Below are 57,671 nucleotides of genomic sequence, written 5' to 3' on the forward strand. Positions count from 1 at the left end.
GGCTGCCGCCGCCGTCTCGAACGTGTTCGAGGTGCCGTACCCGAGCAGGTCGACGACCGCGGTGTTGCCAGCGACGTTGCCGACGGGCAGCGTCACCGCTGTCGGGGTGTTCGCGAGGATGATCGTCCCGCCAGCGCCGCCCGTGTTGATGCTGCCGCTCGACGCGTCAGGGGTGGGAAGCGCGGCACCGTTGGCGCCGTTGCTCCCGCCAGCGACGAGGTAATACCCGCCAGCGCCGATGGTGCCGCTCAGCGGAAGCACACCGCTCGGCGCCGCTGCGCCCGTCGCGGACCGGTATTGCACAGACCAGCCGGACAGATCAACGGCGGCGCTTGTGGGGTTGTACAGCTCGATGAACTTCGTCGAGTACGCGGCTCCCGCGCTGCCGCCCGAAAGATACGCCTCGTTGATGACCACTCCTGACCCGTCGGGAGCGGCCGCAGCCGGGAGGGCCGAAAGCGGAGCTGCGACGAGCCCCATCAGCGATGCAAGAGCGGCGGCGCGCCAGCCGCGTTTGGACAGCAACATTGATCTCCCTGGGGTGTTTTCACGGTGATGACGCGTTCTGCGAAAGCGCCTCGTTGCGCCACCGACAGAGCAATGCGGCCAACTCCAACTCACGATAGAGCGGCTCTATTAACGCGTGATCACCGGGAAAGTAAACAGTGCGTAAAAGCTAGCGGCCCAGCGGAACCCCCCGCAAGAGGTACAACGGATGAGCAGGAGCGGGCAGATCGCTGTCAGAGCAGTTTCAGCATCCGGCTGTTACCGAGGGTGTTGGGTTTTACCCTGGCGAGGTCGAGGAACTCCGCAACACCTTCGTCAGTGGAACGGACCATCTCGGAGTAGATCGCCGGATCGATGATCTCTTCACCGATCTCACGGAATCCGTTCTTCGTAAAGAAGGGCACCTCAAAGGTGAGGCAGAAGAGCCGTCGAAGCCCCAGCTCGCGGGCGTCGTTCTCGAGCGTCTGAAGGATCGCCCGGCCGACACCGTGGCCGAGCCACTCGTTCGCGACGGCGAGGGTGCGAATCTCGCCGAGGTCCTCCCACATGACGTGCAATGCACCGCAACCGATCAGCGTGCCGTCGGCGAGCGTCGCAACACGGAACTCCTGCACCGCCTCGTAAAACACCACGCGTTCCTTGCCAAGAAGGATCCGCTCGGCAACGAGGGGCTCGATGAGCTTCTGGATCGCGGGGACATCCGACGTGCGTGCACGGCGAACCAGGTATTCGGATGCTCCTGGTTCGGTCATTCTCAAAGTTTAGTGACCTGTACTGTTTCGATATGCGCCTCGGAGTACTCGACATCGGTTCGAACACTGTCCACCTGCTCATTGTCGACGCCCACCCGGGTGCGCGACCTGTCGCGGAGGCCTCGCACAAGTCGGTTCTCCGCCTCATGCGGTACCTGGACACAGACGGTTCGATCACCGAGGAGGGCATCGTCGCGCTCGTCGCCGCGATCGGTGAAGCTGCGCGGATCGCCAAGGGGAGCAATCTGGACGAGGTGCTGCCGATGGCGACCTCCGCTATTCGCGAGGCGACCAATGGTCCTGAAGTCATCGATCTGATCGAACGGGAAACCGGATTGACGCTGCAGATCCTCAGCGGCGAAGAAGAGGCGAAGCTCACTTTCCTCGCCGTTCGCCGCTGGTACGGCTGGTCGGCCGGGAACATTCTGCTCTTCGATATCGGCGGTGGATCCTTGGAGATTGCGCTCGGTGAAAACGAGGAAGCTGACGTGGCACTGTCACTCCCCCTCGGCGCCGGACGAACGACCGTCGGCTTTCTCCACGACGACCCGCCGACCGAGGCCCAGCAGGACGCACTCAGGCGACACGCGCGAGCGGTGCTCTCCGAGGCGAAGACTGCATTCAAGGGGCTGCCAAAACCGACTCACGTCGTTGGCTCGTCAAAGACCATCCGGTCATTAGCGCGGCTCGCCGGCAGTGTCGTCGACGGCATCGGCGACGATGACCGAGCGCGACTGCGCCGCAGCCAGCTCGACGACTGGGTTCCGAGGCTCGCGCGGATTCCGGCGGCAGCACGGCCCGAACTTCCGGGCATCACCACCGATCGGACGTTCCAGATCGTGGCCGGCGGCATCGTGCTCAGCGAGGCAATGGCCACGTTCGGAGTGCGCGAGCTCGACGTGTCGCCCTGGGCAACGCGCGAGGGCGTGCTGTTGCGCTACCTCGACCACCTGAACTGAGCGTCCGGAACCTGACCTGATCCCCCGGACCTGGAACCGGGCCGGGGCCAGAACCCGTCGGGTACGCGAAAGGCCCGGAGGATTTCTCCTCCGGGCCTTTGTCGTACTACTCGTGCTTAGGCGTTGCCGATCGCGAGATCGGGGGTCGCGGACCCCGTGCCGATTGAACGACCCGAGTTGACCCCTGCGCCGACGGTTTCACCGCGCGGCTTGGTGTCGAAGACGAACTCGCCGTCGGCGAAGTCCACGTGGACGTGGTCTCCGGCGTTGAGCTGTCCGTTGAGGATGCGCTCGCTCAGGCGGTCTTCCACCTCGTTCTGCATCGCGCGGCGCAGCGGCCGAGCTCCGAGAGCGGGGTCGAAGCCGACCTCGATGAGGCGTTCCTTCGCCGCGAGGGTCAGGTCGATCGTCATGTCGCGGTCGAGCAGTCGCTCGCTCAGTCGCTTCGCGAACAGGTCGACGATCTGGAGGAGCTCCGGCTTCGACAGCTGCGGGAACACGATGGTGTCGTCCACGCGGTTGAGGAACTCGGGCTTGAAGTGCTTCTTGAGCTCTTCGGTGACCTTGGCCTTCATGATCTGGTAGGTGGCGACGGTGTCGCCCTCGACCTGGAATCCGACCGGTCCGCCAGCGATGCCCTTCGAACCGAGGTTCGTGGTCATGATGATGACGGTGTTCTTGAAGTCGACAACGCGGCCCTGGCCATCCGTCATCCGTCCCTCTTCGAGGATCTGGAGGAGGGAGTTGAAGATGTCGGGGTGTGCCTTCTCGATCTCATCGAAGAGCACGACGCTGAACGGCTTGCGGCGAACGCGCTCGGTCAGCTGACCGCCCTCTTCGAAGCCGACGAATCCGGGAGGAGCACCGAACAGTCGTGAGACCGTGTGCTTCTCGCCGTACTCACTCATGTCGAGCGAGATGATGGCGTCTTCGTCGTCGAACAGGAACTCGGCGAGTGCCTTGGCGAGCTCGGTCTTTCCGACACCGGTCGGGCCGGCGAAGATGAACGAACCGGAGGGACGCTTGGGGTCCTTCAGACCGGCGCGGGTGCGTCGGATCGTCTTGGACAGTGCCGAGATGGCTTCTTCCTGGCCGATGACGCGCTGGTGCAGCGCCTTCTCCATGAAGACCAGTCGGCTCGACTCTTCTTCGGTGAGCTTGAAGACCGGGATGCCGGTGGCCTGCGCGAGAACTTCGGCGATGAGACCTTCGTCGACGGTCGCCGTCGTCTTCACGTCACCCGAGCGCCACTGCTTCTCGAGGCGGAGTCGCTCACCGAGGAGGTTCTTCTCCTCGTCGCGCAGCGATGCTGCCTTTTCGAAGTCCTGGTCTTCGATCGCCGTTTCCTTGGCTCCGCGGACGACCGAGATCTTCTCGTCGAACTCACGCAGTTCTGGCGGGCTCGAGAGGATCGAGAGACGCAGGCGTGCGCCGGCCTCGTCGATCAGGTCGATCGCCTTGTCGGGCAGGAACCGGTCAGAAACGTAACGGTCAGCGAGGTTCGCCGCGGCAACGAGTGCACCATCCGTGATGGACACCTTGTGGTGCGCTTCGTACCGGTCGCGCAATCCCTTGAGGATGTTGATCGTGTGCGGGAGGGACGGCTCGTTGACCTGGATCGGCTGGAACCGGCGCTCGAGCGCGGCATCCTTCTCGAAGTGCTTGCGGTACTCGTCGAGCGTTGTCGCACCGACGGTCTGCAGCTCACCACGAGCGAGGAGAGGCTTCAGGATGCTTGCAGCATCGATCGCGCCTTCAGCGGCACCCGCGCCGACGAGGGTGTGGATCTCGTCGATGAAGATGATGATGTCGCCGCGGCTGCGGATCTCCTTGGTGACCTTCTTGAGGCGCTCTTCGAAGTCACCGCGGTAGCGGCTTCCGGCGATGAGCGAGCCGAGGTCGAGCGAGTAAAGCTGCTTGTCTTTCAGCGTCTCGGGCACATCGCCTTTGACGATCGCCTGGGCGAGACCCTCGACGACGGCAGTCTTTCCGACGCCGGGCTCTCCGATGAGAACCGGGTTGTTCTTCGAGCGACGCGAGAGGATCTGCATGACCCGCTCGATTTCCTTTTCACGGCCGATGACCGGGTCGAGCTTGTTGTCGCGGGCAGCCTGGGTCAGGTTGCGGCCGAACTGGTCGAGGATCTGCGAGCCACCCTGCGCCGTGGTCTCCGTGGTGTTGCCACCGACGGGAGCAGCTTCTTTGCCCTGGTAACCCGAGAGCAGCTGAATAACCTGCTGGCGAACACGGTTGAGGTCGGCGCCGAGCTTGACGAGAACCTGCGCGGCAACGCCCTCACCCTCGCGGATGAGACCGAGCAGGATGTGCTCGGTTCCGATGTAGTTGTGGCCGAGCTGGAGTGCTTCGCGGAGCGAGAGCTCGAGCACCTTCTTGGCACGCGGCGTGAAGGGGATGTGGCCGGTGGGCTGCTGCTGGCCCTGACCGATGATGTCCTGGACCTGTTCACGAACGGCATCCAGCGAGATGCCGAGCGACTCGAGCGCCTTTGCGGCAACGCCCTCGCCCTCGTGGATGAGACCGAGCAGGATGTGCTCGGTTCCGATGTAGTTGTGGTTGAGCATCTTGGCCTCTTCCTGGGCCAAGACAACGACGCGACGAGCGCGGTCGGTAAATCTCTCAAACATGTTCGCTCCTTGGGCACCCGGGCAGGGTTGGGGGTGCCGTACAAAAAGAGTAACTTCCGGGGCTGAGGAAAACTCCTGTGTTCGCTCTGCGCGCACGGCGCGAAGCGCCGTGAAAGGCGGCAGCCCTCAGCCAGGCATCCTCAAAGATGTGACTTTCGCCGTGAATCAGAGAAACCCAGCCTCCCAAACGCCCGCACCCCTCATTCACGCAACCTGCAAACGTCCGCCCGCACCCCGCACCCATCTCTCACCCTGACGCGAACCGGCATCCGCCCCGCCCTGTGGATAACGCCCGCAGCGCGGTCACCGTTCGTGCCAGCATCCCGAGATGAGACACCCCACCCCTCTCCCGCAACAGCTCGACCCTGTCTTTAGCGCTGTTCAGGCTCGCGACGCCGGCGTCAACGCCGACCGTCTCTCCCGTCGTGATCTCACTGCCCCATTTCATGGCGTGCGTTCCCGAGTCCAAACGACTGTGAAGACGGATGCCTCGGGGCTCGACGAATTCGAGGCGCGCGCCGAAGAGGTGCGAACAATGGCGCGCGCCTACGCCGTGCGCATGCGTCCCGTCGAGTTCTTCAGCCACGTCACCGCCGCCCAACTCTGGGGCGCGCCAACACCACGCGTCGTAGACTCCCTCCTCGATGTTGCGGTATTCGGCAATGATCCGCTCCCGCGGTGCCGTGGCATCCGTGGGCATCGCGCGGACCCTCGACTGACAACGACGACCCTCATCGACGAACTCCGGGTGGCTTCTCCTGCCTCGGTGTGGGCATCACTCGGCGTCTTGGCTGTCGAAGACCTCGTCGTGATCGGCGACTACTTCTGCCGCGAGTGGCGTCAGGGATTTCTTCGCCCGAATGTCGGGCGTCCTCCGCTGACCACACGCACGAAACTCGCGGCAGCGCTGGACGCCGGACGCCGGGTCGGCGTCGCCCGGCTTCGCACAGCTCTCGGAATGATTCGCGAGGACTCGTGGTCACCTCGAGAGTCGCTCTGCCGGATTCTCCTGACCACAGCGGGTCTGCCCGAACCGATGCTGAACCTCGATATCGACGGCCCGCTCGGCTTCCTGGCCTGCGTTGATATGGCATATCCGCATTATCGCGTCGCAATCGAGTACCAGGGGCAAATGCACGGCGCACGTTACGCGAAGGACGTCGAGCGCATCGAAGCGCTCCGCACCGCTGGCTGGATCGTCATCCAGGTCACGTCAGCACTGCTTGCACGGCCTTCGGAACTCGTGGATCGGGTTCGGCAGGCACTCATCTCCCGGGGCTGGCGCGCGTGAACTACTTCACATGCCGCAAAATCGCTGAATGGCCAACGCATTCCGCGGTTTTGCGGCATGTGAAAGCGCCAACCCCGGGGCGTGAGCGGCACAGCACGCCCGGCCACGCTTGACAGCAACTCTCGCGGTCACTAGCTTATCGATTGTCGTTGTTATCGATAATCGTTAGGAAGCGTCATGGAAACCGAAGTCACCGCCCGTCCCACCCGTTCGGACCGCGCCGACCTGTGGACGGTGATCGTCGTCGGCGTCATGGTCGCCGTGTTCGTGCTGGTGAACGCCATCGTGCGGATCGCGTCGATCGTGCCGAACACCGATGTGGACGTTCTCGCCCCGTTCTTCGACACCGTTACCGCGCTCCCGCTCGGGCCCGACGGCGCGATGGTGGACGTTCGCGTCGACTCGGCGTGGCTGACAGTGTCTGACCTCCCGGTCATTGTGGTCGTGTCGCTCGTCGCCGCCGTCCTCGTCGAGCTGGCCATGACCCTCGTCATCGTGGCAAGCGCCATGCTGCTCTGCCGCAACCTCATGACCGGAAACGCGTTCTCACGCACCAACACCCGCCTCGTCTTTACGGTGTCAATTGCCCTCATCGCAGGCACGACCCTGAGCAACCTCTTCACGACGATGGGGACGAACGGCGCTTTCGCAACCCTCAGCCAGGGCAGCTATGACGGCGCGGTTGCGACCGGCAACGTCATTCCCTACTTCGCTGCGATCGCCCTCGCGGCTGTCGCGCTCGCTTTCAAGGCTGGCGAACGGCTGCAGCGCGACGCAGAAGGCCTCATCTAGTGGGCGGCGCGGACGACGAGCCGACAGGCATCCACTGCCGTCTCGACGAACTGCTCGCGGAACGAGGAATGACCCTCACCGAGCTCAGCGAGCGGGTCGGCATCAGTATCGTCAACCTCTCTGTGCTGAAGAACGATCGGGCGAGGGCGATCAGGTTCTCGACCCTGGTCGCGATTTGCGACGTCCTCGGCTGTGAGGTCGGCGACGTGCTCGTGCGCGCCTGACCGCTACTGCAGCGCCGACGTCAACCGGGCGAGGTTGTCGAGCACCGTGGAGCGAAGCGGCTGCTTCATCCATTCGTCGAGCGTGAGCTCCCGGCTCTTCACCCGGTACTCGTCTTCCACCGCGCGCATATCCCTCACGAACGTGTCGCCCCTGACCATCAGCGACACCTCGAGGTTGAGCCCGAACGAGCGCATATCCATATTGCTCGATCCGATGACGGCGACGTCGTCGTCGATGGTGAAGTGCTTGGCGTGAAGGATGTATGGGGCCGGGTACAGGTAGATCCGCACGCCGGCGCGAAGCAGCGCCTCGTAATACGAACGCTGTGCGTGGTAGACGAGCGCCTGGTCGCCGACCTCCGACACGAACAGATCGACGGGAACGCCGCGCTGCACCGCGGTGGTGATGGCGTAAAGCATCGATTCGTCAGGCACGAAATACGGGCTGGTGATCACGATGCGCTTCTGGGCTGAATAGAGCAGGCCGAGGAAGAGCCGCAGGTTGTTCTCCCCGTCGAACCCCGGGCCGCTCGGCACGACCTGGCAATCGAGGTGGCCATCCTCGTTGTCGGGGTCGACCAGGTCGATCTCGCTCGAGAGCAGTTCGCCGGTTTCGCTGTACCAGTCGCTGAGGAAGATCGCCTGGATGCCGCCGACGACAGGCCCTTCGACGTAAGCAACAAGCTCCTGCCATTGCAGCCCACGACGGATGTTTCCGCGCTTGTTGTACGAGCGATCGATCACGTTCTGCGACCCGAGGAAGGCGACGAGTCCGTCGACGACGAGGATCTTGCGGTGATTGCGAAGGTCAGGTCGCTGGAATTTCCAGCGCCAGGGCTGCAGCGGGAGCATCAGGTGCCAGTCGGCGCCGATCTCATCGAGGCGGCGCTTCGTCTTGAGATAGCCCTTGGTACGCAGGTTGGCGACGTGATCGAGCAGCACTCGCACGGTAACGCCCCGCGCGACCGCTCGCTCGAGCGCCTCGAAGAACGGCTCGGTGGTCTTGTCGCAACTGAGGATGTAAAACTCGACGTTGACGGAAACCGCCGCGGCGTCGACCGCCGCCGTCATCGCATCGAGCGTGTGGTTGTAATCGGCGAGCATCCTGGCTTCGTTGCCGCCGAGCAGCGGCAGCGCGCCGAGGTTGCGGTTCAGCTGCACGAGCGAGGAGAACCAGGCGGGTGGGTTCGGCCGCAGCTCCTGCTTGGGGAGATTCTCGGCGGCGATCCTGATGAACTCGTTGATCTCGTCCTGAATGTTCCGGCGATACCGCGGGAGTTTCGGGTTTCCGATCAGGATGAATGCGATGACCCCGACGTATGGGATGAGGAAGATGGCGAGAAGCCACGCCATCGCCGCAGACGGCCGTCGGTTGCGGGGAACAACAATGACAGCGATCACCCGGATGATGAAGTCGACGGCCCAGAAGAGAATGAGCGTCCAGTTACCGGTGAAGGCCGTGGCGGCCCAGGCCCAGAAGCCGGCCCAGAATGACGCAACGTCCACGAACCGCTCCTGTCATTGGGTAGTGACAGCCAGCCTATCCGTCAGCGGTGACGGATCAGTTCGCCGCCTCGCGCGACCCACCCGCGGAGTGGGGGTCCTGGGCCGGTAGGCCGAGGCGGGCGCGTTCCGATGCTTCCACCTTCGCGTATGCGGCCCGCTCGTCACGGTCCGATCGAATGATCGCGCGCATGATGACCCAGAAGACCAGCCCGACCAGGACGGTCGGAGCGAGCGACCACAACGCGTTTAACCAGAAATTGTCCATGACAGCCTAAGAATACCCCGGTTCTGGTGAACGGATGCTGTGGGCAGGCTAGGTGAGGATGCCCCAGATGCCGCTGAGCAGCAGATACAGTCCGACGCCACCGACGATCACCCAGATGGCGATGCGGTTTCCCGACGGCTTCTTCGGGTCCCTGGGGTCCGTCACGTCTTTCGGCAGGAAGTCGTTCATCACTTCACCAGGGGGAAGAGGATGGTTTCCCGGATCCCGAGTCCGGTGAGTGCCATCAGCAGGCGGTCGATTCCCATGCCCATTCCGCCGGTCGGGGGCATGCCGTGCTCGAGGGCGCGGAGGAACTCCTCGTCGAGACGCATGGCCTCGACGTCGCCGCCCGCTGCGAGGCGGGCCTGCTCGACGAAACGCTCACGCTGCACGACGGGGTCGACGAGCTCCGAGTATCCGGTTGCCAGTTCGAAACCACGGATGTAGAGGTCCCACTTCTCGACCACACCGGCCTTCGAGCGGTGCGCACGGACCAGCGGGGAGGTGTCCACCGGGAAGTCCATGACGAAGGTCGGCGCAACGAGGCCGCCCTTGACGAAGTGCTCCCACAGTTCCTCGACGTACTTGCCGTGGATCGGGTGGGGAACGACGATTCCCTCGCGGTCGGCGAGAGCCTTGAGCTCCTCGAGCGGCGTCTCCGGCGTGATCTCGACTCCGGCAGCCTCGCTGAGGCTCTCGAACATCGAGATCCGCGCCCAGTCGCCACCGAGGTCGTATTCGGTACCGTCGGCCCACGTCACGGTGTGCGATCCGGAGACCGCGAGGGCGGCATCCTGAATCAGCGTCTGGGTCAGGTCGGCGATGGAGTTGTAGTCGCCGTATGCCTCATACGCCTCGAGCATCGCGAATTCGGGGCTGTGCGTGGAGTCGGCGCCTTCGTTGCGGAAGTTGCGGTTGATCTCGTAGACCCGGTCGATGCCGCCAACGACGGCGCGCTTGAGGTAGAGCTCCGGCGCGATCCGCAGGTAGAGGTCGGTATCGAAGGCGTTCGAGTGGGTGGTGAACGGCCGAGCGGATGCTCCACCGTGCATCACCTGGAGCATCGGCGTCTCGATCTCGAGGAAGCCGCGCTCGGTGAAGGTGTGCCGCAGGCTCGAGACGGTCTTCGATCGCATGATGACGTTCTGGCGCGCCTGGTCGCGGGCGATGAGATCAAGGTACCGGCTGCGTACCCGGCTCTCCTCGCTGAGTTCGTTGTGCAGGTTCGGCAGCGGGAGGATCGCCTTCGACGCGATCGTCCACTCGCGCACCATGACGGAGAGCTCGCCGCGGCGGCTGGAGATGACTTCACCGGAGACGAAGAGGTGGTCGCCGAGGTCGACGAGTTCCTTCCATTCGGCGAGCGACTCTGCACCGACTTCGGCGAGCGACACCATCGCCTGGATCCGGCTTCCGTCGCCGGACTGGAGCGTTGCGAAACAGAGCTTGCCCGTGTTGCGGAGGAACACGATGCGCCCGGCAATGCCGACGGTCTCCCCCGTCGTCTCGTCGGCTTCGAGGTGCCCGAACTTCGCGCGGACCTCGGGGATCGTCGTCGTGACGGGAACGCTTACCGGGTAAGCCCCGCCTGCGGCATCCGTTGCGCTCTCGATGAGGCGTTCGCGCTTCGCCAGCCGCACGGCCTTCTGCTCGAAGATCTCCTCGGCGGTCGGTTCGGTGGCCTCGGCGGCGGTTGGGGCGTGAGTCATTCGGGACGTCTCCTTGTGGGGTCGGTTAAGTTTACGGGCACCGGCTCGCAGCAGGGATCAGGAAACGACGATGGTCCGGTTGTCGATCAGCCGGGTGGTTCCGACACGCGCCGCGACGAGCGCGAGAACGGGGCCGGTGTAGCCCTCGTCAACCGGCGAGAACGTGGCCGGGTCGACGGCGGCAAAATAGTCGAGTTCAACGAGCGCTTCACCGTCGATCTCCGAGTGTGCGGCAGCCAGCACCGCATCGACGCCCTGCTGGCCAGCGGATGCCGCCGCCTCGAGCGCGCGCGACAGCGCGAGGGCTGCCTGCCGCTCGCTGTCGGAGAGGAAGGCGTTCCTGCTCGAGAGGGCGAGGCCGTCTTCTGCACGCACCGTGCTCACGCCGTGCACCTCGAGCGGGAAGTTGAGGTCCCGCACCATGCGCTTGACGAGGAACAGCTGCTGGCCGTCCTTCTCGCCGAACACCGCGACATCCGGTGACACGATGTGGAACAGCTTGGAGACCACGGTCAGCACACCGTCGAAGTGGCCTGGTCGAGTGCGCCCCTCGAGGATGGTGCCGACCTCGCCGGCAGTCACGCGTGTGCCGACGTCGCCATCCGGGTACATTTCGGCGGCCGTGGGAGCGAAGACCAGGTGAACGCCGGCCTCGGCGAGCTTCGCCGTGTCGCGTTCGAGCGTGCGGGGGTAGGTCGACAGGTCTTCACTCGGCCCGAACTGCAGCGGGTTCACGAAGATCGACACGACGACGATGTCACCGAGCGCCTGCGCCTCGCGAACCAGCGACAGGTGTCCGTCGTGCAACGCGCCCATGGTGGGAACGAGAACGACCCTGGGCTTCCGGATGCCCCGGGCAACGGCCTCGCTGCGGGCCTCATCGATGCGGGTACGGATGCTGGTAATACTGTCGGTCACTCCCCGATGGTACCCGCTCGGTCGCTACAGACCGTCGCCGTCGAAGTACGGCGGCTCGAGGGGTTCCGGCCTCGACGTCTCCCGAAGTGCGTTGTCGACGGATGACCGAACGAGGGAAGACAGAAAGCCCCCTGGGTGCTCGATACCGATCTCTGAGAGGATGCCGGTGGCCTGCGAGACGATGGACCTCGAGAATGCCGTCGCGATCTCAATCGCCTCGGCGTATGCGGCCCTGTCCGCCTCAGCGACGATCACCGGCTCTCCGCCCATCTCGACGACGAGGGCCTGACCGATCGGCTGTACGGGCGCCGGGGCCGTCACGGCGAACCAGGTCTCGTTGAGCCGGCCGATATCGATGCTCGTCCCCGTGAAGTCCATGGCGGGGTGAATGGCAATGGGAATCGCGCCGAGCGCCTGCGCAGGCGCAAGGACGGCGGTGCCCGATCCGGGCGAGGTGTGCACGACGAGCTGGCCTGGCCGCCAGGTCGAGCTCGCGGCGAGACCCTCGACGAGCGCGGGCAGTTCGGCATCCGGAACGGCGAGAATGACCAGCTCGCTGCGCTCGACGATGTCGGGAATCTCGAGGATCGGCACCGACGGCAGGATGGCTTCGGCCCTGTCCCTGCTCTCGTCGGAGATGGCGCTGATTCCGATGATCGCGTGCCCGGCCCCGGCGAGGGCTGCGCCGAGAATCGGGCCAACGTGGCCCGCACCGATAATTCCGATGCCGAGACGGCCGGCTCTCGCGCTCACGCGCTGACCCGGTTCTCTGCCCAGCGGTGCGTGCGATCCGCGGCTGATGCCTGGACGGCGCTGCTCGAGACGTGCTCGAACAACCGGACAGCTTCATCCGAGCCGATCGCGGGAAGCGTCGGCGTGATCGGGCCTGCGATGGTGTGCACGCGTGCAGACGCGAGCCGGAACGCCCGTTCGAGCGGACCCTGCGACACGGCGATGCTCTGCATCCTGGCCAGGGGCAGGATGTCGAGCCTGCGCCAGATCACGCCCCGCCGGAAGAGGAGCAGTCCGTCGTGCACCGCGTATCCGGTACGTCGCCACGCAAACGGATTGAGCCACCTGGCGCGACGGGGCGCGAGGGTGAAGCCCGACGTGTGCGGTGCGCGGAACGCCGCGGTCATTTCTGCGAGGGCCGCATCGGCGTGGACGTCGTCGAGGATCAGCTCGAGGACGCGGGCGACATCGGTGAGGTTTCCAACGGGCAGGATCGTCGTGTTGCCCTTTCCGCTCATCGCGGCCTCCGCCGACAGCCCGGCCTTGTTGATCTTCACCTGCCACCAGTCGAACGGTCTCCACAGCACGGATTGCGAGATCTCGACGGCGTGGATCCGACCGGGGGGAAGCGTGTCGTTGCTCGTCGACAGCAGTCCGAACCCGACCCGGACGCCCGACGGTGTTTTCGCGATGCTGTACCTGAGGGACTTCATGACCGTCGACCAGTAGTAGCTGAGGAAACCGATGACACTGGGCACGAACCAGAAGAGCGCCCAGATCTGTCCGTTGACGAGGGAGACGATCAGCACGACGGCGAGCACGACGAGGAAGACCGTGCTGCCGCTCAGTACTGTCGATCCGATCAGCCTGCCGATGGAGATGCGAACGACGGATTCCGGTGGTGCGGCGTTGGGGTCGAGTTCCGGCGCGAGAAACTCATTGACGCGTTCGGTCACGAGCCGGGTGAGCGCCGGGTCGGTGGGAGCTTCGACTCCGTCCGGTCCGACCGTGGGCCGTGGCGCCACACCTGCCTCAGCGAGCTTCACACCGCTCGCGAGGGTGAGAACGTCACGCCGCAGGTCATCCGCGTCACGCGAGTACAGGTACTCGAGCTTGACGCTCGCATCCTGCCCGGCAACGCTGACGTCCATCTTCGCCGCCCCGAAGATCCGGGGAAAGAACGGCCGGTTGATTCCGACGCCCTGGATCCGGTCGAGCTTCGCCTTCCGGTGGGTGCGGAACAGGATGCCGCTCCTCACCTCGACCGCCTCGTCGGTGACGCGGAACGTGTGCATCCGCCACGACAGGAAGAACCCGCCGATGATCACCAGCAGCACGACGAAGAGTCCGGCCAGCGCTATGGGCACGTACCCGTGTTCCCAGACGTAGGTGAGCGGGTCGTATTCGTAGGTGCGCGAGCCGTCGTCCTCGGGACCGCCGCCCTGTCCGTCGCCCTGGCCGGGAAGGAAGATGTCGACGAGACGTTCCCGGAGGTTGGCGATGACGAAACCCGCGATCGCGATGAGCGCGATGCCGCCCTTGAGCAGCGGCGTTGCCGGGTGGAGCCTGTGCCACTCGCCGTCGGTGAGGGTGCGCGAATTCTCGCGGACAGACCCGCTCGCCGCCGACCGCTCGCCAACGGCATCCGGGTACTGCACAGCATCCGACTGTTCCACCGGACCGGACTGCTGCACGGGGCCCGCCTGCTGCGCAAAACCAGGCTCCTGCACCGGCTCCGGTTGCCCGCCGGGCACCATCGACGGGTCGGGGATGCCGCTCGCGCCGCGTTCGCCGCTCACAGCCCTGTCCGTCTGCTCTCCGCCACGGCGACGAGGTGGTCGCGCAGGCCTTCGGCTTCCTCGATCGGAAGCCCGGGGATCACGATCGCCGTTGCCGCCGATGCGGTGACGAACTTCAATTCGGCGAGCCCGAACGCCCGTGCGATCGGACCGCGGTTGATGTCGATGAGCTGCATCCGCCCGTACGGAACAGCGACAAGCCGCTGCCACATGATGCCTCGGCGGAAGAGGAGGTCGTCATCACGGAGCTGGTAGCCGATCGAGCGGATGCGACGGGGTGCAAGTGCGCCCGAGATGAGATCGATGGCGAGGAGTGGCCCGGCCACCCACCAGACCCAGTTCTGGTCGAGAACGACGTGCATGACGATCGCAGCGACGAGGACGACCAGTGCGGTGATGGCATACCCGAGCAGGTCGACCACGATGTACTTGGGCGAGACGCGGTGCCACTCGACGTTCGCAAGATCGAGGCGTCGGGGAGCGTCTGCCGTTGGCCCGCCGCGATACTCGACTGCCTCGTCCGGCCGCTCTTCCTGCGGGTGCGCCACAGGGAACGCCTGCGCGGAGGCGGGTGCCTGCTCGACCCCGTCGATGCCGGCCTGCCGGGCGTTCGTCGCCTCGTCAGCGAGCGGGAGGTGCTCCGGGTGCGTCATCGTCATCGTCCTTCGGCAGTGTGCACAGGTGTTCAGCAATCAGGCCAGCTACCGCGAGTAGCACGGCCCCAATGCATGAGCCTATCGTCAGCCACAACGAGCCTACTCCGGGCATCACGGGTCTGGTCGTGAAATAAATCAGCGCCCCGAGCGCCACCCCGGCGAGCAGCGCACCCACCCTCGACGACGCTCGTGCGAGCGCGACAACCCGAAGGGACTGGAACGGATCAACCGGCCTTTTCGACCTGCCGGTGACGGCGCGCCGGATCGGCAGCGAGAAGCCGACGATGATCGCACCCACAACCACGAGAGTCAGCGGAAGACTGATCGGCGGGATCAACAGCGATCCGCCGGTCGACTCCGAGCCGAGCTCGAGGAGGAAACCGATGGCGAGTCCCAGCGCCGCAAGGCCGATCAGCGGCGTTGCCCTGGTGCGCGTCATGCCGGTCCCCCTGCGTCCCGAAGCGAGGAAAGCAGGGCGTCGACCCTGCCACGGCCCGGCAGCTCTGCATCAGGCTCGACCTCGAGCCATGGCCCGAGTACAAAGTCTCTTTCTGCCGCACGCGGGTGCGGGATCACGAGATCCGGTTCGTTCACAATGCGGGAACCGTAGGTGATGATGTCGATGTCGAGCGTCCGATCTCCCCAGTGCTCGGTCCGGACTCGCCCCAGGTCATGCTCGATTGTGTGGATCGCAGCGAGGAGGTCGCGCGCGCTCAGGTCAGTGGTCCCGAGGGCAACGGCATTGAGGTAGCCGGGTGCCGACGGGTCAGGTCCCCCGGGCTTCACGGCGACGGACTCCACGAACGTCGACACTGCCCGGACCCAGATGCCGGCGGCTTCGAGCTGCCGGAGCGCAGCTCGAAGTGTCGCGTCGCGGTCGCCGAGGTTGCTGCCGAGCGCGAGAACCACCGAGGCATCGCGCGCGCCGAGCTCGGAAGAGCGCCGCACGGGCGGGTGGATCGGTGGCTTCGGGATGGGACTCATGCGCGGCCCTCCGTTGTCGGGGTCTGGTGCGGGGCCGCTGACCTCACGATGGTCACGGCGACGTCGCCGAATGGAACGGAGATGGGAGCATCCGGCTTATGCACCGTCACTCGCACGTCGAGGGCTGCGGGGTAGGAGAGGGCGATGCCGGCGACCCTCTCGGCGACGGTCTCGATGAGGTCGACGGGGTCGGATGCCACGGCTGCAGCGACCCGTTCGGCGAGTTCGCCGTAGTGGATGGTCGCCGAGACATCGTCACTCTGTGCGGCACGACGGAGGTCGATCCCCACGGTGAGGTCGATGACGAAGTCCTGGCCGCCCTCCCGCTCGAAGTCGTAGACGCCGTGATGGGCGCGCACACGAATGCCCGTGAGGGTGATGGAGTCGCCGGTAGTCACCCGACAACTCTACGGCGCTCGGCTAACTCCCGGCGGGAGACCGGGTCAGTCAGCACCGCGCGCGACGAGCGCGTCTGCAAGGTCGTCGGAGTGCCGCAGCGAGAGAACGAGCAGGGGAACGACGAACGCGCGGATGCTCACCCGTCCACCTCTCGAGCGCTGGGCATCGCGCAATTGCTGTCCGAACCCGGCAATCACCGGCACCGTGCGGATCGACAGCGCGAGCACGAGGCTGATGCGCTGCGGGTCCACTCCGATGCGGCGAAGGGGCGAGAGGGCCACCTCGAACGCATCGAGCAGGGCGGACGTCCGAGTGGTGAGCGTGACGAGCCCGGCGAGAACAATGACGAGCACCATCCGTGTGACATTCGCGAGCGCGGTGTCGAGAGGCAGAAAGAGCAGTCCGGTGATCGTGACCAGCAGGATCAGCCACCGGATCATCACGATCTGGCGTCCCAGTTCTCGAAAGCCGAGACCGGCGATCAGGTACAGCGCGATCACCACGACCGACAGCGAGCCGAGGAGCCACACCGACGGTGGCGGCACGCTGGCCGCGAGCGCGAGGACGAACAGCACGATCAGTTTGGTTCCGGCGCCGAGCCGGTGCATGAGGCTCGAGCCTGGCCGGTAGAGGCCCAGCGCCTGCATCACGCAAACTCCCGCTCGTAGCGACCGACAACATCCGTCGGCTCACCCTGCTCGACCAGCCTGCCGCCTTCGAACAGCAGCGCGACATCGCACCGTTCAGCGAGCCGGAGATTGTGGGTGACGAGGACGATCTGCTGCGGAAGCCGGGCGAACAGGTCAGCGATCCGCCGCGTGTTCGCTGCGTCGAGCAGCGTTGTCGGCTCATCGGCGACGAGAAGCTCGGGTTCGCTGACGAGCACCGAACAGATCGCGAGCAGTTGCTTCTGCCCGCCGGAGAGACTGTGGGCGGGAGCGTCGGCGTGGTCACCCAAGCCGTTGTCGGCGAGAACGGATGCCACGCGTTCCGCGATCTCGGATTTCGACAGCCCCCGGCCGCGCAGGGAGAACGCGACATCCTCGGCCACCGTCGGCATCACGATCTGGGCGTCAGGGTTGGTGAAGATGAAACCGACCCGGCGACGGAGCTGCTTACCCTGGCGCACCGGGTCAAGGCCGTGCACACTCACCGTGCCGGATGTCGGCGTCTCAAGCCCGTTGAGGAGCCGGGCGAAGGTGGACTTGCCCGATCCGTTGGCGCCGATGACGGCGATCCGGTGCGCGTCAAGCCGCGTGGTTACGTCGATCAGGGCCCGCCGGTTCTCATAGTCGACGCTCACGCCGGACAGCGAGATCTCGCGTGTCATCAGCGCACCACCCGGAAGAGGGCGGCGACACCCATGCCGCCGCCGATCGCTGCCGTCGCCAGGCCCAGCGTTCCGGCGGGGCGACCGGCGCGCACGAGGCGCGAGAAGAGCCGCACCACGCTGACCGCGCCACTTGCTCCCCACGGGTGGCCGAGGGCGAGAGCGCCGCCGTCGGCGCACACGCGGTCATCGACGGCGAACTCTGAGGCGAGCCCGACCTCGGAAAGCACGGCAAGGGTCTGGGCGGCGAACGCCTCGACGATCTCAACGGCCTCAACGTCATCGAGGCTGATTCCGCTCGACGCGAGCAGGGATTCGATCGCGAACACCGGCCCGAGTCCCGGTGTCGCCGGGTCACAGCCGACGGTCGCACTCCCGATGAGTGCGAGGCCCGGCGCCACGCCGCGCTCGCTGTCTGGCACGAGTGCAACCGTTGCGGCACCGTCGCTGACGCGGCACGAGTTTCCCGCCGTGACGGTGCCGTCGGCGCCGCTCGCGAAGACCGGGGCAAATCGAGCGAGAACGGCCCGGCTCATCGCGCGTGGTCCGTCATCGATCGCGACGTCGCCGACAGCGGCGAGCTCATCGGCGAATCGTCCCGCTTCGCGAGCCGCCACCGCACGGGCGTGGCTGCGCAAGGCGTAGGCATCCTGCGCCTGACGGGTGATGCCGTGGGACACCGCGAGCGCCTCTGCCGCGGGTCCCATGTCGGGGTCGGGGAAGCCGTCGGGCGCGAACGCGGCCCGCGCGTATGCACCCCGCGACGCGACGCGCGTCGGCGCTGTCGACGCGCTCTCGGCACCCCCGGCGAGCCGCATGGCCCGGCTGCCGGCAGCGATCTGCTCGGCAGCGACGAGCACAGCGGCAAGGCCTGAGCCACACTGGCGGTCAACGGTCATGCCAGGAACGGCGACGTCGATGCCAGCGGCGAGCGATGCGACCCGTGCCGTGTTCCCGCCTGGTCCCATGCAATTACCGAGGATGACGTCGCCGATCGGAACGTCCCGACCGAGTGAGCGCCTGGCATCGGCGACGGTTGCTCCGAGGCTCACCGCGGCGAGCCCGTCGACGGTCGAATCGGCGAGGCGCTGGCCGATTGTCGCAATCGGTGTGCGCCGAGCGGCGATGACGGTGGCGACGCTGTCACGCAAGTCGGGGCATCCGTTCATCGATCGCGTCCTGAGCGATTCGTGCGCGGGCGGGCTTTCCGGTCGCTGTTCTCGGGAGTTCGGTTGCGAGGTACCAGCGCCTGGGCATCTGCGCGACGCTGAGTTGATCGCGGCAGGCGGCGCGCAAGGCCGCCGACGTCGGCGGGTTGGCCGCATCCTCCACCTCGATGACGGCGCACACGAGCGAACCGAGCCGGGGGTTGGGTTCGCCGAAGACGACGGAGTTTTTCACGCCATTGAGTGTACGCAACACTTTCTCGACGTCTTCGGGCACGACGGTGGCCGCGGCGGTGAGGATGGCGCCGTCGCGCCTGCCAGAGAGAGTGAGGATGCCGTCGGTGCTGATTCTCGCCAGATCGCCGACAGAAGCCCAGCCGGCGGCATCCTTTCGAAACGATCCCGTGTGGCCGGGCAGGTAGCCGATGGCAACGTACGGCGAGCGGCTCTGCAGTTCGCCATCGAGGATGCGCAGTTCGACACCGTCGAAAGGCCGAAGGCCGTTGCCGTTCTCGTCGACCGCGACGAACGAGAGCTCGGCGGCACCGTAGTAGCTGACCACCCGGATGCCGGCAGCCTCAGCCCGCGCCCGGAGTCCGGCGTCGAGGTGCGCACCGCCGATGAGTGCCAGCCGAAGCCGTATCGGGGTGCCGGCGTCGAGAAGGTCGAGCACGCTTTCGAGTGCGCCGGGAGTGCCGTGAAGGATCGTCGCCTGTTCCCACTCGAGCGGGGATACCACCGCCATCTCCGGGAGCAGCACTGTAGCGCCCGCATCGAGGGCGTGCACGATCGAGAACATCGACAGCGAGGAGACCAGCGGCGATGGCAGTAGCACAACATCGCTGGACGTGAGGTTCATCAGCCGAGTGACCGCGGGGAACGACAGTGCCCACGACGACTCATCGCGGAGGATGACCCGAGGCGACCCGGTGCTGCCCGAACTGAACGTCGCCCAGGCTGCGCCGGAGGGGGTGACGACGTCGGAGAGGGATCGGGTCAGCTCCTCCCAGTGGCGCTCGCTCCAGCGCACGTCACCGATCGCAGGCACTCCGCCCCGCTGCCGCACGGCCAGTGCGGCGACAACGAGTTCCGTCGCGTTCGCCGACCGGAGCGGGACAATCTGCCCGTCGCGTATGTCGCCGCTCCACTCCGCGAGGCGCCGGCCGAGTTCGCCGTAGCTCAACCGGGACGCGCCAACGACGAGAGCCTCGGTGTTCGGACTCACGGTGTCGCGGCGACGGCGGCCACTCGGGGCTGGGTGGAGAAGGTGAACGCCCTCGGGTACGCCCGCCACACGGCCATCACGAGGATCGCAGACAGGGCTACCTTGACCAGGTCTCCCGGGAGGAAGATCAGGCTCGCGTATGCGGTTCCGAGCAGTGGGATACCGGTGACGAGAGACTGCAGCGGGATGCCGAAGAGGTAGACGGTGAGTACTCCCCCGACGAACGACCCGACAATGACCCGAAGCCACGTCGGTTTCGACGCACCGGCGTGGACGATCAGCCCGGTCACCGCAGCGCCGAAGACAAAACCGATGAGGTAGCCGACCGATGGACCGAAGAACACACCAATACCGCCGCGTCCGCCGGAAAGCAGGGGCAGGCCGGCCGCGACAAGGGTGAGCAGTGCCAGTACCGAGGCCGCGCCGCGCCACCAGCCGAGGATCGCGCCGGCGAGCATCACCCCGAGAGTCTGCAGCGTGATCGGAACGGCATTGCCGAAGAGCGGGATCGCGCCGGGCAGGCCGAGCACAGCGATGATCGCCGTAAAAGTGGCGATTCGGGTCAGGTCACGGAGCGAGGTGTTGTGAGGCACGACTCAAGCGTGCCAGCAAGTCGCGCGCTGCGCCGCGCGGAGGGTCCAATGTGTCGATGTAAGTCTTGTGGATGTCATCCAATGACCCCGCCCTCAGGCCAAACGGCGGTGGGCCTGAAGCGCGATCGCCGTCGCCGTCACGTCGTGCACGCGCACTCCCCAGATCCCAGCGCCGGCGAGCAGGGCGCTCACCACTGCCGTCGGCAGGTCGCGATCGCCCATCGGGGCGCCTTCGGGAAGCAAATCGCCCAGGAACCGCTTGCGGGATGCTCCGACGAGCACGGGCAGCCCGAGCGACTGCAACTCGGAGATCCGCGACAGGATCTCCCAGTTCTGGTCGGCCGTCTTCGCGAAACCGAGACCGGGGTCGAGAATGATGCTCTCCCGCGCGACTCCCCCGGCTTCAAGGGCAGCGATCCTGGCCTCGAGCTCCGCGCGGACGTCAGCGACCACATCGCCGTAGTGTGCACGGGAGTTCATGTCGACGCTGTGCCCGCGCCAGTGGCTGAGAATGTAGGGTGCACCGGTGTCCGCAGCAACGGCCACCATCTGCGGATCAGCGAGGCCACCGGACACATCGTTGATGAATTCGGCCCCTGCTTCCACCGCGGCGCTGGCTGTTTCGGCGTTCATGGTGTCGACAGAGACGCGGATGCCGTCGGCCGCGAGAGAGCGGACCACCGGAAGGACGCGGCGCAACTCTTCGGTCACACCGATTCGCTCGGCGCCGGGGCGCGTGGATTCACCGCCGACATCGACGATGTCTGCACCGTCGGCGACGAGCTGCCTGGCATGGGAGACAGCGCGTTCGTGGTCGAGGAACTGACCGCCGTCGCTGAATGAGTCAGGGGTGACGTTCACGATCCCCATGACCAGCATCCGCTGGGGTGCCATGGCTCGATCAGGCATGAGCGTCCGCCGCACCGTGGCCGATCAGGGCGAACAGCTCAGCACGGCGCGCCGGCTCGGCAAGAGCGCCGCGGCTTGCAACGGTCACCGTGGACGAGTTGGCCTGCCGGACCCCGCGTGCAGCGACGCAGCCGTGCACGGCGTCGAGCACGACGAGAACGCCACGTGCCTCAAGACCGCGCTCGAGCGCATCCGCGATCTGCTCCGTCAGGCGCTCCTGGAGCTGGGGCCTCGACGCGAGGGTGTCGACGACGAGCGGCAGCCGGCCGAGGCCCACGACGCGCTCCCCCGGCAGGTAGGCGACGTGCGCTTTGCCGAGGAACGGGAGCAGGTGGTGCTCGCAGATCGAGCGGAAGGAGATGTCGCGCAGGAGCACAACCTCGCCGTTGCCGTCATCGCCGACCGGAACCGACTCGCGCAGGTGCTCGAGCGGGTCCTCGCCGATCCCCGAGAAGAACTCAGAGTAGGCCTCCGCGACCCGCGCCGGGGTCCGCTCGAGCCCTGGCCGCTGCGCGTCTTCGCCGATCGCCGCGAGCAACTCGATGACAGCCGCTTCGACGCGCGGCTTATCGACCCCCGCCATCTGAGCTACGCCGTTGCTGGGCGCGGGTCGGACTGCGGGAGAGGCGTGTTGCTCGAGTCACTCTGGACGCCACCGTCTGTCGCGTCGGGATCGATGGGAGCCTTCGTGATCGGCACAGCAATCGGAGGGCGCTCAGAGATCGGGCGCTTGGTCGATGACAGCCACTGCGGGCGCGGCGGGAGCTTCTTGATGTCCTTGAAGATCTCGGCGAGCTGATTGTGATCCAGTGTCTCCTTCTCGAGGAGTTCAGCGGCAAGCCGGTCGAGGATGTCGCGGTTGTCGTTGAGCACCTGCCAGGCTTCGTCGTGGGCCTGTTCGATCAGCGCGCGGACCTCAGAGTCGACCTCTTCAGCGATCTGCTCCGAGTAGTCGCGCTGGTGGCCCATGTCGCGGCCGAGGAAGACCTCACCGCTCGACTGGCCGAGCTTGATGGCTCCGACGTTGGCGCTCATGCCGTATTCGGTAACCATCTTGCGGGCTATTCCCGTGGCCTTCTCGATGTCGTTCGACGCTCCGGTTGTCGGGTCGTGGAACACCATCTCCTCAGCGACACGTCCGCCCATGGCGTAGGTGAGCTGGTCGAGCAGTTCGTTTCGGGTCACCGAGTATTTGTCTTCGAGCGGGAGCACCATCGTGTAGCCGAGGGCACGGCCGCGGGGAAGGATGGTGACCTTCGTCACGGGGTCGGTGTTGCGCATCGATGCCGCGGCGAGGGCGTGTCCACCCTCGTGGTACGCGGTGATGAGCTTCTCCTGGTCGCGCATCACACGGCTGCGGCGCTGAGGTCCTGCCATGACCCGGTCGACGGCCTCGTCGAGGGCGCGGTTGTCGATGATCTGGGCGTTCGATCGCGCGGTCAGCAGCGCAGCCTCGTTGAGGACGTTCGCGAGGTCGGCTCCGGTGAACCCTGGGGTCTTGCGGGCGAGGACTTCGAGGTCGACGTTCTCCGACATCGGCTTGCCCTTGGCGTGTACCTCGAGGATCTTCATCCGGCCCTTGAGGTCAGGGGCGTCGACGCCGATCTGGCGGTCGAACCGGCCCGGTCGGAGAAGTGCGGGGTCCAGGATGTCTGGGCGGTTCGTCGCGGCGATCATGATGACGTTCGCCTTCGGGTCGAAGCCGTCCATCTCGACGAGCAGCTGGTTGAGTGTCTGCTCGCGCTCGTCGTGCCCGCCACCCATGCCTGCGCCGCGGTGGCGACCGACGGCATCGATCTCGTCGACGAAGATGATCGCTGGCGCGTTTTCCTTGGCCTGCTGGAACAGGTCGCGAACACGGCTTGCGCCGACACCCACGAACATCTCGACGAAGTCAGATCCGGAGATCGAGTAGAACGGGACGCCAGCCTCACCGGCGACGGCGCGGGCGAGAAGTGTCTTACCGGTTCCGGGAGGGCCGTAGAGCAGCACACCCTTGGGGATCCGGGCGCCAACGGCCTGGAAGCGCGCGGGCTCCTTGAGGAAGTCCTTGATCTCCTCGAGTTCTTCGATCGCCTCATCGCTGCCGGCAACATCCTCAAAGGTGACCTTCGGGGACTCTTTCGAGACGAGCTTCGCCTTCGACTTGCCGAACTGCATGACCTTCGATCCGCCGCCCTGCATGCTCGACAGCATGATCCAGAAGAAGACACCGATCAACAGGAGCGGGAGGAGCAGTCCGAGAGCCGACAGCCAGAAGCTCGGCTGAGGCACCTTGTCGTTGTAGCCGTCGGAGGGCGCAGCCTCATCGACGGCTGAAACGACATCCGCTGCTCGCGCGTTGATGTAGTAGAACTGGACCATTGTGCCGTTGTCGCCGTCGGCCTTCTCGAGGGTCAGATCCGCGCGGTTATCACCCTCGGTGAGCGTCGCTTCAGCGACTTTTCCGTCGGCGAGCAGCTCAAGCCCGTGCTCGGTGGTTACCTCTTTGTAGCCATTCATGTTGAGCAGGCTGGAACCGACGAAGAAGACAATGACCGCGATCAGGATGTACGGCAGCGGGCCTTTGAAGATGCGCTTGAAATTCATAGTGCGGATGAGCGGATGCCCAACACCTTTCTGAAGGTACGGCGAGACAACTCGCGCCTCGTGGCCTCAAGGCTATCGCCAGAAAGCTGGGCTGCGCCTCTGTGTTCGCCCCAAGGGTAAACGCCGGGGGCTGCGGGGGTCAGGAGTAGACGTGCGGCGCGAGAACCGCGACGTCGCGCAGGTTGCGGTAGCGCTCATTGAAGTCGAGGCCATAGCCGACGACGAAGTCAGTAGGGATGTCGAAGCCCACGTACTTGCAGTCGATCTCAACCTTGGCCGCCTCGGGCTTCCGAAGCAGGGCGCAGACCTCGATCGAGGCGACGCCTCGTGACGCGAAGTTCTCGAGCAGCCACGACAGGGTCAGCCCGGAGTCGATGATGTCTTCGACGATCAGCACGTGGCGGCCGGTGAGGTCCGCGTCGAGGTCCTTGCGGATCTGCACGACACCACTGGACTTCGTGCCTGCGCCGTACGACGAGACGGCCATCCAGTCGATGGACACGTGCTTCTTCATGGCGCGGGAGAGGTCTGCCATCACCATGACGGCACCCTTCAGCACGCCGACGAGGAGAAGGTCCTTGCCCTCGTAATCGGAGTCGATCTGAGCGGCGAGCTCATCCAGCTTGTCGTGGATCTCTTGTTCCGTGACGAGGATGGTCGTGAGGTCGCCTGCAATATCGCTCGATTCCATGGATTTATCCTACCGTCGGCTGTCGAGCCGAAAATTCGAGCCGGCCGCCAATCCTGGTCACCGTGAAGCCGGGAACATCGATCGCGCCCTGGCCTTTCCAGTCGGTGACGAGTGCGGCGATCGCGAGCGTGTGATTCCGTGACAACGACTGACCGAACTCGCTCGCAGCAACCGTCCGGATGATCCGGTGCCTGAGCGCGGGAGGGTTCGCTGCCAGCGCGGAGACGGAAACCGCGATGCCCGCCTCCGCGGGTTCGCAGATCTCCTCGATGAACTCGTCGATCATCGCATCGAACGCCTCCGTGTCTTCCCGCAGTTGCTCAGCTGTCCGGGCAAGCGCCTCAGCGATGCCGGGGCCGAGTTCCTTCTCGAGCACGGGCAACACCGTCTCGCGCACTCGCACCCGCGTGTACGACGGGTCGCTGTTGTGCGGGTCGGTCCACGGTTCGAGTCCTTCTGCGGCACACGCAGCGTGCGTTGCCGCACGCCGAACCCCGAGAAGCGGGCGGAGGTAGTGCCCACTGACGGGCGCCATCCCCATCAAACTTCCCGACCCGGACCCGCGCGCCAGCCCGAGCAGAACGGTTTCGGCCTGGTCGTCGAGGGTGTGGCCGAGCAGAAGAGCGGATGCTCCGGTGTCGGTGAGCGCGGCGTCGAACGCCGCGTAGCGGGCGGTTCGGGCTGCGGCCTCTGGTCCGCCGCGACCGTCCACGCCCACCCGGATCACCATCACCGGCTCCAGGGCGAGCGCCCGCGCCTGGTCCGCCGCGCGCGCCGCAACATCCGCCGATCCATCCTGCAGACCGTGATCGACGATCACGGCGCCCGCACGGATCCCCTGTTTCGGTGCTTCGAAGGCCGTCGCGGCGGCAAGGGCCAGCGAGTCAGGCCCACCGCTCAGTGCGACGAGCACCGCCTCACCCTCGCGGACGGTTCCGGCGAGCGACTGGCGCACGGCGAGGCGCACATCGGCGACCGCTTTGTCGAGCGGTTCACGGCGGAATTTGCTGTTTGTGGGCATCAAGTAACGTTATTCCAGACTTTGACACAAGGGAGAACACACTTATGGCCGATTACGACGTCGTCGTAGAAATCCCCAAGGGCAGCCGCAACAAGTACGAGGTCGACCACGAAACTGGTCGCGTCTACCTGGACCGCGTTCTGTTCACCGCTTTCACCTACCCCGTTGACTACGGCTACTTCGAGAACACGCTCGGCCTCGACGGCGACCCCGTTGACGCTCTCGTGCTGCTCGAGTACCCGGTCTTCCCCGGCGTCGGCATCAAGGTTCGTCCCGTCGGCGTGCTCAACATGAGCGACGAAGCTGGCTCGGACGCCAAGGTCGTCTGCGTCCAGTACAAGGACCCGCGCTGGGCTCACATCCAGGACATCACCGATGTCCCGGAGCAGACCCGCAAGGAACTCGAGCACTTCTTCGCTCGCTACAAGGACCTCGAGCCCAACAAGTGGGTCAAGATCGAGGGCTGGGGCGACGCTGCAGAAGCTGAAGCAATCGTCGAGGCTGGATTCGTGAAGCTCCGCGAAGAAGGCGGCCACTAGGCATCCGCTTCGTGACGAAACCCCGCATCCGGATCCGGATGCGGGGTTTTTCGTTTGAGGCCCGGAATTCCGCGGTTTTTGCTGCCGGCTAGCGCTCGTTTTGCAAAAACGTGTGTGAGCACCGTATGCTTACTTCTCGGTAGTTACAGAGCCCCTCAAAGGCTCGCGGCCCCATCGTTTAGTGGCCTAGGACGCCGCCCTTTCACGGCGGTAGCACGGGTTCGAATCCCGTTGGGGTCACAATAACTACTACACTGAATACAAGTAAAAAAGTAAGGCCCTGTAGCGCAGTTGGTTAGCGTGCCGCCCTGTCACGGCGGAGGTCGCGGGTTCAAGTCCCGTCAGGGTCGCTGAAGTGAAGAGCCCTTCCGAAAGGAAGGGTTTTTCACCTTCCAGCGGCAGAAACGCCGTTGGGCTCTGTAGCTCAGTTGGTAGAGCGCACGACTGAAAATCGTGAGGTCACGGGATCGACGCCCGTCGGAGCCACTGAAATCCTCGTAAGGCTTCTACTTGCGGGGATTTCTTCATTTAACCGCCGAGCGCACCACTTCCGGTCGAACACACCGGTTGCGCCGGATGTTCTCGACCGCAACTGATGCTTTCGCTGGAGCGAGGTCGCGCTGGCCCTGTCCGCCGAGCTACCCCTCCGTCCGGCCCGAGATATCGACGAGGTTCGCCTCGACGCCGGCCAGGAACTGTGCCCCGAGCGCGGTCAGCGACAGTTCCTTGAGTTTGGCGCCGGTTCGAGGGGCCGCAACCTCCGAACTGTGCAGAAGGCCTGAGTCCTGAAGCCGCTTCAGGGTCCGATACAGGCTGCGTTCGGTAATCGACCAGCCGGTACGCGAAGAAACCTGGGCCGCTATCGCGGCAATCGTCACCGGCTGAAGGTCATCCACCACGCGAAGGATCACCGGCGTCAGCATCGACTTCTTGTAGGTCTCCACCCACGATTCGACCCGACCATCCGCCCATTCCTGTTCTTCGCTGGGGCGCGTCACGGTCAGTCTTCCCAGCCGCGGCCGAGCACCGCGCCGGTGAGGTGAACGAACAGCCCGATCCCCCAGGCCGCGCTCATCACGAGGGTCGCGCCAAACCAGGGGGTCGCCAGAAGCTCAGCGGCCGGGGAGTCGACGGAGATCGCCCGAATCACCGCGTGCACGTTGAATGATGTCGTCACAGCGAGAAAAGCGATGGCGTGAGCGATCGCGATGCCAAAGCGGATCTTCGCGAGGGTGCGGTAATTGCGCCACATCCACGCACCGACTGCGACGGCGACGACAGCGGTGAGAGTCCCGGCGAGGATGCCGACCTCTCCCCCGGTCAGGGCGATGACCATCTGGATGAGCACCACTGCAGCAACCAGGACGAGCAGGTATGGCAGGAGTACCGAACGGGCGTTGACGGTGGCCGGAGCGAGCGTTTGTGTGTTCATGAAGGCACTGTACCAATGGAACACTACCGGCGGTAGTATTCATCAGAAAATTCTCGCGGCGCTGGGCGAGCGCATCATTTCCGGCCCAGAACACCAGTTTCGCGGGATGCTCTCGACCGGAAGTGATCCACTCGACGTGGCCGGCGGGCATCCGAGGCACGGAAAGCGCCCAACCGCGACCAACGCATATACACACTGGGGCCCCGCGATGTGCGGGGCCCCAGTGCACTGGTGCGTGGCTCTAACCCACCGCGACCGCGATCTCGTTCGGCGTCCCGGAGAGCTCGCTCGAAGCAATGATCTCGCCGGTCTCCAGATTCACGGCGTGCAGGGAATCGGTCGCCGGTTCGGTGACGTACGCGATGTTCCCGTTCACGGTGATGGCCGGGTGCGCATCCTGCCATTCGGCCGGTCCCTCCCACGGCTCCACCACCGGGTACGCGGCCGTTATTTCCCCGGTGTTCTCGTCGAGCACGTGGATGTTTCCATCGCTCGCGAGGACGTAGACGTCGTCTCCGGGGCCACGCGCAACATCCCTGAACGTGTAGCTCACGCCAGCGGGCAGGTCGATGACCGCGAGGGTTTTCGCTTCAGTGTCAATGATCGCCAGCTCGGTGAGGAGGTACCCTTCCGAATCGGGGTTCGAGTTGTAGTCTCCCACCGCGATCGGGCTCGTCTCTGTGACGTAGGCGTTTCCCATCCGTCCGTATGCGTCTGGTGCCGGAATCTTCGTGATGGTTCCGTTGTCGTAGGCAAGCACACCGTCACTGCAACCGAAAACGACGACCTCGTTCGCCGCGGTCCCCTCACCGTGCACAGACGGGCACTCGTCGCTTGCCGCGATCTCCTCCCGATTGGAGTCGAGCACACGGATGCCTGTGCGGCTTTCCGAGTCCCCCACCGTTGTCAGCAGCGTGCCATCCTCCAGCTCGATCGACACACCGTGGTGTGCCTCCGGCGCCGGTACCACCTCGGTTTCGGGCAGTTCGCCATCGAGGGCCAGGAGGTCATCGGCCTCGAAGATCATCGTGTCACCGGTGCCGTCAGCGAAGAGGACCGTCTTGCCTCCGTGCTTGACCACGTGACCGGCCGCATCCGCTTCGAAAATCAGGTCGGTGAGCTGAGGTTCGGCAACAAAGCTCGCGCCGTCAACTGTCCACGTTCCCGCGTCGAGGATCTGGAACCCGTCCGGGACGGTAACGAGAACATGTCGCCCATCACCGGCTGAATTCACCCGGGTGAAGCCTTCGATGGGAAGGTCGGCGACCTCCTCGAGCGTTTCACCGTCAAGAACGAGGATGCCGCCGTCATAGGTGACTGTGACGCGGGGCACCGGCGCGTCGAGCGCGTCCGCGCCGGAACCTGAGGTGCCAGCGGGGACAGGCGGCGCGCAAGCGGTCGCGAGCAGCGCGGTGCCGAGCACAGCAACGGATGCCCCAAACAGGCGGTGGTGTCGTGATTTCATGGTTTCTTTCTGGGAAGTGGGTCTCGGTCAGGAGAGCCCGGTGACGATGCGTTCGGTATTGACGCGCATCATGGTCAGGTAGTCGCTTGCGCCCTCGCCAGGCGCCGTGAGCGACTCGGTGTAGAGCTCGACGACGGAGACGTGCACCCCGGCCTCGTCGGCGAGCACGCGAACCAGCCGGTCCGGTTGGGACGACTCGGCAAAGATTGTCGACACGCCGGATTCGTCGAGAGCGGCGACGAGGTCACGGAGGTCAGACGCGCTCGGCGCCGCGAGGGTCGTCCCGCCCGGGATGATCGCGCCAATGACCCGGAAATCGAACCGCTCGGCGAGGTATCCGAAGACGTGATGGTTGGTGACCAGCGCCCGCTGCTCGGCAGGAATGGCGGTGAACGCGGCGGTCATGGCCTCATCGAGCTCTCCGAGCTCCGCGAGGTAGCGGGCGGAGTTTCCCGCGATCACATCGGAATCGACGCCATCGATCGTCGAGACGGCCGCCTCGATCGCCAGGACAACCTCGACCATGCGAGCCGGGTCGGTCCAGAAGTGCGCGTCTGGCATGCCCGCAGCATCCCCGTCGGCGTAGTTGAGAACGTCGATGTGATCCCCGGCGACGACGGAGGGGACGCCATCCGCCGACGCGGTGTCGAGGTGTTGTTGCAGTCCTTCCTCGAGCCCGAGCCCGTTCGACACGAGCAGCTCTGCGTTGTGCAACCGCGACGCCTCCTGCGCCGAAATCTCGAAGGAGTGCGGGTCGGCGTTCGGTTTCATGAGGGTGAGCACGTCGAGTTCGTTGCCCACGATGTTCGACACCACATCACCGAGGATGTTGGTGGTCGCGACGACGAGCGGCCGCTCGGCTGCGACGGGGCTGCACCCCGCCGCCGTGAGGACAACGACAACGGCACTCACCGCGCCCAGCAGGATTCTGACCATCCGTCAGCGCCCCGTCTCTGCAAAGAACAGCGGGATGTTACCCGTGGCGAACGTGCGCGCGACTCGTGCCGAGTCAGCGAAGTCGATCTCGAACAGGGCCCGTTCTGCCGGCGCATTGAGGTACACCCGCTGAGCGTCGGCAACGAGGTCGACACCACCGAGGAGGTCAGGGGTGAGGAGAGTTTCAGGCAGGAGCGGTTCAGTGGTGGCGAGTACGGCACCGTCGTCAGCGGACAAGACAGTGACCCGGCCATCGATAGTGAGCCCGATGATGTGGCCGGCCGCGTCATCAACGGCGGTGACCTGGCGCAAGGGCACCTCTGTCTGAAGCAGTGTGAGTGCACGCTGCCTGGAATCGAGCAGCCACACGCCGGCGTCGCCAGCGAGCCCGGCAACGATCGGCCGGCCTTTCCTCGCGGCGAACGATGTGGCCGGCGGCGCTGAGGACGCGGGGTAGTCGATGCGCTCGAAGCGGATGCCGTCTTCCGCCGTTGTCGCGAGCAGCACACCATCGGCGCAGGGATAGGCGACCCCGACCGACGTGGTGATCGGCAACCCGGCGCCGGTGCAATCGGCCTCGTTGGTGACCGACGCGTCGAGGCCAAGGACCTGCACGGCAGATGGTTTCCCGGCATCCGCTGTAGTCACGAGAGTGGACTCACCGCGCTGGACGATCGAGCCGTCGTGGGGAACGCTGTTGTGACGGACAGTTTCCACAATGTCCCCCTCTCCGAGCGCGGCGTTGTCGAGCATCACTCCGACCCCGGACTCAGGGAAGAAGATTCCTGTTGCGCTGCTGCCCGCGCTGACCGTTGCCGGCCCCGTTTCCTGGATCGAGCCGACGATGCGAGAGCTGGCCCGGTAGTAATGGAAGTGGTCCCCGTGACTTTGCGTCCACATGCCGCTGTCGACGATGGTGACAAGACCCGCCGCGGCATCGGAGACAAACACAAACCGTCCGTCGGTCGCCGCATCGGTGGCTCCGTCGACGGTGCCGACCTCCGTCCACTCCTCGGTGGACAGGTCCAGCTGGTTCACTGCGTCATCCGTTCCGAGCGTGAGGAGGTGCAGCGGGGGCTCCTGCACCTCCTCGGCGCCGGCAACGTACCCGTGCCCGTCGCCGAGGGCGCTGGTCGAGGACGCTTCGGGCGTCGGCTCAGGTGGGGAGCACGCGGTGAGCGCAAACGTACAGAGGACGAGCACGGGAACGGCACGCAAGTTACGAGGAAACAAGAGTCGCTTTCGGTGAGGGGTCGACAACGGCGGAAGCGGGGCTGCGCCTGAGAGCGGAAAGAGCGGATCGCAGGACTGCCGATGCGGCCGCCGTCAGAACGGCTGTGGCGGCGATCGAGGCGCCGGCGGCCGTTCCGGTATGCCAGGAGAGGAGCAAACCCGCGGCGACAGCGGTGACGCCGAACACCGCGCCGAGCATCATCGTTGGCACAATCCGCGTTACCCATCGCCCGGCGGCGACGGCGGGTGCGAGCAAAAGCCCGACGACGAGCAGGGAACCGACCGCCCGGTAGGACGCGACAACCGCAATGGTGACGAGTCCAACGAGCATCGCCTGAGCGAGTGCGGGCCGCAGGCCGAGCATCCGCGCGACCCGCTCGTCGAAGGCGAGCGCGACGAACGCACGGTGAAAGAGAGCGGCAACGCCGAGAGTGACCGCAAGCGCGAGAGCGAGCGTGATGATGTCAGCCTCCGAGATCGCGAGCACGTCGCCGAACAACACGGCCGTCGCGTCGGTGGCGAAGCTGCCCGAGTGAGAGATGACGATGACGCCGAGAGCGAGCATCGCGACGAAGAGCAGTCCGATACTCGTGTCGTGCGACAGCCGACCATGGCGACGGATCAGACCGATCCCCGCACTCATCGCGACGGCACTGAGCGCGGCTCCCGCCATGACGGGTGCTCCGATCAGCGTCGCAAGGGCGACACCAGGGAGCATCCCATGCGCCATCGCCTCGCCCAGGAATGCCATTCCACGAAGCACAACCCAGACGCCGACGACGGCGCAGATCAGCGCAACGAGCGTGCCGCCGACGAGGGCTCGCTGCATGAACTCGACGGAGAAGGGATCGGTGAGCCAGGACATGGTTCGAAACCATAGCGTTAACGATAACGATTATCAATTGCTATTGTGGGGACGTGTCATTAGCCCCTCCCATCGCAACCCTCTCCGCTGGCCGCATCGATCGCGCAGGCAGGAGCATCCTGCACGACGTCGGCTTGACCATCCCCGCCAGCTCACTGACGGTGGTCACCGGCGCGAACGGGAGCGGCAAATCAACACTGCTCCTGGCGCTGGCCGGGTTGCACCCGCTCAGCAATGGCACGCTCACGATTGCCGACGGTGCGCGACGAGCGCTGGTGCTACAGCGCAGCGCCGTGACAGACGCGCTCCCGCTCACCGTTGCAAATGTCGTCGCGATGGGGCGCTGGTTCCCCTCGCGCCAGCGGGATCGCCGGCGCGACTGCCTCATCATCGCTGAGAGCGTGAGCGCCGTCGGTCTGCGCGGACTCGAGAAGGCCTCACTGAGCACGCTGTCAGGCGGTCAGCGCCAACGCGCCCTTCTCGCCCAGGGCCTCGCTCAACGCGCAGAGATCCTGCTCCTCGACGAGCCAGCGGCCAGCCTGGACCAGGATGGAAATGCCCTGCTTGCCCGCTGCATCGAGCGCGAACGCGCCCGCGGGGTCGCCGTCGTGCTCGTGACCCACGACCCGGTCGACGGGCTCAACGCGACTCAGCGCCTCCACGTCTCAGCAGGGCACGTCGCTCGCGTCGCGTAACTGCAGCGCTCAAGCTGAACGGCGGAGGACCCCAAGGCGCCGCGACGCGAGATACGCGAGTTCAGCGAGACGCAATTCGGCCCCGTCGACCACAAACATGAGCATTCCTCACCCCTACTACTGGGGGCAGGGCTCGCGCTCCCTACACCGCTACTGTCAATAGCGGAGCAAACATGAGAGAACCTCGTGTTTAACGGAATGTGAATTTTCTGCTCAGGGAGGCGGGCTCGCGCCCCCGTTCAGTTGTATCCGACGAGCACAGAGGAGAGGGGAACTGATGCGCTTAAGCACCATACGCCCGTCGACTCAGGATTCTCCTCTGCCAACCGAACGCGGCCTGTCGTGACCGAAGTCAAATCGCGTCCCGTCCTTTCAGGCCTTGCCCGCCCTCGGCTACGTCGGAGGATCACCACCGCCGCGCGCGACCACGCGCTCAGCCAGGCGTCCGAGCGAGTGTGGGCACGCAACTACCGGATACGCCTGCGTCTGACCGACGTCGCAACGATCATTCTCGCGGTCACCCTCGCGTTCTCGCTTCGATTCGGTATCGAGGCGATACCGGCAAGCACCCGGATCAACGACGGGCAATATCTGGTGATTTCCGCCACCATTGTGGTCTCCTGGCTCATCGCTCTCGTCGCGTTCGGCGTCCACGACTCTCGCGTCATCGGCGTTGGCACCAGCGAATACAAACGCATCGTCAACGCCAGCGCCACCGCTTTCGGGCTCTTTGCCATCGCCCTGGTCATCCTCAAGGTGGACATTGCTCGCGGATACTTCATGCTCGCGCTCCCCCTCGGAACGGTGAGCCTCCTCGGCGCCCACTGGCTCTGGCGCCGCTGGCTGGTCGCGCAACGAAGCCTCGACCACTACCTCTGTCGTGCACTCGTGGTTGGCGACCTTGACGACGTTGGCTACGTGATCCGGCAGATTCAACAAAAGTCGGGGGCCGCATACAACGTGGTTGGCGCGGTCGTGTCAAACACTGACGCCCCCACAGTGGCGACCGGTCAAAAGCCCGTTCCCGTGCTCGCGACCACCAATGTCGCGCAAGCCGCACGCAACGCTGGAGCCGACACCGTGATCATCGCCGGCCAGCCCAAAGGGGGCGCGAACTTCATTCGCAACCTGGGCTGGCAACTCGAAGGAACGGCAACTGATTTGGTGCTCGCTTCCCAATTGACGGATGTTGCTGGCCCGCGAATTCATTTCCGACCGGTGGAGGGGCTCCCGCTCATTCACGTTGAGATTCCGCAGTTCGAGGGCGGCAAGCATGTTCTCAAGCGTGCGTTCGACGTCGGCTCAACGGCCGCCGGGATCATCGTTCTCGCTCCGCTGTTTCTCATCATCGCTCTCCTCATCAAGCTCGACGACGGCGGGCCGGTGTTCTTCACCCAGGAGCGTGTCGGCCGTGGCCAACGCACGTTCCGGATGGTGAAGTTCCGCTCGATGGTGACCACCGCTGAGAGCGATCTGGCTGCCCTGACCCACGAAAACCAGGGCAACGGCGTGTTGTTCAAGCTCAAGCACGACCCGCGGGTCACAACGGTCGGCCGCTTCCTTCGGAAATACTCACTCGACGAGCTGCCGCAGCTCTGGAATGTGTTCCTCGGCGACATGAGCCTGGTCGGTCCCCGCCCGCCACTCCCGCGCGAGGTCGCGGCATACGAAGACCACGTTCACCGCCGGTTGTACATCAAACCAGGGCTCACCGGCATGTGGCAGGTCAACGGGCGAAGCGACCTGAGCTGGGACGAGAGTGTCCGGCTGGACCTCTATTACGTGGAGAACTGGTCGCTCACCGGCGACCTGATCATTGTCTGGCGCACCGTCAAGGTGCTCCTCAATCCTGTGGGCGCTTACTGACATGACCTGTGAACATCCCATGAAAGGAAAACGATGACCGACAGAATCGGGTACGCGGGCGGCGCCTTCGACCTCTTCCACATCGGCCACCTCAACATTCTCCGCCACGCAAAGAGCCAGTGCGACTACCTGGTCGCAGGGGTTGTTTCCGACGAAATGCTGCTCCAGAACAAGGGAATCACGCCGGTGGTCCCCCTGGTCGAACGCCTCGAGATCGTACGGAGTATCGACGTGGTCGATGAAGCGATAGCTGAGGTGCACACCGACAAGATCGACACCTGGCGAGACGTCGGGTTCAACGTGTACTTCAAGGGCGACGACTGGAAAGGGACCGAACGCGGTTTGCGGCTCGAAAAGGAATTCGGTGCACACGGTGTCGAGGTGGTCTATTTCCCCTACACCCTGTCGACCTCAAGCACGTCACTGCGTCGAGCGCTCGACACACTGGCCGGCATCTCGGTCGGCGACGACGTCGAACGCCGCTGACGGCTCTCTCGAAAAGGGCTTACCCCATGGCAAAAACCGCACTCATCACCGGAGTCACCGGCCAGGACGGCTCCTATCTGGCCTCGACCAGCGAGCTTTACGGGCTTGTCCAACAGATCCCGCAAACCGAATCAACACCATTTTACCCGCGCTCTCCCTATGGGGCAGCTGTCGTTCAACACCTCAATGCGGGACGGCGCACCGCGCGAATTACTCGACGTGTCGCGGCTCTCGGCTGGACCGCCGATATCAACCTTGCCGATGGCATCCGATCGACCTACGACTGGTTTCTTCCGAAGGGCGTTGACTACCGTGGTCGATAACTCGCACAGCCCTCGCGTCACAATTGTGGGTCTGAACTATTCCCCGGAGCCCACCGGAATAGCGCCATACACGACCGGACTTGCCGAGGGACTCGTCGCCCAGGGCCATGATGTTCGCGCGATCTCAAGCTTTCCGCACTACCCACAGTGGCAGGTGGCGGCGGGTTACCGAGGCAGCGCTCTGGAAGAAGTAGTCAACGGGGTCTCTCTCCTTCGTGTCCGTCACTACGTTCCCCGGACCCCGACGAGCGGCAAACGACTGCTGATGGAGATGCACTTCGGCCTTCGCGCTCTGTTTGCACCATGGAAATCACCCGACGTCGTGGTCCTGGTCAGCCCCGCTCTTTTTGCAACCCGATTGCTCCTGCTGCGGGCCCGAATCTCCCGGATCCCCGCCTGCGTATGGGTGCAGGATATTTACTCCCTCGGGGTCGCTGAAACAGGGTCTGGCGATCGAGCGGCACGACTCGTCGGGCTGGTCGAGCGCTCTGCCCTGAAGCAGGCCTCACGCACCGTCGTAATTCACGACCGCTTCAAGCGCTACCTGACTTCTGAGGCACTGCTCCCCGCCGATTCGATAGACGTCGTTCGAAACTGGTCGCACATCGACGATTCCGCCGTGCAGCGCGACGAAGCCATGCGCCGGCGGTTGGGCTGGGGGCCCGAGGACATTATCGTTCTGCACGCGGGGAACATGGGCGCGAAGCAGGGCCTGCACAACGTCGTGCGCGCGTCCCACCTCGCTGAAGAGCTCGATTCCAGGGTCCGGTTCGTCTTGCTCGGAGACGGAAACGCCCGTCAGCAGCTGGAGTCTGGGCCACAAAGCACGCATCTCCAATTTCTCGACCCGCTCCCCGACGGGCAGTTCGAAGTTGCCATCGCCTCGGCAGATATATTGCTGGTGAACGAACGCCCTGGGCTCACGGAAATGTCAGTTCCGAGCAAGCTGACGTCATATTTCGCCACTGGACTGCCCGTCATCGGCGCCGTCGACGAGGGAAGTATCACAGCCGAAGAGCTACGCGCTGGACATGCCGGGCCCATCGTTGACCCGAACCGGCCCATCGACCTCCTGCATGCTGCAGAAGCCCTGGCGGACGATCCCGAACGTGCGGCAGAGTACGGTGCGTCCGCGAGGGCATACCGGCGTGAAATGCTCTCCGCAGGAGCGGCTCTGACCAAGTTCGTGTCCGTGTTGGATGACGTCCTCCGCGGAGTGCAGTCACAGCCATCAGCCGAATACTCGACGACGGCTGGACCGGCTTAGCCTGTCATTCGACCCGCACTGCTGAGAACTCAACGGGAATGGGGTCCGCGTAGTTCTTGCACAACGAGAAGTACCCTCCCCGGTGTCGCGAATCATCGACTGCTACTACCCATGCGGGGTTGCCGCCCCGGCTCACAGTGATCCTCGCGCCGCTGATCGACACGACCAGATCGACCCATTCACCCACCGCCGGCGCGGGCGTAGGCACCGTCCCGAGCAGGGTTCCACGGGCAATGCCGCTCCTCCGCTCGTACAGATCAAGCCTTCCATTGGCGCGCAGGATGGCGTGATAGCCGCTGACCCTGGACGAGATACCGACTCGATAGGGATCGTCGCTTGCAAGGCCGAAAGACAGGCCAGCGTGCTTGCTTGAAGCGGGCGTACTATCGGGCCAGCGCAGTCGGAAGGAAATACGACAGTCCCGGGTGTCGACCGGCGCAAACGAGCCCATGTGGTAGCTCTCAATGGTGGGATATGCGAGGACAACCGATCCGGAATCCGGGATGAGCTGTGGCTGGTTTTTCCAGCCCAGATCTGTGGTCCACGGCAAGTCACCGGGCGCTCGCACACCGCTGGCGAACGAATCGGTCACTGCTGGCAACGTGGAACCCATGACGTAAGGGATGTTCGAGCACATCATTCCGACGACGCCAAGCTTCAATAACCGGTCCCGCATCGAGCGCCGGTGCACCTCCCAAGCGATCACGGGCTTTCCTCGTGCAACGAGTCGTGAAATGGCAGCGTCTGTGGCCGAGTGGTGAATCCCGAGGTAGTCAAACCCGTCGAGCATCTCCGTCGTCAGGGCGAGATCAGAGGTCACATATCCCCAGGTCTTATAGCCGCGCTTTCGAGCCAGTTGGTGCTGCTTGGCCCCCGCCCATTGTTTCCACACGAAGTGCTCTGTGGCGTCCGGGTAAGAATCCATGAGGGCGAGCAGAGCGGTCGTGTTACGCCCGGTTTTGTCCTCGATGAAAATGACGTGCTCGGCCGCGAGGTCGTCAAGCACATCGGAGAGGCGCGGTATTGGCTCGAGCGAAGCGAGGGGGCCGAGCCATCGCCGTGCGTCATTTCGTTGAGCCTGCAACTCGCTCCATGACATTTCGGCGATATCCCTATCGACCCCCGTCATCCTGCGGATGTTCTTATCATGGTGACAAACCAGCACGCCATCTGCTGTCGCGTTCACGGAGATTTCGATCGCCTGTGCACCCGCAGCAGCAGCGTTGCTGTACGCCAGAGCTGTGTGCTCGGGCCAGTTGTCGCCGGATCCGCGGTGGGCAATATAGAACGGCGCCGCCAGTGCGAAGAGTTCAGAGACCGCCCGCACCGTCGATGCGGGAGCCGCTCCGACCAGCTGGTAGTTCGTTGGGCTGCTGCGCTGCGAGCAGGAGGCCAGAAAGAGGACCGCCGCTCCGCCCACGAGGAATTGTCGCCGATCAAACCGGGCTCGAATCAATGACTCGCTCATGCGTTCGGCGTGTAGGTCAAGGTGATCATGGGACGATAGCTCGCCGTTCCCGACTCGGTCGACCACAGACGCACGTTATCGCTGCCGTTGCCTGTGAATCGAGCCGATACCGTTTGTCCGAGCAGCGAACCGAGGGTCTCGATCGAGAGCGCCCCGACGTACTGAGTGTTGGTCGCGGTCATTGGACCCATCGTTCCCATTGTTTGCGCGGATGTGGTCGGCCTGTTATTCCAGGTCAGACCTGCTTCTGTCCAACCGTCGGCGGCCGTTGAAAGCGTGAACGTGTCGATCGATCCTGCCGCAGGGTCGGTAGAGGTCCTGACCGTGAACGTGGCGCCGGTGAGTGTGTATCCGATGGGCGCGGTCGGAAGATCGAAATGCAGGAACGATTCGATCTGAGCTGTTCCCCCACCGCGCGCCGACAGTTGAGTATTTGAACCATAGTTGGTCCCGCCGGCCGCTTGCACCACCATTGCGTCATCTGTCGCCGGCACCTGCACGGTGACGGCGGCAGGCGACGGGGGCGAGACGATTGCTGCGACCGCCGCAGATGGTGCGCTCAGATTTCCTGCTGCATCCGTGGCGTCAATTCGGTAGTACCAGGTGCCGGCCGACACGGGACTGTCCGTAAAGGATGTCCCCGACGTTCCCGCGATCCTGCTGGTCGCATTAGCCGGGAAATCGCTCGTGGCTCCGCGGTAGATCGAGTATCCCGTGACCCCGACGCTATCCGTCGATGCGGACCAGCTGACGGTCACTGCCGACTGATTCACCGCCGTAGACACGCCAGTGGGAACGGAGGGCGCCGTCGTGTCAGGTTCCGGCCCCGTACCGGGCCGGAAGGTGAGAGTCAGTACCGGGCGGTATGAAACGTTGCTCGCTTCGCTCGACCAGAGCCGAAGGTTGTCACCACCACCGCTCGTCAGACGAAGCGATACGTTTTGACCGGTCAGCCCGGCGAGAGGTCCCGCTGCCAGGCTGGCGGTGTATACGGTGTTGGTCGCACTGGCGCCTGTGAGCGTCCCCATCGTCGGCCCACTTCCAGTCGGGCGGTTGTTCCAGGTGAGAGTGTCCTCCGCCCAACTCGACGCTGCCAGCGAGTATGTATGGGTATCGGTCGACCCAGCGGTCGCATCGGTCGATGTACGCGTGGTGATCGTCGCCTCGGAGAGAACCATTCCCGGCGGGGCAACCGGCAGGGGGAACTTGAGGAAGGACTCGAATGCAGAATTACTCGCCGCCCCTCGTGCGCTCAGCTGATTGTTCTGACCGTAGTTTGTCGCCGGGGAGGACTGATACACCATGGCATCTTCCGTCGGTGTCACCCTCATCACAATCGGATCGCTGACAGGCTGTCCCACCGTTGCAGCCGCTGCCTCACTCGGTGCGCTGACGTTTCCAGCCGCATCCACCGCCGTCACCCGGTAATAGTAGGTGCCGTTGGCCAGGTCTGGATCCGAATAAGACGTACCGGCGGAATCACCGATGCGGCTCGTGGCGTCAGCAGCGAAGCCGACGGTCGCACCCCGATACACGGTGTACCCGGTGACCGCGACGTTATCGCTCGAGGCTGACCAATCCACCTGAACGGTCGAGCCCTGATTCTGTGCAGTCACACCCACCGGTGCTGTCGGCGCGGAACTATCCACGATGACGATGGTCACAGGATTCGATGCACCTGACGCCGCGCTGACGTTACCGGCTGCGTCTGCCGCCGTCACCTTGTAGTAATAAGTACCGACCTCCAGCCCGGCGTCCACGTACCGGGTCTCGGTAGTCTCCGCGATCAGGGTGGACCCGTTGACCGCGAAGCCGCTCGTCGTTCCTCGGTGCACCGAATATCTGACCACTCCAACGTTGTCGGTCGATGCCTCCCACTCCACGGTGACACTGGTCTGGTCAGCTCCGGCGGACACGTCCGTTGGAGCCGTCGGTGCTGTCCTGTCCGGCGCCGCGATGACCACTTCGCCCGATGCTTCAGATGGTGCGGTCACATTGCCTGCGGCGTCAACCGCTGTCACCCGATAGAAGTAGCTTCCCGGCTGCAAGCCGGTATCGGTATAAGAAGTGCCAGTGAGCTCAGCAATCCGATTGGATGCGTTCGCCTCGAACCCGGCGTTGTTGCCGCGGTAAAGCGCGTACGTTGCCACGCCAACGTTGTCCGTAGAGGCGGTCCACGTTATTGTCGCGGAGGTCGCACCGGCGCTCGCGGTCACTCCCGATGGAACCGATGGCGCGATCGTGTCTGTCACCGTCACTGCAACAGCACTCGTTGGAGCACTCACATTGCCGCTGCCGTCTACCGCAACGATCCGATAGTAAGCGGTGCCGATCTCGGGATTGATTCCCGTCCAGCTGGTTTCGGTGACCTCATCCACGAAACTCGATGAATCTGCGGTGAAGTCTGCGGACTCGCCACGGTAGACGCGGTAGCTCTGCACTGCTGTGTCATCGCTCGCGGCATCCCAACTCAGCGTGACTGCACCATCCTCAAATCGTCCATCGACGTTTTCTGGCATCGCTGGCGCCGTGGAGTCATTGACTCCGAGAGCATGGTGGTTGGCAATTTCCTGCGCTGTGAGGGTGCGTGAGTAGAGCGCGGCTTCATCGATCGAGCCTGCAAAATAGAAGTTCGACGGCTGCGATGGCCAGCCATTGATATTTCCACCGCCGACTCTCCAGTACCCGGTGAACGACTGGTTCGACACCGTACCGTTCGAGTTGATCAGCGACCCGTCGACGTACAGCTTCATGCCGGTCGCATCCTGGACTCCAACCACATGGTGCCACGATCCATCGTTGTAGCTAATCGGACTCTCCACGTATGCGACTCCACCCGTGTAGACACCGAAGATCAGGGAGCCTGAGTTGGTCATATAGATCTGCTTGTCGTAGTCAGATCCATTTCCCGATTGCGTGTTCTCGAAGCCGATGAGCTTTCCACCGGACGTTGAACTCGTTCGGAACCACAGCTCGGCCGCGAAAGTTGAGGAAGACCCACCAGCCACCGTGGTGGCGACGAGACTCTCCGGCGCACCGTTCATCGTCACTGCGGAATTTCCTTCGACGATGCCACGCGAGCCTCTCTCAACTCCAGCGCCGTACACTCCCGGCGTTGAGCCGAAAGTCGAGGAGTCGCGAGCGGTAGTACCGTCACGCTCAGCGAGGCGCCAGTAGAAATCAGGATCACCCGCGTAGACCGCCTGGCCATAGGTGTCGTCGGGTGCGGGATTTACCGCCGCAGAGCCCCCGGCGAGCGTGTAGTGACTGAGCACTTGCTGGCGAGTCAAAGCACCGCCGTACACGGCTGTTTCGTCAATCTGTCCGCCAAAGAAGTCCGACGAGGGGCGGTCAGGCCAACCCGAAAGGTTGTCGCCACCGACCCGCCAGACTCCGTGATAGGACTGAGCGTTCGTCGTTCCGTTCTGACCCACGCGCAGGCCATCAACGTAGAGCGCCATTCCACCCGCCCCCTGGGTAGCAACGATATGGTGCCATCCGCCGTCGTTGTAGGCAGATGCACTCCGAATCGTCACCGCCGCCCCGGTATAGACACCGAACGTGAGCCGCCCGGAGTTGTCCATATAGATGTGCCGGTCATAGCTGCCGCTGTTGACGTTCTCACCTGAGTCTGTGCGCGGACGCCCATTGCCGTAGCCGATGATCTTCCCACCGGTGGTTGTAGTTGTCTTGATCCACGTCTCGATTGAGTACGTCGACGGCCCGGGGACATAGTTGTCTTCCCAGACATTGTCGTCGACATCGTCAAAGACCGCGGAGCCGGTCGTGTCCCCGGCGAATGCGCCATCCGCTGCACGTGCAACGCCGTTCTGGGCGATCCCGCTCATACCGTCGGTCCTCGTCGCAGTAGCGCTCTTGTCTTGAATCCATACCCCGGTTGTGCCGTCATACTGCCAGTACAGTTGAGCACCGTCAGCGCGGACCTGGGCCGGGTAGTCGTTTGAGGATGCCGTTGCGCGAGTGGTGACGGCCGCAGAGAGCCCACTGGTGTTTGTCCCGTCGGATGCCGTTACCCGGTACGAATACTGGGTGCCTGTGTTCACTGCCGTGTCAACGAATGTCACCTGCGGGCGCTTCCACCATTGCGAGTTTGCCGTTCCTTCCCACACGGGAGTGCTCGCGTTGTTGCGGTAGATCCGGTACGTCAGGACGCTGTCGTCTGAGTCCACAACTGCGCGGAAGCGTACCTGAATCGACCCGGAGCTGGTCGCTTGTGCGGAAGCAACCGGTGTAGGAGGGGCCCCTGTGTCAGCGGCGCTGAATCGGGTCAGACCCTGTTGAGCCGTGTTGTTGATTCTGGTGAATTCACCTCCCGACCACAAATATGGCTGGCCGGTTGAGTTCCCGTTCGAGATAACGAGGGCGCGAGGGCCGATCCCTTCGCCTGTGCCGTCGTTACCGAGCGGGTTCCAGCCAAGTAATTCGGCGGATTCCGCATTCTGCGCAGTGAAGTACGTCCGTTTACCGTCCTGGAAAGCGCGGTTGGATGAACAGTCGTGGGCGTGGTTAGCTGCGTAGACAGTTCCTCGATATTCAAGCAACGCCTGAGTAGCACCGAGGCAGGTATCGCGCCATTTTTGCTCGAGGGTGTTCCAGCTGATGGCGAAACGCCCGTCAAACACACCACCGCCGGTACCCTCGTTACCGCCGTAAAAGGTGTCCCCGCTGGAATACAGCGCCTTCGTCACCGATGTGCTTGGAATGAATCCCACCGGATAGTTGCGGACATTCGCTCCTGAGATCGCGTCGACCACGCCGATGGAGTGCGAGTCCTGACCGTTGACGAAGAAGAAGTCTCCGCCAACGGCTACCTTGGAACCGTCTGGCGAGACAGCCACCGCACGTCCGGTGAGTTCGGTGTTCGCCACCCACGGAAGCAACGCACCTGTCGTCGCATTCACCGCGGCGAAGCTCAGCCGTTCCTGCGCGGCCACGCTCTTAAACGCGCCCGCGAGATAAAGGGTATTGCCTTTCACCGCGAGGCCATAGACGACCGATGAAATGGCGCTTGTGCGCAAGGGGCGGACTGAACAGGAGTTCACGTCGATGGCGGCCACCCTGGCCACCGTGACACCCGACATGCTTGAGAAGTTGCCGCCAACATAGACGGTATTCCCGTCATCGGAGGTGACGATTGCGCGTATTGTCGGCGTTCCGCCGCTCAGCGCGACAGTGAACTGGCAGGGGTCAGGCGCACCAGTTTCAGCGTTGAACACCGCGAGTGCGTTCCGGGTTTGAGCCGTTCCGGAGCCGCCGGTCGGCGGGCGAATCTGGGAGAACGTTCCTCCGGCGATAACTTTGCCGTTCGATTGCCCCAATGCATAAACGACACCATTGGTTTGCCAGGTCGGAAGGTTTTCCGCGCTGAAGTGAACACCAGGAGACAGCGCCGACGCTGCCTGAGGTGACAACGACCCGACGATCAGTCCTGTTACTAGGGTGAGCACCGCAATGGTCCCGCCCAGAGCGCGTGAGCGCATGTTGTCCCCGTTCGGAAATCGACACGGCGCAAGGCCAGGTCGGTATAGGAAAAGTGATGCCCACAACGCAGAACGCCGAATCGCGAGTATCTGAAGATTACTCACGTTTGACCGCAGGGGAACCACCCCGATAGGGGGCCAAAACTGAGAAAAGCTCGCGTTATGCGGTAGATTCCGAATTTGGAACCGAACCGTGAACCGCTCGCCCGAGCTCGACGTCAGGATGCACCCAGTGACCACCTTCAAATTGGCGTACGCAGAACTGGTGCAGGCCCAAAAGCCGAAGAAGGGCGTGTCACTGTACAGCCGGCACGTGAACAGGCCTCTCGGCAGGATGCTCGCGGCCGCGTTGCACAGTGTGGGCGCCAGCCCCAACCAGGTCACGCTTCTCTCGGCAATAGCTACTACAGCCGGGCTCGCGGTGCTGGTTTCGCAGCGCCCGGGGCTTGCCGTGGGCATCGTCGTCGCGCTACTGCTCGCGCTCGGCTTCGCGCTCGACTCGGCAGACGGCCAGGTGGCACGACTCTCCGGGCGCCAGTCACCCGCTGGAGAATGGCTCGATCACGTCGTCGACGCCGCAAAGATGGTCGCCGTTCACGGTTGCGTATTCGTCGCTGCGTGGCTTCACACGTCGGTCGAGACGCTATGGCTTTCAATTCCCCTCGTTTTCCAGGTGATCTCCACGCTGCTGTTCGCCGGGGGAACACTGCTCGAACTCATTGAGCGCTCACTCCCCGCGAGGCGGGAAGTGGTGCCGAGCCGTCCCTCCACGGTGCGAGCGGTCGGACTATTGCCAGCGGATTACGGAGTTCTGTGCCTGAGCTTCGTAGTCTGGGGCTTCACCCCCGTGTTCGTCGTGGCGTACAGCCTTCTCTTTCTGGCGAACGCAGCCATCGCCGCAATGCTTCTCACCAAGTGGTTCCGGGAGTTGTCCGCACGCCCCTGAGTCACAGGGCATTCTCGACGGTGGTATCGGTATCAGGAATGAAGACGCGCGACGTGGAGGTCGTCTCCCGGTCAAACCATTCGCCGCTCACAGGACGCTTATACTCCGCCGGTACGCCGGCCCAGAGGCCCGCTGCCGGATGACCTTTGAGGTGCGGCAGAACCGACCCCGCGGCGAGGACCGACCTGGCGGGAAGGACCGCACCGCCCAGAAGGAGGCATCGCGCACCCACGAAACTCCGTTCACCGATGACGATCGGGTACGCGACCTGGGCGTCACGTGCGAGGTCAACGCTGTGAGACAACACTCGGGTGTCGTGCCCGGCGATCGATGACAGCTCACCAACCCGCAACCCGCCGGAACAATCGAGCTGGTGACGGCTCGTAATTTTTGCACGCGAGCCAAGGTCGAGTCTGGCGCCAACGGGGTAGAGCCGCACATATACCGGGTGAGAGGAAATGACATTGAGACGCCCGATCGATGCACCGGACCCGACCGACACGGTCGACATGTGTTTGATCAGGTTCCATTTACCGATGCGACTTCCCGGTTCCATCACGAACGAGTCGACGCCCCACACAAAGTTCGAGCGTGCGCGCGCGCCAGGATCTATTTGGTGCCCGAGGCGTCGGAGCAGGCGATTCTTCACCGGTCCGGCAGGAAGCAGCCAAACGGCCATCACCAAACCCAATCTAGATCTGTGCACGTTGAGTTCTCCTCGTATTGACTGCGGTAGACACAGGCCCGTCGGCTCGTCGAAAAGTGGTGAACACACCGGTGAGCTCAATCCCCACGCGGAGAGCGAGGCCGACGAGAATGGCCCCCAGCGCCCCACTCGGCCCAAAGAAGACGGCGCCGACGGCGACAAGCGGAAGTCCAACCAGGCTGCCGACGAGCGTGGCGGTGGCCACGACATTCACCCGATCGATGGCAATCAGGATTGCTTTGCTCACGACGGCCTCGAACAGGGCCAGGGCGACAAATCCCGCCATCAGCACGAGTGTCGTGGTTCCGGGGCGAATCTGATCACCGCCAAGCCACGCAATCAAATAGGGCGCGACGCTGAGCATGCCCACACCAAGAAGGATGGAAAAGAGTAAAGACAGCGCGAGCGCTCGAAACACCCGCTCACGCAACCGATCACTCGTTGCTCGAGGCACCCACCCCTGAAACACGGTCACGAACGGATTGAGAGCAACCGATACCTGACGCTGAACTTTATCCACGATCGCATAAACCGGAAGGGCATAGGGGGCGACGGCAGACACGATCAGGACGGGGGCAGCCACGTATCCGGACGATAGCAGGGTCGAACTGAGGCCAAGCCCCTGCGAACCCAGAACGCTCCACAGCGGGCTGCGCGGCAGCCTCTCACCCCGCGGCACACCGCTTACACCTTGAATGAAGATCGACGAGGCGACGAACGCCAGCACCATCCCGCCCAGCACACACATGACCCCCACGAACGCATCGGCCCCCGCGAGCATGAGGGCGATTCCCACCACTGTCCCCAGCACGCGTGGAAATGTCTCGAGAAAGAACAAGGCATACGGCCGCGAAAGACCGACAAAATACCAACTCGCCGTGAGCCCGACCGCTGCCGTGGAGAGTGCCCCGACCGCAGCAAGATCCGGGCGCGTCGGCGTCAGGAGTGCGGCAAGACTCGCCGCAGTCGCCCCTACCGGCACAAGAAGGACGCACTTGACCCAGAGGGACTCGGAGTGAGCGCGCACTCGCGCTGGTGGATCGGCCCGCGCTACGACAGCCGGCCCGGTCAGGCCCCAGCCATATCCCACCACAACGGCGGCAACGCCGCCGATGGATTGTCCGACGGCGATGGACGCCCACGCCCGCGGGCCGTCCGCTCCAACCATGACGGGAATGATCGCCAGCGATGCCACAGCCAGGACGAGCATTGAGAGGGAATAGCCCGCAATTTTGCTGAGCCCGGACCTGGCAGCGACCAAACGACGTGTGCCTCTCGACATGGCTCCACTCTCCGGGAGTTCCACCCAACTATCGATTTCCTTGCGCGTATCGCTCAACGCTAGCGCGAATACCGAGGAATCCTCAAATACCCACAACGGGGGCGTCGCCGAAGAGCGTTCGGGCCAAATTACGTGCGTACACTGTCGGGATGACCACCCACCGCGACGGTTCCGAGCGCCATAGCGCGACCCCGACAACGCCATCGAGCGCGGAACCGATATCCCGGAGAAACCTCTCTGGATTCTCCGGTGCCGGGTATGACCGGGGACGCAACGCCCTGTGGCAGGTAGCGTGGCTGTTGGTCTCCGGGCTGGTGTCGATTCGGTGGTGGTGCCCACCGAGTGCGAGAGTCAGCATCCTCCGTGCCTTCGGGGCGACCATCGGCCGAGGAGTCAACATTCGCCACGGCGTTCGTATTCATTGGCCATGGAAGCTCACTGTTGGAGACAACTCGTGGATCGGAGAACAGACCTGGATTCTGAACCTCGAGCCCGTGACAATCGGATCAGACGTCTGTATCTCACAGGGGGTCCTCCTCTGCACAGGTAGCCATGACAGGCGCTCCCCCACTTTCGAATTTGATAATGCGCCGATCGTTGTCGGTGATGGTGCGTGGATCGCCGCTCGCGCTACGGTGCTCAGAGGATCCACGATCGGCCACGACGCGGTTGTCGGCGCCACAGCACTTGTCAGCGACAGCGTCCGCCCCGGCGCGCTCGTCCTGGCCCCTCGGGCACGGCCGACGGATGCGGTATCGCGCTGACATGCGAATCCTCTCGATCGTTACGCTCATCAGCCCGAATGGCGAATATGGTGGACCAGTTCGCGTGGCCGTCAATCAGGCCCGAACTTTGATGGAACGCGGGCACGACGTCACGATTGCCGGCGGGCATCGTGGCTTCGAATCTGCCGCCCCCGTCCTTTATGACGGCGTCCCCGCGGTACTTTTCCCGGCGAGGACGATCATGCCAGGGGCAGGATTCGCCGGCTTGACCGCGCCAGGGCTCCGGCGCTGGCTGTCGTCGAATCTTCAGAACTTTGAGGTGGTGCACATCCATGCAGCTCGGGACCTGGTGACGCAACCTGCCGCCTACCAGGTCAAGCGCGCGCGAGTCCCGTTTGTGCTTCAGACACACGGCATGATCGACCCTTCCTCCCATCCGCTCGCCCGTCCGTTGGACGCGTTGTTGACGCGCCGGATCCTGAAGAGTGCGAGGCGCGTTTTCTATCTCACTCCCGAAGAACGACGCGGATTGGAGGCGGTTGGGGGCAACAGCCTCTCGCTGCAGGAGCTCTCGAACGGCGTACCGGTACCTGATATCGAACCCCACCGGGAGCCCGGATCCGTCGAGGTTCTCTTCCTCGCGCGGCTCGCGCCTCGTAAGCGTCCGGGATTCTTCGTCAATACTGCCTCAACTTTGGCGCCGGACTACCCCGACGTACGCTTTACCCTCGTCGGCCCAGACGAGGGAGAAGGCGCGGCCACACGCGCAGCCATCGACGAGGCAAAGACTCCGCGCCTATCTTGGGACGGACCTCTCGCGCCCGAAGCGACCAGCCAACGCATGGCTCGCTCATCCATCTACGTCCTGCCGTCGGTGGATGAACCGTTCCCTATGTCCGTGCTCGAAGCTATGTCACTCGGCCTGCCGGTCGTCATTACGGAGTCCTGTGGTCTGGCCGAGATCGTGCGGCGGGCCGAGTGTGGACTCGTCATCAATGAAACTCAGTCGGGTCTGGATGACGCGGTGCGCTTTTTGCTGGATAACCCGGACATAGCCGAGGCGATGGGGCAGAGGGGCGCAAAGGCCACCCGAAAGGACTTGAGCATGGGCCGTGTTGCCGACATTCTCGAGTTGGCATATACCAGCTAAGCGCGGTCGAGTCTTTCGACATTTCTTCGCTGGCGGACGAAAAGCACGCAGGCCACCGCTACGGCCATCGCTCCCGTAGCTTGGAGCAACGAACCACGCATCAGGATTGTCATATAGACAGGAAAGATTGCGCCGACCACCGCCCAGAGGCCACCGAGTCCGAACGAGAGCAGCAGCCTGGTATCCATGAACCTCAACCCGATACCCGCGAGCACGAACCCGACAACCACGAGAATGACCCCGCCGTTGACCAGCAATTCCGCCCACAGCGGCGCTGACAGGTTGTCGAAAGTGTACCCTCGGTAGTTGGCCAGAACGATGCCGGTATCCGTCGGTTTATCCGCCCACAGAGCTCGCGGCACCCAGAAAAGCACGCTCCCCAAAAACTGTCGGAACGGAATCACCAGCCCGTCCACCCAGTACGAGAACGCATTTGCTACCTGCCAGAACGCGTCATAGTCGGGGTTGCTCATATATTCGCCGAAGAATCCATTTCGCGTGAGTTTCACCTCTTCGCTCCGGAACGCGTCTGCGAGAGGAAACAGAAACAGAAAGGCTCCGAGCGTGCTGGCGAGAGTCACCCGCACACGCTTCCCCGACACCAGGGCGCCGGCGTAAACAGCGAGGGCGAAGCCAACTGTTCCGAATGTGTATCGCGCGCTGCCGACGGGATTCACGATGAGAAGCAGTACCACGACGCAACCCACCAAACTGAGGGTGTACAAGCGAACCGCCTTCGGTGCCTGAGCACGACGCCGAAGCTGTGCAATCGCCCCCGCGCCCACAAGGAGCGGATAAATCGCGAGCGCGTACATCACAGAACGAATGGCCGGATCGGGCCACGCCCCCTCACGGGCAGCGAAGGACGCTGCGCGACTGCCAAGCAACGCGCCTGGACCAACAGACAGCAGGAAGTACGCGCTCGCTGCGAGCCCCACACCAACGAGAAGCAACGTATGCCTTCTGTCGACAAGCGCAATGGTGGGCAGCGCGTTTTCCTGAGTACTGACAGACCGCAAAACAGATCGTTCGCGACCCATCCGCGCCAGACGGCCGAGTTCATAGGCACCGAGCCCCAGACAGACGATCAAAGCCGTGGGAAGGTACAACCCCTCGTCGATTCCGGGAGTAGTGGTCGATGTGAGGCCGGACCGCAACTGCACGGTTGGCGCTATACCCATAAAGATGTAGCAGAACATCCAGAAGAAGAAATCAAAGAGCCTCGGCATCCCAGCGACGATCAACCAGCCGAGCCGTACCCCACCCCACACTATTATCGCCGCGGTGAATACCCAGGCATCGGTGAGACCAACATCATCGACTTGAGCCACCAACGTGAGCGGGATCACCCCCGAGAGCAGGGCGGTAATGGCTACGAGCGCGACGGACTGGCCAACGTGCCAGCGCTTGCTGGCACGAACTGGAACTGTGGGCGTGGCGAGGTCAGCGGATGTCACGTCGCCCATCCCATCATCGAGGGGCACGCACCACACACACCCACAACAGGGCACAAACCTGAGATTCACTCACTTCACGCATGACCATGTGCATATCATGACATGTGGCGGCGGGCAGTCCGGCATTCGTGTGCGGACATCCCGCGGCATCACGTCAACCGGGCTGTCGCGTGCACGAGCGCCGCGTGCCGGCCAATGAGGGGAACGAAGTGGAACACCGGGGAATTCTGAACATGGTGCGGCTGCACTGGCTGACCGTGGCATTCATCACGGCGCTGGGCGGCGGCCTCGGTTTCGGCTACACGTTGCTCGCAACCGCGGAGTACAGCGCCAGCACCGAGCTCTTCGTTGCGGTTTCTACCGGCGAGAACACTGGTGAACTGGCACAGGGAAGTAACTACTCCCAGCAGCAGGCGCGAAACTACAGCGCGGTGGCAACGCGGGAGATCGTCCTGCAACCGGTTATCGATTCACTCGGCCTGGACACGACAGTGCGCGAATTACGCACCCATATCTCCACCGCAGTTCCGCTGAACACATCGCTCATCTCCATCACGGTCACAGACAGCTCAAGCGATCGCGCCGCCGCAATCGCGAATGGCCTCGCGACAAGTCTGTCAAACTCCGTCCAGACGCTCGTCCCCAAACTGCCGGACGGGAGTTACCCACTCCAGTTGAAAACGGTGCAAAGCGCGGTCCCGCCCCTGTTCCCGTCATCACCGAACACGTCACTGTCGGTCACTCTCGGGCTCTTGGGCGGACTTGTCGCAGCCATCGCCCTTGTGGCCGCCCGTGAGAATCTCAATGCGCGAGTGCGGACGCCAGAACAGATCAAGGCGGTTACAGGCTCAAACCTTCTGGGCTCCATTGTGTACGATCGCTCGGCCTCAGCAGCACCCATGGCTCTCCGATCCAACCGACTGTCATCACGGGCGGAAGAGTTCCGCCAGCTGCGCACCAACCTCCGTTTCCTTCAAGCGGATGATGATCACAAGGTATTCGTCCTGACGTCCTCGATTCCCGGCGAGGGCAAGAGCTCGACAGCAGCCAACCTGGCCGCGACTATTGCCGCCTCAGGTGCGAGCGTCTGCCTCGTGGAGGCAGACCTCAGGCGGCCAACCCTCGGCGGTATTCTCGACCTCGAAGGCGGTGTCGGCCTCACCACGCTCCTCGCTGGCGAGGCGAAACTCGACGACGTCCTCCAGCCATGGGGCGTTGACGGCCTCAAGGTGCTGCTCGCGGGAGAGATCCCTCCTAACCCAAGCGAGCTCCTGGGATCCGCGCGGGCCGAAGAAATTCTGACGTCCATCAAGGAGCGGTTCGCTGTCACAGTGATCGACTGTCCCCCACTGATACCGGTAACCGACGCAACGATCCTCGCTCGCCTCTTCGGAGGGGCCATCCTCGTGGTCGGAGCGAAGAAGGTCGAAGTGCGTGAGCTTCGCAAGGCAGTCGAGCGGATGTCGGTGGTGGACGCGCCCATCCTTGGCACAGTTCTCAACCTGGCTCCGACCAGCGTGATGGGTCGCTACCACATGACGTACGCCTCTCAACCAGCGCCGAAACTAGCGCCGAAACCAACGCCCAGACCAACAACGGTGGCCGGACGGCGCGCCAAGAGCAGCGCGCAATCCTCACCCCAGACGATACCGTTTGACGCTCCAGCGGACGGGGCCGCACGACCTGCTTCCAGGAAGCCACGGTTAGGAGCCTGATGCCAGTTTCCCCCCGCGCACCGCTTTCCATGGCCGGCACAGACGGCACGATTCTCTTCGTCTGCTCCGGGAACATCTGCCGGTCACCGTTCCTTGAACTCACAATGCGTCGCAGCCTGGCGCAGCACCACATCACCTCCATAGCGGTTCGCTCCGCGGGAACCGACGCGCTTCTGCGCCAATCAGTTGCGGGCCCCATGGCCGAGATCCTGCGAGAAGACAACATCGATCCGTCTCTGTTCCGCTCTCGTCAACTCTCCCACCAATTGGTCGCATCGGCCGACCTCATCCTGACTGCCGAGCGGGCTCACAGATCGGTGGCGGCCCGAATGCACCCGTCAGCAGTCTCCCGTATCTTCACCGTCACTCAGGCGGCACGGCTCTTGCAGGCCGCGCCACCGCTCCCGCCGGATCCCGCGCTGAATCCCGTTGCGCAACTGACGTCGCTCATAGCATCCGGGCGCGGGGTCAACCAGACCTCGGCCGGCAATGGCGACGATATTGCTGACCCGTGGCAACAGTCGCGTTCCGTCTATCGAGCGGTTGCCAGAGCAATGAAGGAGCCACTCGCCGTGATCGTTCACGCGCTTGTCGCCCAACGAACGGCCCTTTCACACGTGAGCTCGGATTAACTCAATCCCTGCTGCTTGCTGCGTAATACTGCAGATCCTGCACAAGGGGCCTTGTGACGACAGTATGCGGCGAGACGACGGAGTCGATGGCCGCTCCGTTTCTGGAGGCAGTCGCCGAAACCTTCCCTACCGCGAGGGGGAACGTCTTGGCAAACACTCCGGCCGGTGCATTGTACGAAACGGCCTTGCCACCCACCGTGACGGTGACACTCGCCGCCGCCTTCAGCAGCGTCAACACCTCGACAGTGTCACGGGGCGGTGTTCCGTTGCCGCTCAGCGTCGGAGACATCGTCTTTGTGAGGGTGATTTGAGGAACCGCCGCCACAGCGTGAATGCGATGAGTCACATAGATGGCGTCATCCGAGATGGTGAATTTTCCCGTCTTGAATTCCGCCGCGTAGTGTCGGGAGATGTCAAGGAACGCGGAACCGTGGGCAACAGATGGGGCGAAGTGGGTCGATTCGCTGTAGTCATTCCAGGTCGCAATCTGTACGGAATCCGCTCCCTCGTCAATCGCGCGGTTCCACGTGGCGCGGAGCGTCTCCGTGTTCCCCGACTCATCGTAAATGAATGAACGTGCGCGTACGTCTTGAACTGCCACCGGTGCCATCCACTTCAGCCCCATGGCGTGGGCGCGCGCAGCGTTATTCGGCCCACCTGTGACCGTTGCTACCGTTCGTGTTCCCCAGTTGCCGACCCCATCGCTAATCGGAGCAAAGGCTTTCATGTTTGCATCACTCGCGTTGAGGAAGATAGCGGTGAACGTGACGGGAATGTTCCGGGATTTGAGCGCCTGGATGATCGACGACCACCAGCTCACTCCCTTGTTCTCGGCCTTGAACGACGACAACGCGTATTCGCCGTTGGACGCCCTCTCTGCGGACGAGTATTGGTAGAGTTCCGCGAGCTTTGTGGCGATCGCTGTGGCGCTTTGCGATCCGATGCTTGCGGTCCCGTCGATCATCGGAATAATCGTGAAGTCCGGGCTTACTGCGGCGGCTGCCTTCATGAGGTTGATGCTGGCATCCCAATTTCGACCGGAAAGACCCATGATGTTGAGCGTGAAGCCATCGATGCCCGCCGCCATCGCCTGCCGAACTTCAGTCTTCAAATCCTGAACGCGCCAGTCGGAACCTGAGAGAGGAGCGCGAGTCTCCGGTCGGTCCCTCAAGAGTCCGCCGTACGACGCGTGGATACCGCCCTCGCCGTCGACCGTCAAGTAGTTTTTCTCGTAGTAGTCGTTCGCAGGCGCTGCGTTATCAATCGAAATCGGATACGGCGGGAAATAATGTGCAAAAACCTTCTTGCCATTGGTACCGACTGGCGGAACCACTGGCGGTGCGACCGGTTTGGCGATAGCCGCGTCCTCGACAGTGACCCGCAGCTTCGGAAGGTCAGACTGGGCAAGCGAAAAATTGTTGCTGACATACTGCTGCGAGTACCGCAACCCGAAGGCCATCTGCGTGGCGGAGACGGCGCTGAGGTCACTCAGGGGCACCGACAGTCTCGCACCGGTCTTGGCGAGCACCAACGCGGTGTTGAGGGCTGTAGGCCCCAGTGCCGGCCGGTTCTGGTGGGTGAGAGAACTTTCACTCCACGTGGTCGAGGTCGGGTAGGCAACAACTCCCCCCGCCGTCGCCGTGCTGAACGAGACACTCAATTCCAGCGACGCTTTGACGACCTTCTTGCCCGCAAACTGCTTACCGTCAAACTTGAGATACGACGTGTCCTGCGAGCTGGACGCGCTCAGGTATGGCTTGTCGCCGAGAGGAGTGCCTGGTAGCCGCGCCGATGTCCAGGTGGCGGCGGTCGGTGACAGCACGACCTCAGTGGTCGCCGCAACCGCTGGGGCGGCAAGTGGTGTCAGAACCGACCAGGCAAGGGCAACAACAACAGCGCCAGCGAAGAGCCGCCGGCGCGGTGACAGTCGAACCTCAGGGTCGATGTGATCTATTGTCGGTGACTTCATATAGGTATACTCCCTGTTCGCTCTGTTGCCCCTCGTGAGAGGCACATGCTACGGGGTTTATGAGAATTAATCATATTCTGTCCACAAGCGGAGCGAGAGCGGCGCCTCGCACAGGCGTCACGTCAACCCGGGTTCGTCCGCTTGAGAGGGTCACGACTGGGTTCAGGTAGGCGGTCTAGACGAGGCCTTCCCGGTGCGCGAGGATCACCGCTTGCACCCTGTCCCGAAGGTCGAGCTTCGACAGGATGCGCCCGACGTGGGTCTTGACCGTTGATTCGGAGAGAAACAGGCGCGAGGCAATTTCGGGATTGGAGAGCCCCTCCCCGACGGCGACGAGCACCTGGCGTTCGCGCTGGGTCAGGGCAGCGAGCTGCGCCGATGTCGCCTCCGACCCAGCGACGGGCAGTTTGCCGCCGTAGAGGTCGAGCATGCGTCGCGTGATGCGAGGCGAGACAATCGCCTCGCCAGTGGCAACCGCCCTGACCGCGGCAAGCAGTTCGGCAGGCGGCGCGTCTTTCAGCAGGAATCCGCTCGCCCCCGCGTTGAGTCCACCGAACGCGTACTCGTCGAGGTCAAACGTCGTCAGAATGATGACGCGGGCATTCTGGCGGTCCGCCACGATCCGGCGGGTCGCCTCGATTCCGTCGAGGGCAGGCATCCGCACGTCCATGAGAATGACATCGGGTTGCAGCGCCATCGCCCGCTCGACAGCTGTCTCACCGTCGGCGGCTTCACCGACAACGACCATGTCGCTTTCCGCGGCGAGAACCATCGCGAGTCCCATCCGCAACAGGTCCTGGTCATCAACGATCATGACGCGGATACTCACGGCTCTTCTCCTGTCTCGGGCATGGTCATGCGTACCTGCCAGCCGCCCCGCGGGAGTCGGCCACTCGTCACTGATCCGCCGAACAGAGCCGCGCGCTCAGCCATTCCGATCAGCCCTCGCCCGGCGCCCTCCGACGGCGGCACCCGGCCGGACGCACCATCGTCGGTCACAGTAAGAACGACGGCGCCATCGGCACATTCCAAGTGAACTCGCACCTCACGCGGCTCCCTCGCGTAGCGAATGGCGTTCGTCAGCGCCTCCTGGACAGCACGATAGATCGTGACCTGTGCGCCCTGTCCCGCTGGAGGAACACCGGTAAAGGTAAGCGTCACCGGAAGCCCGGCCGCACGGTAACTTTCAACCAGCTGTGGCAACTCCTCGAGCGTGGGTTGCGGAGCCCGCGACGCGATGTCGTCCTCCTCATCGCGCAGCACACCGAGCAGTCGCCTCATCTCGGCGAGCGAGGCACGCCCGGTCGAACCGACATTGCGCATCGCAGTCAGTGACGCTTCGGGATCCTTCGTTGCCATGGCTTCAGCGCCGTCCGCCAGCCGCACCATGACGGAAAGGCTGTGCGCCACGATGTCGTGCATCTCCCGGGCGATTCTGGATCGTTCGGATGCCGCGGCCAGTTGCGCCTGCTGGTCACGTTCACGCGCCAGTTGACCTGCCCGGTCGACGAGCGCCCCGATGTAGCGTTTACGGTTGCCGACGTTGCTCCCGATGAGAACCGCAAACAGGCAGAGGGTGATGGTGGTGGCGACCACGCCCGTCCACGGATCGTCGAACATACCGAATGTGAGAAGCCCGGTGACCGTGATGGTCACCGCCGCGACGGCGAGACCGATCCACGCCGCTCGAACACTGTGGTGCACCGCAACGGAGTACAGCGCGATCATGAGGCCGAGTCCGCCCAGACTGTACTCGCTCCAGATAAACAGAGCGGTGCTGGCGAGTGACGTGACAAGAGCAGCGATGGGGGCGCTCCGTCGTTTATAGAGAGCGACCGATGTGGCGATCCCCAGCAGCAGACCGAGCGTGTTGTACGCCGGCGGCATGGATGCGTCCCCGTACGTGGCGACTCGTGAGATGACCTCGGGAATCGCGTAGACCAGCGTGACGAGAACGTCAGCTGTCCGCGTGTGCCTGGCCCAGAACCGCCGGACGACCCCGGGCGGTGCTGGCAGCCGAAGCTCCCCGACCGCACCCTGTTGGGCACGCGCCGGGGAGCTTCTTGGCGTCTTGGTCAGGCGTCTCTCCGCTTCATCAGGGTGGCACCGGCGGCGAGGGAGGCAGCAACCCAACCGAGCACGATGAGCAGTTGCTGCCACGGCTCGAGGGCGCCGGGGACATCCGATTGTAGGCCGAGGGCGCCAAGGCCCGCATCTGAGATGACGTACGGCACCAGGTTCGCTGCCCAGTCCGTCGGGATGACCTGCAGCACGGTCGGCAGGATCAGAATGATCCCGAGAACTATCGCGATGCCACCGGCCGAGTTGCGAACCATGGTTCCGATACCGAGTGAGAAAACGGCGATGAGGGCGAGGTAGAGCGCTCCTCCGACCGCGGCGCGTACGACATCCGGGTCACCGAGGGGCGCAATGATCCCGCTTCTCGCCAGGAAGGGTGCACTGGCCAGGTACCCGCCGACCGTCGCGATGAGCCCGACGACGAATGTTGCGGCGAAGAGCACGACACTCTTGGCCCACAGCACCGACAGGCGGCGGGGCACGGCCGTGAACGTGGACCGCACCATCCCGGTGCCGTACTCGCCCGCGATGAAGAGCACACCGAGGACCGCGGCGACGAGCTGCGCGAAGCCAATGGGGAAGGCAATCACCTGCATGACGACCGCGGTCTGCGCGTCTGCCGGAAGCTGCTCGTCCGGGGCGCTCGCGAGCGTGGCGGCCAGTAGCACCGCGAGCCCAACCGAGACCAGCACGAGGACCGCGTACGACCAGACGGTCGAACGGAGGCTGCGGAGCTTGATCGCCTCCGAACGCAGTATCCCGACGAAGCGAAGCGGACCGGCTGACCCAGCCGATGGCATCCGCGCTTGTCGCGATTCGGGCGCGGAATCGAGAGTGTGTGTCGTCATCGTGAGACCTCCAGGTCCATGACGGGAGCACCTGTCCGGTATTCCACGTCGTCGTTGGTGAGTTGCAGGTAGGCCTCTTCAAGCGAGGCAGTCACCGGGGTGAGTTCGTGAAGAGCGATTCCGTCGCGCGCTGCCACATCGCCAATGGCTCCCGCCGTGAGGCCGCTGACAGTGAGCAGGTCGTGCTCCACGTGTGTGACCGTGATTCCAGGAGCGGTGAGCGCAGTGGCGAGGACGGATGCCCGTGGCGATCGAACGCGCACACCGGACTGCGTGGCACCGCCGATGATCTCCGCAATGGGGGCATCCGCAATCACGCGCCCTTTTCCAAGCACGATGAGATGGTCGGCGGTCAACGCCATCTCACTCATCAGATGACTCGAGAGCAGCACCGCGCGACCTTCGGCTGCCAGGTTGCGCACGA

54 protein-coding genes, 3 tRNA genes and 1 pseudogene (2 of these 58 running past the window's edge) are annotated in these 57,671 nt (G+C 64.0%); 18 read left to right on the forward strand and 40 right to left on the reverse strand.

Annotation, left to right across the window (positions count from 1 at the left end):
* Positions 1–528, reverse strand: partial view of an ExeM/NucH family extracellular endonuclease gene (locus C3E77_RS11990; protein ID WP_108391842.1) — the 5' portion only. Its footprint begins 3,960 nt before the window's first position; only the first 528 of its 4,488 coding nucleotides appear in the window; its start codon is at positions 526–528; the stop codon falls past the left edge of the window.
* A 212-nt stretch (positions 529–740) separates the two neighbouring features.
* Positions 741–1,259 (reverse strand): amino-acid N-acetyltransferase, encoded by a 519-nt coding sequence (locus tag C3E77_RS11995; protein WP_108391843.1) that lies wholly within the window; start codon positions 1,257–1,259, stop codon positions 741–743.
* A 32-nt stretch (positions 1,260–1,291) separates the two neighbouring features.
* On the opposite strand from C3E77_RS11995, the gene C3E77_RS12000 reads away from it, so the two are divergent.
* Positions 1,292–2,218, forward strand: a complete 927-nt coding sequence (locus C3E77_RS12000; RefSeq protein ID WP_108391844.1) for a Ppx/GppA phosphatase family protein — start codon at positions 1,292–1,294, stop codon at positions 2,216–2,218.
* A 116-nt stretch (positions 2,219–2,334) separates the two neighbouring features.
* Here the strand turns inward: C3E77_RS12000 and C3E77_RS12005 are convergent, their stop codons facing one another.
* Positions 2,335–4,863, reverse strand: a complete 2,529-nt coding sequence (locus C3E77_RS12005; protein ID WP_108391845.1) for an ATP-dependent Clp protease ATP-binding subunit — start codon at positions 4,861–4,863, stop codon at positions 2,335–2,337.
* A 475-nt stretch (positions 4,864–5,338) separates the two neighbouring features.
* Between C3E77_RS12005 and C3E77_RS12015 the strand changes: the two genes are divergently transcribed.
* The 3 genes from C3E77_RS12015 (at position 5,339) to C3E77_RS12025 (ending at position 7,170) form a co-directional block, all read left to right on the forward strand.
* Positions 5,339–6,154 carry a putative endonuclease domain-containing protein gene (locus C3E77_RS12015; protein ID WP_108391847.1) on the forward strand — a complete coding sequence of 272 codons (816 nt, stop codon included), beginning with the start codon at positions 5,339–5,341 and terminating at the stop codon, positions 6,152–6,154.
* Between the two features lie 177 nt (positions 6,155–6,331).
* Positions 6,332–6,946 (forward strand): hypothetical protein, encoded by a 615-nt coding sequence (locus C3E77_RS12020; RefSeq protein WP_108391848.1) that lies wholly within the window; start codon positions 6,332–6,334, stop codon positions 6,944–6,946.
* Positions 6,946–7,170 (forward strand): helix-turn-helix domain-containing protein, encoded by a 225-nt coding sequence (locus C3E77_RS12025; RefSeq protein WP_108391849.1) that lies wholly within the window; start codon positions 6,946–6,948, stop codon positions 7,168–7,170. The genes C3E77_RS12020 and C3E77_RS12025 overlap by 1 nt, the downstream gene beginning before the upstream one ends.
* 3 nt (positions 7,171–7,173) lie before the next feature.
* Here the strand turns inward: C3E77_RS12025 and cls are convergent, their stop codons facing one another.
* The 21 genes from cls to tilS all read right to left on the reverse strand — a co-directional run bounded on the left by cls (position 7,174) and on the right by tilS (position 25,662).
* The gene (gene cls, locus C3E77_RS12030) at positions 7,174–8,604 is read right to left on the reverse strand and encodes a cardiolipin synthase (protein ID WP_234031363.1); all 1,431 of its coding nucleotides are present in this window, start codon (positions 8,602–8,604) and stop codon (positions 7,174–7,176) included.
* Positions 8,605–8,731: 127 nt separating this feature from the next.
* A complete protein-coding gene (locus tag C3E77_RS12035; protein ID WP_108391851.1) occupies positions 8,732–8,941 on the reverse strand; it encodes a hypothetical protein in 210 nt (69 codons plus the stop codon).
* 48 nt (positions 8,942–8,989) lie between these two features.
* Positions 8,990–9,133 carry a hypothetical protein gene (locus tag C3E77_RS15450; protein ID WP_162924999.1) on the reverse strand — a complete coding sequence of 48 codons (144 nt, stop codon included), beginning with the start codon at positions 9,131–9,133 and terminating at the stop codon, positions 8,990–8,992.
* On the reverse strand, positions 9,130–10,650 hold the full coding sequence (lysS, locus tag C3E77_RS12040) for a lysine--tRNA ligase (RefSeq protein WP_108391852.1): 1,521 nt from the start codon (positions 10,648–10,650) through the stop codon (positions 9,130–9,132). Before lysS ends, C3E77_RS15450 begins: the two co-directional genes overlap by 4 nt.
* Positions 10,651–10,707: 57 nt before the next feature.
* The gene (gene panC / locus C3E77_RS12045; protein ID WP_108391853.1) at positions 10,708–11,568 is read right to left on the reverse strand and encodes a pantoate--beta-alanine ligase; all 861 of its coding nucleotides are present in this window, start codon (positions 11,566–11,568) and stop codon (positions 10,708–10,710) included.
* A gap of 24 nt (positions 11,569–11,592) precedes the next feature.
* Entirely contained in the window at positions 11,593–12,321 is a 729-nt protein-coding gene (locus tag C3E77_RS12050) for a Rossmann-like and DUF2520 domain-containing protein (protein ID WP_108391854.1), read from the reverse strand.
* Positions 12,318–14,099: a PH domain-containing protein gene (locus C3E77_RS12055; protein ID WP_108391855.1), complete on the reverse strand. Its 1,782-nt coding sequence runs from the start codon at positions 14,097–14,099 to the stop codon at positions 12,318–12,320. Before C3E77_RS12055 ends, C3E77_RS12050 begins: the two co-directional genes overlap by 4 nt.
* Entirely contained in the window at positions 14,096–14,758 is a 663-nt protein-coding gene (locus tag C3E77_RS12060; RefSeq protein ID WP_234031201.1) for a PH domain-containing protein, read from the reverse strand. The genes C3E77_RS12055 and C3E77_RS12060 overlap by 4 nt, the downstream gene beginning before the upstream one ends.
* Positions 14,721–15,194, reverse strand: coding sequence for a DUF3180 domain-containing protein (locus C3E77_RS12065; protein WP_108391856.1), 474 nt, complete (start codon positions 15,192–15,194; stop codon positions 14,721–14,723). Before C3E77_RS12065 ends, C3E77_RS12060 begins: the two co-directional genes overlap by 38 nt.
* Positions 15,191–15,739, reverse strand: coding sequence for a 2-amino-4-hydroxy-6-hydroxymethyldihydropteridine diphosphokinase (gene folK / locus C3E77_RS12070; protein WP_108391857.1), 549 nt, complete (start codon positions 15,737–15,739; stop codon positions 15,191–15,193). Before folK ends, C3E77_RS12065 begins: the two co-directional genes overlap by 4 nt.
* Entirely contained in the window at positions 15,736–16,137 is a 402-nt protein-coding gene (gene folB, locus C3E77_RS12075) for a dihydroneopterin aldolase (RefSeq protein ID WP_108391858.1), read from the reverse strand. Before folB ends, folK begins: the two co-directional genes overlap by 4 nt.
* Positions 16,138–16,182: 45 nt before the next feature.
* The gene (locus C3E77_RS12080) at positions 16,183–16,785 is read right to left on the reverse strand and encodes an energy-coupling factor transporter transmembrane component T family protein (RefSeq protein WP_108391859.1); all 603 of its coding nucleotides are present in this window, start codon (positions 16,783–16,785) and stop codon (positions 16,183–16,185) included.
* A complete protein-coding gene (locus C3E77_RS12085; RefSeq protein ID WP_108391860.1) occupies positions 16,785–17,468 on the reverse strand; it encodes an energy-coupling factor ABC transporter ATP-binding protein in 684 nt (227 codons plus the stop codon). Before C3E77_RS12085 ends, C3E77_RS12080 begins: the two co-directional genes overlap by 1 nt.
* Entirely contained in the window at positions 17,468–18,619 is a 1,152-nt protein-coding gene (locus C3E77_RS12090) for a thiolase family protein (protein WP_234031202.1), read from the reverse strand. The genes C3E77_RS12085 and C3E77_RS12090 overlap by 1 nt, the downstream gene beginning before the upstream one ends.
* On the reverse strand, positions 18,612–19,859 hold the full coding sequence (locus C3E77_RS12095) for a class I adenylate-forming enzyme family protein (RefSeq protein WP_234031203.1): 1,248 nt from the start codon (positions 19,857–19,859) through the stop codon (positions 18,612–18,614). Before C3E77_RS12095 ends, C3E77_RS12090 begins: the two co-directional genes overlap by 8 nt.
* Entirely contained in the window at positions 19,856–20,452 is a 597-nt protein-coding gene (locus C3E77_RS12100) for a biotin transporter BioY (RefSeq protein ID WP_108391862.1), read from the reverse strand. The genes C3E77_RS12095 and C3E77_RS12100 overlap by 4 nt, the downstream gene beginning before the upstream one ends.
* 93 nt (positions 20,453–20,545) lie before the next feature.
* Positions 20,546–21,361, reverse strand: coding sequence for a dihydropteroate synthase (gene folP, locus C3E77_RS12105; protein ID WP_232528878.1), 816 nt, complete (start codon positions 21,359–21,361; stop codon positions 20,546–20,548).
* A complete protein-coding gene (gene folE / locus C3E77_RS12110; RefSeq protein WP_108391863.1) occupies positions 21,354–21,944 on the reverse strand; it encodes a GTP cyclohydrolase I FolE in 591 nt (196 codons plus the stop codon). Before folE ends, folP begins: the two co-directional genes overlap by 8 nt.
* Positions 21,945–21,949: 5 nt before the next feature.
* Entirely contained in the window at positions 21,950–23,950 is a 2,001-nt protein-coding gene (gene ftsH, locus C3E77_RS12115) for an ATP-dependent zinc metalloprotease FtsH (RefSeq protein ID WP_108391864.1), read from the reverse strand.
* Between the two features lie 139 nt (positions 23,951–24,089).
* Positions 24,090–24,641, reverse strand: coding sequence for a hypoxanthine phosphoribosyltransferase (gene hpt / locus C3E77_RS12120; protein WP_108391865.1), 552 nt, complete (start codon positions 24,639–24,641; stop codon positions 24,090–24,092).
* A 4-nt stretch (positions 24,642–24,645) separates the two neighbouring features.
* Entirely contained in the window at positions 24,646–25,662 is a 1,017-nt protein-coding gene (gene tilS, locus C3E77_RS12125; RefSeq protein ID WP_108391866.1) for a tRNA lysidine(34) synthetase TilS, read from the reverse strand.
* A gap of 44 nt (positions 25,663–25,706) precedes the next feature.
* On the opposite strand from tilS, the gene C3E77_RS12130 reads away from it, so the two are divergent.
* The 4 genes from C3E77_RS12130 to C3E77_RS12145 all read left to right on the forward strand — a co-directional run bounded on the left by C3E77_RS12130 (position 25,707) and on the right by C3E77_RS12145 (position 26,687).
* Positions 25,707–26,201, forward strand: a complete 495-nt coding sequence (locus tag C3E77_RS12130) for an inorganic diphosphatase (RefSeq protein ID WP_108391867.1) — start codon at positions 25,707–25,709, stop codon at positions 26,199–26,201.
* 167 nt (positions 26,202–26,368) lie between these two features.
* Positions 26,369–26,441: transfer RNA gene (locus tag C3E77_RS12135), tRNA-Glu, on the forward strand.
* A gap of 36 nt (positions 26,442–26,477) precedes the next feature.
* Positions 26,478–26,551, forward strand: a tRNA-Asp gene (locus C3E77_RS12140).
* A gap of 63 nt (positions 26,552–26,614) precedes the next feature.
* Positions 26,615–26,687 (forward strand) — tRNA-Phe (locus C3E77_RS12145).
* 152 nt (positions 26,688–26,839) lie between these two features.
* Here the strand turns inward: C3E77_RS12145 and C3E77_RS12150 are convergent.
* The 6 genes from C3E77_RS12150 to aztB all read right to left on the reverse strand — a co-directional run bounded on the left by C3E77_RS12150 (position 26,840) and on the right by aztB (position 32,132).
* The gene (locus C3E77_RS12150; RefSeq protein WP_108391868.1) at positions 26,840–27,199 is read right to left on the reverse strand and encodes a PadR family transcriptional regulator; all 360 of its coding nucleotides are present in this window, start codon (positions 27,197–27,199) and stop codon (positions 26,840–26,842) included.
* Between the two features lie 2 nt (positions 27,200–27,201).
* Complete coding sequence (locus C3E77_RS12155) at positions 27,202–27,633, reverse strand: hypothetical protein (RefSeq protein WP_108391869.1); 432 nt, start codon at positions 27,631–27,633, stop codon at positions 27,202–27,204.
* Positions 27,634–27,874: 241 nt separating this feature from the next.
* Positions 27,875–29,098 (reverse strand): zinc metallochaperone AztD, encoded by a 1,224-nt coding sequence (aztD, locus tag C3E77_RS12160; RefSeq protein WP_108391870.1) that lies wholly within the window; start codon positions 29,096–29,098, stop codon positions 27,875–27,877.
* Positions 29,099–29,125: 27 nt separating this feature from the next.
* Positions 29,126–30,034, reverse strand: a complete 909-nt coding sequence (gene aztC, locus C3E77_RS12165) for a zinc ABC transporter substrate-binding protein AztC (RefSeq protein WP_108391871.1) — start codon at positions 30,032–30,034, stop codon at positions 29,126–29,128.
* Between the two features lie 3 nt (positions 30,035–30,037).
* On the reverse strand, positions 30,038–31,252 hold the full coding sequence (locus C3E77_RS12170; RefSeq protein ID WP_234031204.1) for an ABC transporter: 1,215 nt from the start codon (positions 31,250–31,252) through the stop codon (positions 30,038–30,040).
* A gap of 1 nt (position 31,253) precedes the next feature.
* A complete protein-coding gene (gene aztB / locus C3E77_RS12175; protein ID WP_108391873.1) occupies positions 31,254–32,132 on the reverse strand; it encodes a zinc ABC transporter permease AztB in 879 nt (292 codons plus the stop codon).
* A gap of 53 nt (positions 32,133–32,185) precedes the next feature.
* Between aztB and C3E77_RS12180 the strand changes: the two genes are divergently transcribed.
* The 5 genes and pseudogenes from C3E77_RS12180 (at position 32,186) to C3E77_RS12200 (ending at position 36,769) form a co-directional block, all read left to right on the forward strand.
* Positions 32,186–32,827, forward strand: coding sequence for an ATP-binding cassette domain-containing protein (locus C3E77_RS12180; RefSeq protein ID WP_162925000.1), 642 nt, complete (start codon positions 32,186–32,188; stop codon positions 32,825–32,827).
* A gap of 342 nt (positions 32,828–33,169) precedes the next feature.
* Complete coding sequence (locus C3E77_RS12185) at positions 33,170–34,693, forward strand: sugar transferase (RefSeq protein WP_232528876.1); 1,524 nt, start codon at positions 33,170–33,172, stop codon at positions 34,691–34,693.
* A 33-nt stretch (positions 34,694–34,726) separates the two neighbouring features.
* Positions 34,727–35,179, forward strand: a complete 453-nt coding sequence (locus C3E77_RS12190; protein ID WP_108391875.1) for an FAD synthase family protein — start codon at positions 34,727–34,729, stop codon at positions 35,177–35,179.
* Positions 35,180–35,205: 26 nt separating this feature from the next.
* Positions 35,206–35,355: pseudogene (locus tag C3E77_RS15835) on the forward strand (GDP-mannose 4,6-dehydratase); the annotation flags it as partial.
* Positions 35,356–35,491: 136 nt separating this feature from the next.
* Positions 35,492–36,769 (forward strand): glycosyltransferase, encoded by a 1,278-nt coding sequence (locus C3E77_RS12200; protein ID WP_158270263.1) that lies wholly within the window; start codon positions 35,492–35,494, stop codon positions 36,767–36,769.
* A gap of 4 nt (positions 36,770–36,773) precedes the next feature.
* On the opposite strand, the gene C3E77_RS12205 is transcribed toward C3E77_RS12200, so the two are convergent.
* Entirely contained in the window at positions 36,774–38,303 is a 1,530-nt protein-coding gene (locus tag C3E77_RS12205) for a glycerophosphodiester phosphodiesterase (protein ID WP_234031205.1), read from the reverse strand.
* Positions 38,234–43,738, reverse strand: a complete 5,505-nt coding sequence (locus tag C3E77_RS12210) for a CBM96 family carbohydrate-binding protein (RefSeq protein WP_108391878.1) — start codon at positions 43,736–43,738, stop codon at positions 38,234–38,236. Before C3E77_RS12210 ends, C3E77_RS12205 begins: the two co-directional genes overlap by 70 nt.
* A gap of 232 nt (positions 43,739–43,970) precedes the next feature.
* On the opposite strand from C3E77_RS12210, the gene C3E77_RS12215 reads away from it, so the two are divergent.
* Positions 43,971–44,684 (forward strand): CDP-alcohol phosphatidyltransferase family protein, encoded by a 714-nt coding sequence (locus C3E77_RS12215; protein ID WP_198412144.1) that lies wholly within the window; start codon positions 43,971–43,973, stop codon positions 44,682–44,684.
* A gap of 1 nt (position 44,685) precedes the next feature.
* On the opposite strand, the gene C3E77_RS12220 is transcribed toward C3E77_RS12215, so the two are convergent.
* Entirely contained in the window at positions 44,686–45,363 is a 678-nt protein-coding gene (locus C3E77_RS12220; protein ID WP_108962362.1) for an acyltransferase, read from the reverse strand.
* A 13-nt stretch (positions 45,364–45,376) separates the two neighbouring features.
* Entirely contained in the window at positions 45,377–46,672 is a 1,296-nt protein-coding gene (locus C3E77_RS12225) for a lipopolysaccharide biosynthesis protein (protein ID WP_162925001.1), read from the reverse strand.
* 149 nt (positions 46,673–46,821) lie between these two features.
* On the opposite strand from C3E77_RS12225, the gene C3E77_RS12230 reads away from it, so the two are divergent.
* Both C3E77_RS12230 and C3E77_RS12235 read left to right on the forward strand, forming a co-directional pair.
* The gene (locus C3E77_RS12230; protein ID WP_108391881.1) at positions 46,822–47,436 is read left to right on the forward strand and encodes an LbetaH domain-containing protein; all 615 of its coding nucleotides are present in this window, start codon (positions 46,822–46,824) and stop codon (positions 47,434–47,436) included.
* A 1-nt stretch (position 47,437) separates the two neighbouring features.
* Positions 47,438–48,547, forward strand: coding sequence for a glycosyltransferase (locus C3E77_RS12235; protein WP_108391882.1), 1,110 nt, complete (start codon positions 47,438–47,440; stop codon positions 48,545–48,547).
* Here C3E77_RS12235 and C3E77_RS12240 read toward each other — a convergent pair.
* Entirely contained in the window at positions 48,544–50,004 is a 1,461-nt protein-coding gene (locus C3E77_RS12240; RefSeq protein WP_162925002.1) for a hypothetical protein, read from the reverse strand. The two genes, C3E77_RS12235 and C3E77_RS12240, sit on opposite strands and share 4 nt — an antisense overlap.
* 209 nt (positions 50,005–50,213) lie before the next feature.
* Here C3E77_RS12240 and C3E77_RS12245 point away from each other — a divergent pair, with 209 nt between their 5' ends.
* Both C3E77_RS12245 and C3E77_RS12250 read left to right on the forward strand, forming a co-directional pair.
* Positions 50,214–51,719, forward strand: a complete 1,506-nt coding sequence (locus C3E77_RS12245; RefSeq protein ID WP_108391884.1) for a tyrosine-protein kinase domain-containing protein — start codon at positions 50,214–50,216, stop codon at positions 51,717–51,719.
* A gap of 29 nt (positions 51,720–51,748) precedes the next feature.
* A complete protein-coding gene (locus C3E77_RS12250) occupies positions 51,749–52,351 on the forward strand; it encodes an arsenate reductase/protein-tyrosine-phosphatase family protein (protein ID WP_257791029.1) in 603 nt (200 codons plus the stop codon).
* A gap of 1 nt (position 52,352) precedes the next feature.
* Here C3E77_RS12250 and C3E77_RS12255 read toward each other — a convergent pair whose 3' ends face one another.
* The 5 genes from C3E77_RS12255 to C3E77_RS12275 form a co-directional block, all read right to left on the reverse strand.
* The gene (locus C3E77_RS12255) at positions 52,353–54,320 is read right to left on the reverse strand and encodes a glycoside hydrolase family 71 protein (protein WP_108391886.1); all 1,968 of its coding nucleotides are present in this window, start codon (positions 54,318–54,320) and stop codon (positions 52,353–52,355) included.
* Positions 54,321–54,495: 175 nt separating this feature from the next.
* A complete protein-coding gene (locus tag C3E77_RS12260) occupies positions 54,496–55,134 on the reverse strand; it encodes a response regulator (protein ID WP_198412225.1) in 639 nt (212 codons plus the stop codon).
* A gap of 11 nt (positions 55,135–55,145) precedes the next feature.
* Positions 55,146–56,480: a sensor histidine kinase gene (locus tag C3E77_RS12265; RefSeq protein ID WP_418288044.1), complete on the reverse strand. Its 1,335-nt coding sequence runs from the start codon at positions 56,478–56,480 to the stop codon at positions 55,146–55,148.
* On the reverse strand, positions 56,396–57,247 hold the full coding sequence (locus C3E77_RS12270; protein ID WP_108391889.1) for an ABC-2 transporter permease family protein: 852 nt from the start codon (positions 57,245–57,247) through the stop codon (positions 56,396–56,398). Before C3E77_RS12270 ends, C3E77_RS12265 begins: the two co-directional genes overlap by 85 nt.
* Positions 57,244–57,671, reverse strand: partial view of an ABC transporter ATP-binding protein gene (locus C3E77_RS12275; protein WP_108391890.1) — the final stretch only. Its footprint extends 505 nt past the window's final position; 428 of the gene's 933 nt are visible here — the last part of the coding sequence; its start codon lies beyond the right edge, outside the window; its stop codon occupies positions 57,244–57,246. Before C3E77_RS12275 ends, C3E77_RS12270 begins: the two co-directional genes overlap by 4 nt.

It is taken from the genome of Mycetocola zhujimingii (assembly GCF_003065425.1).
GTDB classification, from domain to species: Bacteria; Actinomycetota; Actinomycetes; order Actinomycetales; family Microbacteriaceae; genus Mycetocola_A; species Mycetocola_A zhujimingii.

Coding starts and splice junctions, on each gene's coding strand:
- C3E77_RS11995 (WP_108391843.1), bottom strand. CDS start 1,259: ATGACCGAACCAGGAGCATCCGAATACCTGGTTCGCCGTGCACGCACG.
- C3E77_RS12000 (WP_108391844.1), top strand. CDS start 1,292: ATGCGCCTCGGAGTACTCGACATCGGTTCGAACACTGTCCACCTGCTC.
- C3E77_RS12005 (WP_108391845.1), bottom strand. CDS start 4,863: ATGTTTGAGAGATTTACCGACCGCGCTCGTCGCGTCGTTGTCTTGGCC.
- C3E77_RS12020 (WP_108391848.1), top strand. CDS start 6,332: ATGGAAACCGAAGTCACCGCCCGTCCCACCCGTTCGGACCGCGCCGAC.
- C3E77_RS12035 (WP_108391851.1), bottom strand. CDS start 8,941: ATGGACAATTTCTGGTTAAACGCGTTGTGGTCGCTCGCTCCGACCGTC.
- lysS (WP_108391852.1), bottom strand. CDS start 10,650: ATGACTCACGCCCCAACCGCCGCCGAGGCCACCGAACCGACCGCCGAG.
- C3E77_RS12060 (WP_234031201.1), bottom strand. CDS start 14,758: ATGACGATGACGCACCCGGAGCACCTCCCGCTCGCTGACGAGGCGACG.
- C3E77_RS12065 (WP_108391856.1), bottom strand. CDS start 15,194: ATGACGCGCACCAGGGCAACGCCGCTGATCGGCCTTGCGGCGCTGGGA.
- folK (WP_108391857.1), bottom strand. CDS start 15,739: ATGAGTCCCATCCCGAAGCCACCGATCCACCCGCCCGTGCGGCGCTCT.
- C3E77_RS12080 (WP_108391859.1), bottom strand. CDS start 16,785: ATGCAGGCGCTGGGCCTCTACCGGCCAGGCTCGAGCCTCATGCACCGG.
- C3E77_RS12085 (WP_108391860.1), bottom strand. CDS start 17,468: ATGACACGCGAGATCTCGCTGTCCGGCGTGAGCGTCGACTATGAGAAC.
- folP (WP_232528878.1), bottom strand. CDS start 21,361: ATGCCTGATCGAGCCATGGCACCCCAGCGGATGCTGGTCATGGGGATC.
- folE (WP_108391863.1), bottom strand. CDS start 21,944: ATGGCGGGGGTCGATAAGCCGCGCGTCGAAGCGGCTGTCATCGAGTTG.
- ftsH (WP_108391864.1), bottom strand. CDS start 23,950: ATGAATTTCAAGCGCATCTTCAAAGGCCCGCTGCCGTACATCCTGATC.
- hpt (WP_108391865.1), bottom strand. CDS start 24,641: ATGGAATCGAGCGATATTGCAGGCGACCTCACGACCATCCTCGTCACG.
- tilS (WP_108391866.1), bottom strand. CDS start 25,662: ATGCCCACAAACAGCAAATTCCGCCGTGAACCGCTCGACAAAGCGGTC.
- C3E77_RS12130 (WP_108391867.1), top strand. CDS start 25,707: ATGGCCGATTACGACGTCGTCGTAGAAATCCCCAAGGGCAGCCGCAAC.
- C3E77_RS12155 (WP_108391869.1), bottom strand. CDS start 27,633: ATGAACACACAAACGCTCGCTCCGGCCACCGTCAACGCCCGTTCGGTA.
- aztD (WP_108391870.1), bottom strand. CDS start 29,098: ATGAAATCACGACACCACCGCCTGTTTGGGGCATCCGTTGCTGTGCTC.
- aztC (WP_108391871.1), bottom strand. CDS start 30,034: ATGGTCAGAATCCTGCTGGGCGCGGTGAGTGCCGTTGTCGTTGTCCTC.
- aztB (WP_108391873.1), bottom strand. CDS start 32,132: ATGTCCTGGCTCACCGATCCCTTCTCCGTCGAGTTCATGCAGCGAGCC.
- C3E77_RS12190 (WP_108391875.1), top strand. CDS start 34,727: ATGACCGACAGAATCGGGTACGCGGGCGGCGCCTTCGACCTCTTCCAC.
- C3E77_RS12210 (WP_108391878.1), bottom strand. CDS start 43,738: ATGCGCTCACGCGCTCTGGGCGGGACCATTGCGGTGCTCACCCTAGTA.
- C3E77_RS12220 (WP_108962362.1), bottom strand. CDS start 45,363: ATGGCCGTTTGGCTGCTTCCTGCCGGACCGGTGAAGAATCGCCTGCTC.
- C3E77_RS12225 (WP_162925001.1), bottom strand. CDS start 46,672: ATGTCGAGAGGCACACGTCGTTTGGTCGCTGCCAGGTCCGGGCTCAGC.
- C3E77_RS12230 (WP_108391881.1), top strand. CDS start 46,822: ATGACCACCCACCGCGACGGTTCCGAGCGCCATAGCGCGACCCCGACA.
- C3E77_RS12235 (WP_108391882.1), top strand. CDS start 47,438: ATGCGAATCCTCTCGATCGTTACGCTCATCAGCCCGAATGGCGAATAT.
- C3E77_RS12250 (WP_257791029.1), top strand. CDS start 51,749: ATGGCCGGCACAGACGGCACGATTCTCTTCGTCTGCTCCGGGAACATC.
- C3E77_RS12255 (WP_108391886.1), bottom strand. CDS start 54,320: ATGAAGTCACCGACAATAGATCACATCGACCCTGAGGTTCGACTGTCA.
- C3E77_RS12260 (WP_198412225.1), bottom strand. CDS start 55,134: ATGATCGTTGATGACCAGGACCTGTTGCGGATGGGACTCGCGATGGTT.
- C3E77_RS12270 (WP_108391889.1), bottom strand. CDS start 57,247: ATGACGACACACACTCTCGATTCCGCGCCCGAATCGCGACAAGCGCGG.